Source organism: Erythrobacter sp. RANMB8 (assembly GCF_056848235.1).
In genome coordinates this window covers 57135-113237 of the sequence record NZ_JBREHG010000009.1, presented here as the reverse complement: position 1 = coordinate 113237, position 56103 = coordinate 57135, and the positions used below count along the sequence as shown (strand labels likewise).

Here is a 56103-nt window from a genome sequence, read left to right as displayed (position 1 = left end):
GCGGCTGTGCCTGCGTGGCCTGCCACGCGCATGACGGTGGCAAATCCTGGCTGCCCTTTTCCGACAACACCGGGACCGACACGGTGGTCGGCGGGGTCGGCACCACCGCCACGCTTTCGCCGGGCAGCGCGGTGCAGAACACCATCGAGACGGCAGGCGATTCGGACTGGTTCCGGATCTCGCTGGTCGCCGGGCAGAGCTACACCTTCACCGTGTTCCTGCCGCCTTCGGGCTTGCGCGACAGCATCCTCACCCTGCGCGATGCCAACGGCGTCCAGATCACCCAGAACGATGACGCCAACGTCAACGCGAACCTGCTCTATTCCGAGATCCGCTTCACCGCGAGCACCAGCGGCACCTATTATCTCGATGTGACCTCGTTCGGCACGGCCACGGGCAGCTACATTCTCTCAAGCTCGCGCCCCGTGGTCGATGCGGCGGGGGACACCACCGCCACCACCGCGACCCTCACTGTCGGCGGGGCCGCCACCAATGCCTCGCTCGAAGCGACAGGCGACCGTGACTGGTACCGCGTCACGCTCGAAGCGGGGCGGACCTATGAATTCATCACGACCTCGACCGGCGGTGCCAATGATGTCGACACCACGCTGACCCTGCGCAGCGCGACCGGCAGCGTGCTGGCCTTCAACGACGACAGCTCCGGCACCTATTCGCGCATCCGCTTCGTGGCGCAGACCAGCGGCACCTTCTTCCTCGATGTCGGCGGCTTCGCCGATTCGGAAGCCGGCACCTACCGCGTGTCGGTCGCCGAAGCCGCGCCGCTGACCGAATTCACGCCGGACCAGATCGCCAACCAGCTGCTCAACGGATATTGGGGCGGCCCCGGCGCGGCCCGCCGCTTCAACGTGGCGCAGGGCGGCACGATCACCGTCAACGTCACCGGCCTGACCGCCGAGGGCGCGTTCCTTGCCCGCGAGGCACTGGCGCTGTGGTCGGATGTGCTGGGCGTGACCTTTGCCGAAACCACCGGTTCGACACAGATCACCTTCGACGACAATCAGGAAGGCGCCTTCGCCTCCTCGACCCGCGTGGGCAACTTCATCACGACTGCCTCGGTCAATGTCGGCACCGGCTGGCTGACCCAGTTCGGAACGGGGCTCAACACCTATTCGTTCCAGACCTACGTTCACGAAGTCGGCCACGCGCTCGGCCTCGGTCATGGCGGCAATTACAACAACAACGCGAGCTACGTGCAGGACGCGCTCTATCTGAACGATTCCTGGGCGACGACGGTCATGTCCTATTTCGACCAGACCGAAAACACCTTCTTCGCCGCGCAGGGCTTCAGCCGCGCCTTTGCGATCACGCCGATGCAGGCCGATGTCGTCGCGATCCAGCAAGCCTATGGCGTGGCCAACATCACCCGCACCGGCGACACGATCTACGGTGTCGGCAACAACACGGGCCGGGCGATCTACGGGGTCGATAGCGCCGTGCGTTCGGGGGCGGGCAACCTGCTGGCGTTCACCATCGTCGACCACGGGGGCAACGACACGCTCGACTATTCGGTCTTCTCGGCCAACCAGACGATCAACCTCAACCCCGAAACCTTCTCCAGCGTCGGTGGCAGCACCGGCAACATGAGCATTGCGCGCGGGACCATCATCGAAAACGCGGTGGGCGGATCGGGCAATGACACGCTGACCGGCAATGCGGTGGCCAACCGCCTCACCGGCGGCCTCGGGAATGACACTTTGAACGGCGGCAGCAATGTCGACACCGCGATCGTGCGGGGCCTGCGTTCGCAATACACCGTCACCCAGACCTCGACCGGTGTGTTCCGCGTGGTCGGGCCGGACGGGACCGATACGCTGACCGCAATCGAATTCCTGCAATTCGACGACCAGACCATCCGCCTGCTGCCGGGCACGGGGGTGAGCGTCAATTTCAACACCTCGAACCCGGCTGTCTACCAGACCGCGATGAACGCGATCCGCGATTTCGATGGCAATGCGCTGGGCGGCAACGGATCGTGGCTGCGCATCGGACAAGCTGACGTCAACGGCGACGGGGACATCGACCAGATCCTTGTGAACCGCGCTATCGGCAGGTTTGCTACCGTCGGCACTGCACCCGATGGCCTCGTCTATTTCATGGACTTCAGCTGGGCCGGCGAAACCCGCGTGGCCGGCATCTATATCGACCCGCTCGTTGCAGCAGGCATCGTCGAGCGGTTCGGCCCGAACGACAGCCAGCGCCGCTTCCAGAACGATCTCCAGATCGAGAACATCAACCGGGTCCTTGGCGCGGACGATTACGACAATGACGGGCTGCAAGAGGTCTATCTCGCCCTGACCGATGGCACCGCCTACCTGCGCGCGATCATGGAGTTCGATGGCAACATCCGTTACGCCAATTACCAGTCGCAGCAGGAAGTGATCGACTACCTCACCGCCAACGGCTTCGGGCCGGAGACATGGTCGGGCTGGTTCACCCGGCCTTCTTCGGGCGAGGCGGCGCTGGGCACGGATCAGGGTCTGGCCGCGCAGGACGCTGGCGGACGCGGGGCCTTCACGGCCCCTGCTGCCGATATCCTTGCAGGCCTCGCCGACCTCGCCCTCGCATCGCACAACCCGCACAGCGGCCTGTTCATGGAACAGTATCTGCGCGCAGAATTCGTTTGAGGCCGGGCGGGCGGCAGGCGATCCGCCCGCCGCTCACCCCGTTCCCAGCTTGCTGATCCGGTAATCGGCAAGGCTCATCCAGTAGGCCAGCCGCCAGCGCAGGCGTGCCAGCGGCGTGGCCTGCGCGGCATACCATTTCGGCGTGACCGGCTGGCATGCGCCTTCGAGATGGTCGATCAATTCGCGCAAGCGCGCCGCCAGTGCGGCATCCTCCACCCGCACCATCAGTTCGACATTCACGCGGAAGCTGCGCTTGTCGAGGTTCGCGCTGCCGACATAGCTCGCATCGTCCACCACCAGCAGCTTCATGTGCAGCTTGCACCGCCCGAACTCGCTGATCCGCGCGCCGGCTTTCAGCAGCTTGCGATATTGCAGCCGCGCCATGTCGATTGCGGCATCGATATCGGACTTGCCCGGCATCACCATCCGCACCGATCCGCGCCGCGCCACCTGCGCGATCTGCTGGCGGAAAGAACGCGGCGGGGAGAAATAGGCCGACACCGTATCCAGCCGCCGCGCCGTCGCCAGATCCTGCCGGAACACCCAGGCCCAGTGACCGCGCCGCACCAGCGGGCCGCCGACCAGCAGGCGCACCGGTCCGTCACCGCCATCCCAGTCCTTCACGATCTCGCGCAGCGCCCGCAGCCGCGCCACGCGCCCCTGCGCCTCGCCCGCAACCCAATCGCGCAGCAGCCCGAACCAGCGCACGAACTGCCCGGTCACCGGCCCTTCGATCACCACCGAAAGATCGCACCAGCCATTGTCGACCGGCAGCGCAAAGTAGTGATCCGAGACATTGGCCCCGCCGGTCATCACCCGCGCACCATCGGCAATCACGAACTTCTGGTGATTGCGCACCAGATAGCGCGCACCCCATTTGGGCGAGAAAATCGCAAACCGCCCGCCCGCCTCGACCAGCGGCTCGAAGAAAGCCGCACCCGCATCATTGCCGAAATCATCGACGATGAGATGCACATCGACCCCGCGCCGTGCCGCCGCAACCAGCGCATCGCGGACAATCGTGCCCGAGGAGTCGCTATCGAACAGGTAATAGAACACCTTGAGGCTTTCGCTGGCGCTTTCGATCAGCCCGGTCAGCGCGGCCAGCCGGTCCCGCCCGTGGGGGTAGAAGGTGAAGGTGTGTCCCGCCGCCTCGACCGTGAAGGGGTCAAGATCGCGGTATTCAGGCACATTTCCGGCTGAGGTCAGGGCCGCGTCGGTATCCATCGCGGCACCCTAGCGGGATTGGCGCTGCAATGCATTACCTTGACTTTGCGCCACCCCGTGCGTAGCTGCGCGCTTCCCTACTTTCAGCGATTCTGACAAAAAGGCCGCCCATGGCACGCGTTACCGTAGAAGATTGCGTCGACAAGGTTCCCAACCGGTTCGACCTCGTGCTGCTCGCAGCGCAGCGTGCGCGCGAGATTTCGGGCGGGAGCGAGCTGACCATTGATCGCGACCGTGACAAGAACCCGGTCGTGGCCCTGCGCGAAATCGCCGAACAGACCATCACTCCGCGCGATCTGCACGAAGCCGTCGTGGTCAGCCTGCAGAAGATCCTCCCCGACGATGAGGATGAAGCCGATGAGATCGGTTCGCTCAGCCAGTCGGCCGAAGCGCTGCGGATCACCGCATCGGCCCCGGCCCGCACCTCCTCGCTGGGTGGCGATTACGACGGATAAACCCGTCTTTTCAAAGATTTGACGCGATTTGTAGGGGTTTGGAGCGGTTCAGGCTGTTCCAGACCCCTTCTTGCTTCGTCCAGACCCCTTCTTGACTGGTTCTTGACCCCCGCTTGCCCGCGCTTGCCAATGGCCTGCGCAGCGCTATCCCTTGTCGCTGTAACCAAACCGTCACATCACAAGGTGGCCACGCGGCATGGCATCGATTGCGGTCTACAGCGTCAAGGGCGGGGTCGGAAAGACCACGCTGGCGGTCAACCTTGCATGGTGCTCGGCCAGCATTTCGCGCCGCAAGACCCTGTTGTGGGATCTTGATGCAGCCAACGGATCGGGATTTCTGCTGGGGGTCGATCCGAAGAAAAAACACAGTGCGGACAGTGTGTTCGACGATGGAGCAGACCCTGCAAAGCTGATCCGCCACACCGATTATGCCGGCCTCGACCTGCTCCCGGCAGATGAAAGCATCCGCGATCTCGACCGCCGGCTAGACCGGATGGGGAAGAAGAAGCGGCTGGCAAAACTGACCGCGGCGCTGGGCAAGGATTACGACCGCATCATCTTCGATTGTCCGCCTGTTCTCAACGAGTTGAGCGCCCAGATCATGCGCGCGGCCGACCTCGTGATCGTGCCGCTACCGCCCTCCCCGCTATCGGCCCGCGCCTTCGAAGCCGTGGTCGAGGAAGTGCGCGGCAGCGGCAAGAGCCACCCGCCGATCTTGCCCGTCTTATCAATGCTCGACCTGCGCCGCACCCTGCACCGCGAAGCGCGCGAGGCGAACCCCAAATGGCCGGTCATCCCGCTTGCCAGCGCGGTCGAACAATGCGCGGTGGAGCGCAAGCCCGTCGGCGCCTTCGCTCCGCGCTCGCCTGCGGCCCGGGCGATCGCCCAATTGTGGACGGCAATCGAACGCAAGCTCGCCAGCCGCTAAAGCCTGCTTTCGCAGCCGCAAAAAAGGCGGCATAGAAAGCCCTTACCGGAGCCGAAGGGGCGCAGGCGATGAACGGTTTGGGCGAAGGGCTGGGCACGGCAATCGAAGGCGGGCTGCTGGGCAGCGCGGTCGAGCCGGCACAGGGCGAAGGCAGCGGCGCGGCCCATGGGCCGACCACCTGCGCCAATTGCAACACCCTGTTTTCCGGACACTACTGCCCCGAATGCGGGCAAAAGGCACACATCCACCGCAGCCTTGCCGCGATCGCGCATGATATCATGCACGGGGTGCTGCACCTCGACGGGAAGCTCTGGGACACCCTTCCGCTGCTGGCGTTCAAGCCGGGCGAGTTGACCCGTCGCTACATCGCGGGCGAGCGGGCGAAGTTCGTCAGCCCGATGGCACTGTTCCTGTTCACCGTCTTTGCCATGTTCGCGGTGTTCCAGATCGTCGGCATTTCACCGGCGAGCGACCTTGCCGAGGGCTTCGGCAATTACCAGGGCAGCCCCACCGCCGCCTCGGCCTTTGAAAGCAATATCCAGCAGCAGATCACCACGCTGGAGAAAGAGCGCGACGGGCTGGCGAAGGAGAGCGAAAGGCGCAGGGCCATCGATGGCGAACTGCGGGTGCTGCGCAAGATGATCAGCGTCGATCCGGCCAGCGGCAAGGCCAGGATCACACCGACCGGGATCGGTTTTCTTGACGACGGCATCATCAAGAAATGGCAGCAGAACCCCAGCCTGATGCTCTACAAGCTGCAATCGAACGGCTACAAATTCAGCTGGTTGCTGATCCCGCTATCGATCCCGTTCCTGTGGCTGATGTTCGCGTGGCGACGGCAGTTCAAGGCCTATGACCACGCGATTTTCGTGACCTATTCGCTCAGCTTCATGTCGCTGCTGTTCATCGTCATGTCGCTGCTCAGCGCGATCCCGGGTGGCGGTGGCTGGGCGTTCTGGCTGTTCGTGATCGCCGCCCCGCTGCATCTCTACAAGCAGCTGCGCCATGCCTATCAGATATCGCGCTTTTCGGCGCGCTGGCGGTTCTTCGTGCTGCTGTTCTGCATCCAGATCGTGCTGATGCTGTTTCTGCAGGCGCTGTTGCTGCTCGGCGCGTTCTGACGGGCTGCGGAACCGATCGCCCGCTCGTTCGTCCCATAACGGGAAATCCGCCGCCGGGCTGCTTGCCGGTGCTACGCAGGCAAGGCATCAGCGCGCAAGGAGTCGTGGATGCCGGTGATTGCGGTTTACAGTGCCAAGGGCGGGGTCGGCAAAACCACTGTCGCCGCGAACCTCGCGTGGTGCTCGGCACAGCTGGCGGGGCGGCGCACCTTGCTGTGGGATCTCGATCCCGCCGATGGCGCGGGCTTCATGTTCGCGCTTGAGGCACGGCGCAAACGCCAGGCGCGCAGCCTGTTTGCCGGTGATGTGGATGCCAGCGCGCTGATCCAGCCGAGCAGCTATGCCGGGCTTGATCTGCTGCCGGCCGACAACAGCCTGCGCGAGCTGGATTCGCTGTTGCAACGCCTCGCCCAGCGCCAGCGCATCACCGCGCTCGGCAAACAACTGTCGCGCACCTACGAACGCCTGATCCTCGATTGCCCGCCGGTGCTCAATGAATTGAGCGCGCAGATCATGCGCGCCGCAACGCTGGTGATCGTGCCGCTGCCGCCCTCGCCGCTTTCGGTCCGCGCGCTCGATGTCGTGGTCGAGGAAATCCGCCGCCACACCCGCCGCCCTCCGCCGATCCTGCCGGTGCTTTCGATGATCGACCGGCGCCGCAACCTCCATCTGGAAGCGATGCGGGCCAATCCGTCGTGGCCGGTCATCCCGGCGGTCAGCGCGCTTGAACAATGCGCCGTCTTGCACCAGCCGGTGGGCGCCTTTGCGCCGCGTTCTCCGGCAGCCGCCGCTTTCGGCCAGTTGTGGACAGGGATCGAGCGCAAGCTGGCCCAGCTGGCGGAGCGAAACCTCGCACCTGCCTGACGCAACAAGGGCGCCCGGATTGCTCCGGACGCCCTTGTTTATCGTGTGCAGGCCCTAACGATCAGGCGCCCTGCGGCGCTTCGTCGCTCTTGCCGCCGCCGAACCGCTTGCCCGCCTTGGGGATCGCCGAACCGCGCACCGGCGTGGCGATCACCGGTCCGCGCGGAGCATCGGGGCGATCGATCTTGCCGTTTTCGAGCAGCGTCTTGATCTCCTCGCCGCTCAGCGTTTCGTATTCGAGCAGCGCCTGGGCCAGCAGGTGGAGCTGGTCCTCATGGGTCTTGAGGATGTCGGTCGCCCGCGCATGGGCCCCTTCGACAAGGCCCTTGATCTCGCTGTCGATCAGCTCGTTGGTCTGGCCCGAACGGAAGGTCCGCTGTGCCGCCCCCATGCCGAGATAGCCTTCCGACTGCTCTTCGTATTGAAGCGGCCCCAGCTTTTCCGACATGCCCCACTGGGTCACCATGTTGCGCGCCAGATTGGTCGCATACTGGATGTCGGACGAAGCGCCCGAACTGACCTTGTCGTGCCCGAAGATGATCTCTTCCGCCACGCGCCCGCCCATCGCGACCGAGAGGTTCGCATGCATCTTGTCGCGGTGGTAGGAATAGCTGTCACGCTCCGGCAGGCGCATCACCATGCCCAGCGCACGGCCGCGCGGGATGATGGTCGCCTTGTGGATCGGATCGGACGCGGCTTCGTGCACCGAGACGATAGCGTGACCGGCCTCGTGATACGCGGTCATCTTCTTCTCGTCGTCGGTCATCACCATGCTGCGGCGCTCGGCGCCCATCATGACCTTGTCCTTGGCGTCCTCGAACTCCTGCATCGCCACCAGCCGCTTGTTGCGGCGCGCAGCGAGCAGCGCGGCCTCGTTGACGAGGTTCGCCAGATCCGCGCCCGAGAAGCCGGGGGTGCCGCGCGCGATCACGCGGGGGTTCACATCCGGGGCGAGCGGCACCTTCTTCATGTGCACGCCCAGAATCTTCTCGCGCCCGTCGATATCGGGCACCGGCACCACGACCTGACGGTCGAAGCGGCCCGGACGCAGCAGCGCGGGGTCGAGCACATCGGGGCGGTTCGTCGCGGCGATGATGATAATGCCTTCGTTGGCCTCGAAGCCGTCCATCTCGACCAGCAGCTGGTTGAGCGTCTGCTCGCGCTCGTCGTTCGAATTGCCGAGGCCGTGGCCACGCGAGCGGCCGACCGCGTCGATTTCGTCGATGAAGACGATGCAGGGCGCGTTCTTCTTGGCCTGTTCGAACATGTCGCGCACGCGGCTCGCGCCGACGCCGACGAACATCTCGACGAAGTCCGAACCGGAGATGGTGAAGAACGGCACGCCCGCCTCGCCCGCAATGGCGCGGGCCAGCAGGGTCTTGCCGGTACCGGGCGAGCCGACCAGCAGCGCGCCCTTGGGGATCTGCCCGCCGAGCTTGGAGAAACGCTGCGGATCGCGCAGGAATTCGACGATTTCCTGCAATTCCTCACGCGCCTCGTCGATGCCGGCGACATCGTCAAAGGTCACGCGGCCCGAACGTTCGGTCAGCAGCTTGGCCTTTGACTTGCCGAAGCCCATCGCGCCGCCATTGCCGCCCTTTTGCACCTGACGCAGCGCGAAGAACGCAATGCCGAGGATCAGGATGAACGGCAGCGAATTGAGCAGGATGTAGAGCAACATATTGGGCTGTTCGCGCTGCTTGCCGGTGAAGCGCACGCCGTTGTCTTCCATCAGCTTGGTGATTTCATAGTCGTTGGGGACCGGCACCGTGCTGAACTGTTCGCCATTTTTGAGCGTGCCGGTGATGATCTCGTCGCTCATCTGCACGTCCTGCACTTCGCCCTCGGCCACAGCCTCGCGGAAGTCGGAATAGCGGATGCCGGTGCCGGGGCTCTGGCCCGCATTGCTGAACATCGTCACCACCAGCAACAGGGCGAGGAAAATCCCGCCCCAGATCATCAGCTGCTTGACCCAGGGGTTCGGCCCGTCGCCTTGCTGTTGGGGATCGTTCTGCTCGCTCATCGCACAGGATTCCTTTCGTCAGCTGCAATGTAGGGTGCGGCAAGTGAATCGCAAGCTAATGCATCCCTTTCGCCGTCCAACCGGTTTGCGCGTGCGCCGGTCGGGATCAGCGCAAGTTATCGACCGGCAGCGCCCGATGGATGCACCCCGTATCGGGCAAGAAACATCCCGACCGCGCCGTCGATGCGCTGGCGACTGGCTTCGGGCGTAACGGGCACGCCAAAACGCTGTTCGAGATCACCCATGCCCTTGCACAGTGCGACGAATTGTTCGGCGGCCAGCATCGGATCGTCGATGGCCAGCTCGCCTGCCTCGGCAGCATGGCGCAGATAGGCGGCGAAGGCGTGTTTCATGCGCCATGGTCCGGCTTCGAGAAAGGCCGCGCCGATCGCCGGATCAGCTTCGGTCTCGGCAGCGATGCGCCGTTCGAACTGGACCATTTCGGGCCGGGAGAGGAAAACGAACATCGCCTCCCCGATTGCGGTCAGGCGTTCACGGATGGTGCCAGCGGGCATGGCATCGAGCGAGAAATGCCCGCGCATCTTCTCGCATTCGCACTCCACTGCCGCGGTAAACAACGCGCGCTTGTCGCCGAACTGGTTGTAGATCGTGACCTTAGACACGCCCGCATCGGCGGCGACCTGTTCGATCGCGGTTGCGGCAAAGCCGTGGTGGAAGAAGTGGTGCGCCGCCGTATCGACAATCGCCTGACGCTTGGCCGCATCAAGCGGGCGCCCCGCCTTGCGAGTCTGCCCGCCAGACGAAAGGTTTTTTTCCGATACTGATGAACTGCCGGTTGACAAAATGAACGGCCCCGTTCAATTAAACGCTATCGTTCAATATTGGGCCCAGCGGCTCTCCTTTGCAACCCCTCCTACACGCAGAGGTTCCCGGCACGTGCTTTGGATCGCGATCAGGATGCTGACCGGGGATGCCCAGAAGTTCTACGGGCTGCTGTTCGGCATCGCCTTTTCAACGCTGCTGATCACCCAGCAGATGACGATCTTCGTCAATCTGGTCGAACGCGGCGCGAGCGGGGTCTATAACGCGCCCGAGGCCGAGGTCTGGGTCATGGACCCGGTCAGCCGCACCACCGATGTGAGCTATGCCATGCCTTCAACCGCGCTCGACAAGGTGCGGGCGGTCGAAGGGGTCGAATGGGCAGTGCCGCACCTCAGGGCGCAGGCCAATGTCCGCACCAGGGAAGGCGATCTCGAAGGCGTGGCCGTGATCGGGGTCGATGATGCGACGCTGATCGGCCTGCCCAAGCGCATGGCTGTCGGCGACAAATCGGTGTTCTTCGCGCCCGACGCCGTGGTGATCGACGATGTCGGCACCACCCGGCTGTTTTCGAGCGGCGGCGAGGCGATCGGATCACGGCTGGAACTCAATGACCAGCGGGCGGTGATTCGCGGCATCGCCGATGCGATCCCCAGCTTCACCAGCACGGTGGTGCTCTACACCCGCTATTCCAATGCGCTGAACTTCGTGCCCGGCACGCGCAATCGTCTGAGCTTCGTGCTGGTCGGCGTCGCCGAAGGCCAGACCCCCGAAGCCGTGGCCGCCAAGATCGAGGCGGAGACCGGCCTGAAGGCGGAAACCCGTGCGGAATTTGCGCGTGCCGGCGTCGATTTCATCATCGAAAACACCGGCATCCCGGTCAATTTCGGGATCACCGTGTTCCTCGGCTTTGTGGTGGGCATTGCGATTGTCGGCCTGACCTTCAGCCTGTTCCTGCGCGACAACATCAAACAGTTCGGTGCACTGAAGGCAATCGGCGTGACCAACGCCAGAATCGTCCAGATGGTCGCCGCGCAGGCCGGGCTGGTCGGCATGATCGGCTATGCCCTTGGCGTGGTCGGCACGATCATCTTTCTCGAAAGCTTCGGCGCCAATCCCTTCTTCAAGGGCTTCTATGTCCCCTGGCAGATACCGCTGATCAGCCTTGTCGCGGTGGTGATCATTCTGGCGATCACCGGCCTGCTGGCGATCCGCTCCGTGCTGAAGACCGAACCGGCATCGGTGTTCAGGTAAGCGGGGGAGCGATCATGGACACCACAAACATCGGCGGCTGCGCACCCGAAGCGGCGATCTGCGCCCGCGGCATCACCCGCGATTTCGAGGCCGGCCAGACCACCATCCGCGTGCTGCACGGCATCGATACCGACATCCGCCCCGGCGAGATGACCTTCGTTGTCGGCGAAAGCGGGTCGGGCAAGACCACGCTGATTTCGATCATGTGCGGGATCCTTTACCCCACCGAGGGCGAGGTGAAGGTGTTCGGCACCGACATCTACAAGCTGACCGACACCGAACTGGTCAATTTCCGCCTCCAGAACATCGGCTTCATCTTCCAGCAGTATAACCTCATCCCCTCGATCGACGCGGCGGCCAACGCCGCCGTGCCGCTGATCGCCAAGGGCATGCCGGTGGACGAGGCACGCGAGAAGGCCAAGGTGCTGCTCGACAAGCTCAATATCGGCAATCAGGCCGACAAGCTGCCCCGCCAGCTTTCGGGCGGGCAGCAGCAGCGCGTCGCCATCGCCCGCGCGCTGGTGCACGAGCCGCGACTGGTGGTGTGCGACGAGCCCACCGCCGCGCTCGATGCCTCGTCAGGCCGCCGCGTGATGGACCTGCTGCGCGAAGTGGCGGTTGCGCCGGACCGCGCATGCATCATCGTCACCCACGACAACCGCATCTTCGATCTCGCCGACCGCATCATCGTGCTCGAAGACGGCCGCATCACCCATGACGGCAAGGACATGCCGGATGGTCACTGATCGCAGCCCCTCTCCCCCCACCCTCTCCCGAACGAACGCACCGAGGACGCCATGTTCCGCAATCTGAGTTTTGCCCGCCAGATCCTGCCGGCCCTTGCCCTGATCGGGGTTGCCATCGCGGCGTGGATGATAACCTCCGGCCTGCCCGACCGTTCGACCACAGACCCCGCCGAACAGCCCCCCAAGGCGGTGGGAAAACTGGCTGAAGGGCCGCGGGTGGCGGGTGCGGGGATTGTCGAACCTTCGAGCGAGGTGATCGACATCGGCTCGGCGCTGGCGGGCCTCGTCACCGACGTGCGCGTGCGTCCGGGCGACCGTGTGGCCAAGGGCGAGGTGCTGTTCACTGTCGATGCCCGCGCCGCCCGCGCCCAGCTGGATCAGGCCAATGCCGCCATCGGCGAAGCCCGCGCCGCGATTGCCGAAGCGAGCGCCGCCCAGCGCACCGCCCGCCAGCAGCTCGATCTCTACCGCAACCTTGCCGATCCCGCCGCGGTCAGCCGCGCCGAAGTGATCCGTGCCGAAGGCGAGGAAGCTGCCGCGACCAGCCGCCTCGGTCTTGCCCGTGCCCGTCTTGCCGCAGCGCAATCCGCTGCCGCCGCTGCCCGCACCGAGATCGAGCGCCTCGTCATACGCGCACCGATCGCGGGCGAAATCCTCGCGGTGAACATCCGTCCCGGCGAATTCGTCGCCACGCAGGGCGGTTCATCGTTGCCCTTCATCCAGATGGGCGAAACCATGCCGCTGCACGTGCGCGTCGATATCGACGAGAACGAGGTGGCGCGGGTGGCGCTGGGCGAACCGGCGGTCATCAGCCCGCGCGGGGCGGCCGAGATGCACGTCAATGCCACCTTCGTGCGGGCCGAGCCGCAGGTCGTGCCCAAGCGCTCGCTGACCAATTCCGCGGCAGAGCGCGTCGATGTGCGCGTGCTCCAGCTGATCTACGCCCTGCCGCAAAGCGATGCCTTCCGCGTCGGCCAGCAGATCGACGCTTTCATCCCGGCCAAATCGGCTGCGGCAAGGAAGGGGGACTGAGGTCATGCGCCGACGCCGCCTTGTCACCGCCGCGCTGCTGCCGCTGTCGCTGGCGGCCTGCATGGCCAGCCCCGCGCCGGAGATCGCCACGCCCGCGCCGGAGCTGCCGGACGCCTTCTTCTTCGCACCCGATGCCGGCGCGCAGACCGCGCTCGCAGCGCTGATGCCGACGGGCGATCCCGCCTATGCCGCACTGTCGCAAGCCGCACTGGCAGGGGCGCCCAGCCTTGCCGAGGCCGCCGCCCGCATCGAGGCCGCCCGCGCCGGTGCCCGCCGCGCCGGGGCCGAACGCCTGCCGAACATCACGGCCGATGCCAATGTCCGCCAGAACCGCATCAACACCGCGCAGTTCGGCGCAGCGGGCGCGCAGGGTTTCATTCCCGAAGAACAGACATCCTATGGCGCGAACATCACCGCCAGCTGGGATCCGGACATTTTCGGGCGGCTGAAGGCGCAGGAACGCGCGGCTCTGGCGCGGATCAATGCCGCCTCGGCGCAAGCGCAGGGCGTGCGGCTGGCGCTGCTCGCGGAAATCGCCGCCAGCGTCACCGACTGGCGCGTGATCGAGGCGCGGGCGGCCGCGATCAGGGATGATAACGCCGCCGCGCAACAACTCGCAAGCCTTGCCAGAGTGCGCGAGGACGCAGGCATCGCCCCCGGTTTCGACCGCGTCCGGGCCGAGGCCACCGCAAGCTCCTCCGCCGTGCGCCTCGCCGCGCTGGAAAGCGAGCGCGCCCGCCTGATCGGGCGGCTGGTGACGCTGACCGGGCAGGACGGGGCGACAGTGCGCGCCGCGCTGGCCACAACCGCGCCTGCGCTTGCCCCCGCGCCTGCGCCAGCCGCGCTGCCATCCGATCTGCTCGCCAACCGGCCCGATGTGGCCGCGGCCGCCGCCAGTCTTGCCGCCAGCGATGCCGATCTGGCCGCCGCCGCCCGCGCCCGCTTCCCGCGCATCACGCTGTCAGGCGTGATCGGGCTATTGGCGTTCGATCCCGAGGATATCTTCGACAGCGACTCCATCGTCGGCACCCTGACCGCGGCGGTTGCCGGGCCCTTGCTCGATTTCGGGCGGGTCGGCGCGGGGATCGACGCTGCCGCAGCCGACAAGCGCGCCGCCTTTGCCGCCTATCGCGGCGCGGTGTTCCAGGCCCTCGGCGATGCCGAGGCCGCTTACGGCGTGGTCGCCGCCGCCGACAGGGAAGCGCAGCTTTCCGTCGCCGAACGCGACCAGTTGCAGCGCGCCGCCAGCCTTGCCGAAACGCGCTATCGCGCCGGCCTTGCCAGCTTCCTCGAAGTGCTCGAAGCCCGCCGCGCCGCCGATGCCAGCGGCGAACGCGCCGCCGCCGCGCTGGGCCGTGCCAGCCGCGCGCGGATCGTGCTGTGGCAGGCTTTGGGCGGCGAGGTCAGATCAACCGCGACGCCGGATCAGCGCTGACCGCTCGCAGCGGCACACCACCTCGTCGCGCTGGTTCCACATTTCGTGAACCCAGGTGACGATCCCGGCATCGGGGCGCGACTTGCTTTCCCGCAGTTCCTTCACTTCGGACGATGCGCGCAGGGTATCGCCGATGAACACCGGCTTGGGAGTCACCACCTTGTCGAAGCCGAGGTTGGCAACCAGCGTCCCCAGCGTCGTGTCCCCCACCGACAGCCCGACCAGCAGGCTGAAGGTGAAGGTGGAATTGACCAGAATCTGTCCGAACCCGCTCGCCTTTGCCGCCTCGACATCCAGATGCAGCGGCTGCGGGTTGTGGGTCATGGTCGAAAACAGCAGATTGTCGGTCTCGGTCACGGTGCGACGGATCTCGTGTTCGATCCGCTCGCCCACCACCCATTCGTCGAAGAACTTGCCCGCCATTACGAGGCCGCCCAGCGCGCTACGACATCGGCGCCATCATCTGCGCTCGAACGCACCGCGCCCGGCGTGCGACTGAAGCGCGGGGCGGGTGCGGTGTGCCACATCCCGTCATGCTCGACATAGGCACCTCGCGCCTTCATGTGCGGGTGATCGCGAGCCTCCTCGATGCCGAGTACGGGGGCAAAGCAGGCGTCGGTGCCTTCGAGCAGTGCGCACCATTCGGCTTGCGTCTTGGTAAGGAACAGCGCGGCGAGCTTGTCGGCGTAATCGTCCCAGTTGGCGGGGTTCATCTGGGCCTGCGCCAGTTCCTCCGGGGCACCGGCGCGGGCCAGCATTTCAGCATAGAACTGCGGTTCGATCGAACCGAGGCTGATCTCCTTCCCATCGGCGCAAGTGAAGCAGCGGTAGAAGTGCGCGGCCCCGCCCAGCATCCCCTTGCCCCGCTCGGTCGAAAGATGCGGCATGTGGCGCACGCCGAAGAAGAAGCTCATCAGGCTGGTCGCCCCGTCGACGATCGCGGCATCGACCACCTGCCCCTTGCCCGAACGTTCGCGTTCGTAGAGCGCCGCCATGATCCCGAAGGCGCAATACATCGACCCGCCACCGAAATCGCCGACGAGGTTCTGCGGCGGGGTGGCGGTCTCACCCGGCTTGCCCACGGCGGCGAGCGCGCCGGTGATCGCGATGTAGTTGATATCGTGGCCTGCTGCATGGGCGAGCGGGCCTTCCTGTCCCCAGCCGGTCATGCGGGCATAGACGAGGCGCGGGTTCGCTTCGAGCAGCACCTCCGGCCCCAGCCCCAGCCGCTCCATCACGCCGGGACGGAAGCCTTCGATCAGCACATCGGCATGGGCAGCCGCAGCGCGCACGGCGGCCTTGCCCTCTTCGCTCTTGAGATCCACCGCCAGCCGATGCCGTGCGCGTTCGACCACCGGATTGCTGACGCCCGCGCCCGGCCGGTCGATCCGCACCACTTCGGCCCCCAGATCGGCCAGCAGCATCGCCACGTGCGGCCCCGGCCCGATACCGCTGAATTCCAGAACCCTGAGGCCGGTCAGCGGCCCGCTTGCATTGCTCATGCGTCTCTCCCTCTGCGGCAGCCTTAAGCGGGGCCGCGCGCCGCTGGCAAGGGGCGGCTCACCCCCAAAAAAGCATTGTGCATTGCAACAGACGAGGGTGCTTGCTAGGCCACGCGCCGCACCGGGGGGTCGCTTCCGCTGGGGGATTTTCGTGAAAGTTGCCATTTTCGGATTGGGTTACGTCGGCTCGACTGCCGCAGGCTGCATCGCCAGCCAGGGGCACACGATCATCGGCGTCGATGTCAGCGAGGCCAAGGTCGCCGCGCTGAACGAAGGACGCGCGCCGGTCTATGAACCCGGTCTCGACGATCTCATCGCCGCCGCCCATGCCGATGGGCGGGTGAAGGCGGTGACGAAGCTGACCGACGAGCTCGACGATGCCGATATCGCCATCGTCTGTGTCGGCACACCGAGCGGCGTCGATGGCGCGCACAACATGAGCTACATCGCGCAGGTCACTCGCGCGATCGCCGCAGCGCTGAAGCCTGATCGCAAGACCCCGCTGACCCTCGCCTACCGTTCGACCATGCGGCCCGGTTCGTGCGAGAACATCATCTGGCCGATCATCCAGAGCCACCTGGGCGATGCGGCGCAAAGCGCGGTCGAACTGGTCTACAACCCCGAATTCCTGCGCGAAGCCTCCGCGATCGAGGATTTCTTCAACCCGCCCAAGATCGTGATCGGCACATTGGGCGGGAAACCTTCGGCCAACATGGCGAAACTGAACGAAGGGATCGAGGCGCCCGTCTTCGAAGTCGGTCTGCGCGAGGCGGAGATCACCAAGTTCGTCGATAACTCGTGGCACGCGGTCAAGGTCGCCTTCGCCAACGAGATCGGCCGCGTGTGCCAGAACCTCGGCATTTCCGCGAAGGAAGTGCACGCGATCTTCAAGAGCGACACCAAGCTGAACCTTTCCGCCTACTACACCCGCCCCGGCGGCGCTTTCGGCGGGAGCTGCCTGCCCAAGGATGTGCGCGCGCTGCAATACATCGCCGCCGACACCGGCTCTGCCACGCATCTGGTGGATTCGCTGATCCGTTCGAACGAGGCGCACAAGCACCACCAGTTCCTGCACGCCACCGCCGGGATCGAACCGGGGGCCAAGGTGCTGCTGGTCGGCCTTGCCTTCAAGCTGGAGACCGACGATCTGCGCGAAAGCCCGGCAGTCGACATGGCGAGGAAGCTGCTGGAGGCGGGCTATGATCTCGACATCTACGACCCCAAGGTCGCGCCCGATAACCTCGTCGGACAGAACCTCGGCTATGCCTATTCGGTGCTGCCGCGGATCGACGGGTTGATGGTCGACAAGGCCACCGCCGAGGCCCGCGACTATGCCCGCATCATCGCCACCAACCGCCTGATCGACAGCCTCGCGGTCGATCCGGCCAAGGTGATCGATACCAGCGCAATCGCCTGACGATGAACGCGCCCGCTACCATCGCTGCCGAAGAGGGAATCCCTGCGGTCATCGAAGGCGAGCCGCTGAAGGGCCGCCATGTCCTGATCGTGGTCGAAAACCTGCCCCTGCCCTTCGACCGGCGCGTGTGGCAGGAGGCGCGCACGCTCACGGCGGCGGGGGCGCATGTCTCGATCATCTGCCCCACGGGCAAGGGTTACGAGAGCCGCTTCGAGGTGATCGACGGCATCGAAATCCACCGCCACCCCCTGCCGCTGGAAGCCAAGGGCGCAATCGGCTTCCTTGCCGAATATGGCGCGGCGCTGTTCTGGGAAACACTGCTGGCCTGGCGCATTCACCGCAAGCGCCGGATCGACGTGATCCAGGGCTGCAACCCGCCCGATCTGATCTTCCTTGTCGCGCTGCCGTTCAAGCTTTTCGGCGTGCGCTACATCTTCGATCACCACGACATCAATCCCGAGCTCTACGAAGCCAAGTTCAACAAGCGCGGGTTTTTCTGGTGGCTGATGGTCCTGTTCGAAAAGCTGACCTTCATGGCGGCGGATGTCTCGATCGCGACCAACAATTCCTACCGCAAGATCGCGATCGAGCGCGGCGGTATGGCCCCCGATCGTGTCCATGTAGTGCGTTCCGGCCCTGACCTCTCCAAACTGAAGCGCGTTGCGCCGGCGGAAAGCTGGAAGAATGGCCGCGCCCACATGGTCGGCTATGTCGGGGTGATGGGCGAGCAGGAGGGGATCGACCTCCTGATCGACGCGGTCGATCATCTGGTGCGCCAGATGGGCCGCGAGGATATCCAGTTCGTGCTGGTCGGCGGTGGGCCGGCGCTGGCGGAGTTGAAGGCCCTCACCGAAGCCCGCGGGCTTGGCGACTTCATCACCTTCACCGGCCGCGCGCCTGATGCCGATCTGTTCGAAGTGCTCTCGACCATGGATCTGGGCGTCAACCCCGACCGGGTGAACGCGATGAACGACAAGTCGACCATGAACAAGATCATGGAATATATGAGCCTCGGCAAGGCGATGGTGCAGTTCGATGTGACCGAAGGGCGGTTCTCCGCGCAGGAGGCATCGCTCTATGCCGAAGCGAACAATCCGGTCGATCTGGCGGAAAAGATCGCGGCGCTGGTCGATGATCCCGCCGCGCGCGCGACGATGGGCGCCTATGGCCGCGAGCGGGTGGTGAACGAGCTCAACTGGCAGCACCAGATCACGCCGCTGCTGGCGGCCTATACGCAGGCGCTGGCGAAGTAACGCCGGCCTGATCGGCGCAGGCCTGCGTCACGCTGCACCGGTCTCGGTGATGAACAGGCCGAGGCAGGTCCCGCCGAAGCCGCCTTGGGTGTGAAGGCGCACCTCGACCTCGGTGGCTGGCGTATCGAGCCGGAACCTTATCGCGGCCACCTGACCATCGGCGAGGCCGGTGATCCGCTGTCGCGCGATGTCCGGTCGGCCCGCAGCGCAAACATCCACGATGAACGGGTGCATCCGCGACCCGCGGGCAAACACCAGACTGGCGACAAACTCGCCTTTGCCGAGCGCGATATAGGGGCCGTAGAGGATGATCCCGCTATCGCTCTGGTCGATCCCGAAGCCGGCCTCGCCCTTCGCCTTGCCGGCATAGTGCAGCCGGCCGACAGGATCATCCGAGCCCGCAGTGTCGTGGCCGAAAAAGGCGTCATATCCGCCCGGCACGGGTGCGGGGCGGACGACATCGGGCGGTGCAACGACAAGGCGTTCTGCCGGCAGAGCGCCGCGTTTGCGCAGCTTGTCGCGAAACACGCGGGCAATGACCTTGCGCACGGTCGGCTGTGTCATCGTCGCCCGCAGCAGCGCATCGGCCACGGGCAGGCGATCATCGGGCACAGGCTGTCCGCTGCCATCGCAGCACAGAAGGTCCGGAGTCTGGTAATCGACGCATAGCCGCATGTCGCCCTTTGCGATCATGGCCCCGGCCAGCGGCCAGCTGCGCCATTGATTGACCGTCAGGGTGTAATGCACGCGGGCCTCGGGGATCGCCTCGCGCGTGAGATCAAACCCGCGATAGGCAAGGTTTGCGCCATCGCTCCCCGCCAGATCGAGATCGAGCATCCCGGCGATCGTCGGGGCAATATCGATGGTCGAGACCAGCCGCGCCATGTTCCGTTCAAGACAGGCGCGGCGGTCGGCTTCCAGCCCGGCAGGCGGCTTGATCACGAACATGGGCCGCGTCACGATATCGGGCAGTTTGGTGAGCCGCGAGGCGGCACTGCCCCGCCGCTTTTCCTCTTCGCCAAAGGCCTCGCCATGATCCCCGATCGAGACAACCAGCGTGTCATCGTAATGGCCTGCCTGGCGCAAGGCGTCAAACACGGTTCTGTGCGCCTGTTCGACCAGATAGGCGGCCCGCGCACGGCGATCGGTGATATGGCCCGGTATCGGCACCGACGGGCTGTCGTTCTGGAACGGCAGATGCAGCGCATAGGTGTAGAGCACGATGAACAGCGGCCCCGGCGTCGCACGGATACGATCGCATAGCAGCGAGGCGACAGCATGGTCATCACAGCCAAGCTCGTTTGCGAACGGCAGGCCCGCGCTTTCCGGAGTCACCATTTCATCGAGCGCCCCGGCAGGATTGCCGAGACCGAAGAATGCCTCGAAATTGGCCCAGCGCAAGGTCGAGGCCGAATAGAACAGCGTAGTCATGCCCCGCGCCTTGGCCAGATCGAACAGCAGGGGCAGACGATGCAGGTGCGCAGGGCTTTCCTCCGCCCCGCAGCCGGTCAGCAGGCACGGCAAGGCGATGTCGGTGCAGGAACTCGGCGTCACGGGATTGATCGCCCGCAACCATTCCGACGCATCGGGGCTGACAGCGCCGATGGCCTCGGCCAGCGGGATATCGCCATGACACATGACGTCATCGCCGGCGGATTCATTGACGATCAGCAGGACATGCCTGGCCGTGCCTTCGCCACCTGCACGAGGGATCACCGATTTGCTGCGATCCGCCGGCAGCAAAGGGGCGGTTGGCAGGCTGTCGTCAAGGGCGAGAAAGGCGAGCTCCGCCTCGCGCATCGCCACACCGCCGCTGGCCCCGGCCCCGAGCGCGAAGGCAATCACCGCGCCTGCCGCCAGCGCCGCGGCGAGCCATGGCAGGACCGCATACGACAGGACACAAACCGCCATCGTGCCCGCGCCGCCAGCCCCCAGCAGCGCCATCGTCGGGACCGGGAGATAGGCCCGCGCAACGCGCAAGGCATTGCGCGATGCCCCGGCCTCGGCCGTCATGATCGACATATGCCGTGCCACAGCCAGCGGAGCGATGCCGAAATACTTCCACACCATCATCACCAGCGTTTCGCAAAAGGCCCACACCAGCCCGGCGAAAGCCGCCGCTGCGATGGCGGCCATCCCGTCGGTGATGCAGCCCACAAGCGCGACAGCCGCCACCAGCATCGCCAGTCTCGCCGTCTGCCCTGCCAGCTGCATCAGTGCTTCGCGCCGCTCGCCGGCTGCGGGGCGACAATGCGCGCGCCATGCCATACGGCCAACCACAGCCAGCCCCGTAATGCAGAGCACCGGCAGGATCAGGTTTGCGGGCTGGGACATGGACAAACGCGACCTCGCACACGGGAGCAAGCCGGCGCCGGTAGAACCCGCGGTCGATGATGACAAGGCACGGTCCCGCGTGACCGACTGAATTGCCTCCGTTTTCGAGCGGTCCGGACAATCAGATCGGTGCAGGAAGCGCGCCGCTAGAGCACTTTCCGACCATTCAGCCCCGCCGCAACCCTGAAGCCGCGTATGGTGAAAAATCCGGTTAGCCTAACGCGATGTTAAGGCTCTGTTGCCACTGTCCCTTTCGCGAAAAGCGGGACAGTGATTTCATGAATGCACCTTTCGATGCCACTTCGGCTCTGGGCCGCGAGGCGCTGAACCTTACCTCGCCCGACCATCAGGTCGCGGTGATCGGGCTTGGCTATATCGGCCTGCCCACCGCCGCTCTGCTCGCCTCCTACGGCTGGAGCGTGTGCGGCGTCGATGTGTCGCAAAAGGTGGTCGACACCGTCAATGCCGGCGGCGTTCACATCGAGGAACGCGATCTCGACAAGCTGGTGCATGACGCGATCACCGCGCAGACTCTGGTGGCCTCGACCCAGGTGCCCTCGGCCAGTTTCTACATGATCGCGGTGCCCACCCCGCTGGGGCCGGATAACGCGCCCGACATTTCCTATGTCGAGGCCGCCGCCCGCGCCATCGCGCCCAAGATCCTGCCGGGTGCCTGCGTCATCGTGGAAAGCACCTCGCCGGTCGGCACCACCGAAAGGGTGGCCGAAATCATCGCCGAACTGCGCCCCGACATCGCCGTTCCCCGCGACGGCGGCACCGACGAGGCCGACATTGCGCTCGCCTATTGCCCCGAACGCGTATTGCCGGGCCGGATCGTCAACGAACTGGTGCACAATGACCGCGTGATCGGCGGCGTCACGCCGGCCTGTGCGGAACGGGCAGCGGTGCTCTATACCAGCTTCGTGAAGGGCGATTGCCTCTACACCACCGCCCGCGTGGCCGAGACGGTGAAGCTGGTCGAAAACAGCTTCCGCGACGTCAACATCGCCTTCGCCAACGAACTCTCGATGATCGCCGATGTGATCGGGGTGGATGTGTGGGATGTGATCCGCCTCGCCAACCGCCACCCGCGGGTCAACATCCTGCAACCCGGCCCCGGTGTGGGCGGGCATTGCATTGCGGTCGATCCGTGGTTTCTGGTGGCGGGCGCGCCCGAAGCGGCGCGGCTGGTGCGCACCGCCCGCGAGGTCAATGATCACAAGGCGGTGCACACCGAAAACCGCATCCGCGCGCTGCTGGATGCCGCGCCGCAAGGCAAGGTCGCGCTGCTGGGCCTCGCCTTCAAACCCGATATCGACGATTTCCGCGAAAGCCCGGCGCTCGAAATCGCGGAAAGCCTTTCCCACACCCACGGCGAGCGCATACTGGTGGTGGAGCCCTTCACCGAAGACCTGCCCAAGGCCTTCGATGGATCGGGCGCGCAGCTGGTGACGCTTGACGCAGCGCTGCGGCAGGCGGAAATTGTGGTGGTGCTGGTCGATCACACCGCGTTCAAACACCTGTCGCCTGCCGATCTGGCGGGCAAGCTGGTGTTCGACACGCGGGGCATGCTGCGGCGATGAGCGAGACGGGCGCGCAGCCGCGCATTCTGGTCACCTTCGGCACCCGGCCCGAAGCGATCAAGATGTTCCCGGTGGTCGCGGCGCTGCGCGAATCGGGCCGGTTCGATGTGAAGGTGGTGGTGACCGCCCAGCATCGCGAATTGCTGGACTCCGTGCTCGCTCTAGCCTCGCTTAGACCCGATCTAGACCTCGACTTGATGCAGCCTAGCCAGTCTTTAGACGCGCTTTCGGCCCGGATTCTGACCCGTTTTGGCGAGGCTCTGGACAGTCTGAAGCCCGATCGCGTGCTGGTTCACGGCGACACTCTGACCACCATGATGGCCACTCTGGCGTGCTATTTCCGTCGGATTCCGGTGGGGCACGTGGAGGCCGGATTGCGCAGCGGCGACATCTATTCGCCCTGGCCGGAGGAAGTGAACCGCAAGGTGACAGGCGCGGTCGCCGACCTTCATTTTGCCCCCACGCAGACCGCGGCCGATGCCTTGCGCGCTGAAAACGTGGGCGAAAATTCCATACATGTCACCGGCAACACCGTGATCGACGCGCTGATGTTCGCGCAAGGGCGGGTGGCTGCCGATCCTACACTGGCGCCCGCCATTGCGCCGCTGAAGGCGCGGTTTGCAGGGCGGCGGATCATCGCCGTGACCGCGCACCGGCGCGAGAATTTCGGTGCGGGGATGCAGCAAATTGCACAAGGATTGCAGCAACTTGCAGCGCGCGATGATGTCGCGATCATCTATCCCTTGCACCCCAATCCCAATGTCGCCGAAGTGATGCGTCCGGCGCTCGCGGGCCATGACAATATCGCCCTGATCGATCCGTTGGATTATCTCGATTTCGTGGCGATGATGGCCGCCTGCGACATTGTCCTAACCGATTCCGGCGGGATCCAGGAGGAAGCGCCGAGCCTTGGCAAGCCGGTGCTGGTGATGCGCGACACGACCGAAAGGCCCGAAGGCGTGGCCGCCGGAACGGCGCGGCTGGTGGGGGCGGATGCCGCTGTAATCACTGCGGAAACGGCGCGGCTGCTGGATGATGATGCGGCCTATCAGGCGATGGCGCGGGCGCATAATCCCTATGGCGATGGCACCGCGAGCGCGCAGATCGCCGGCATCCTCGCCGCGCTGCACTGCCGCTGAACTAGCGGCGGCTGGATACCAGCCGGATATAGTAACCGGCCGCTCCCAACACGGCGAGGCTCGACCCCATGTCGATGATCCAGTTGAGCTTGAGCGGCCCGTAAAGCAACGCATCGACCGGGTGCAGCGAAATCAGCCGCAGGGCGACCAGCGCAATCATCGCAAAAGCACTCGCCCCGGCCACCATGACAGCCACGTTGCGGCGCCCGCGAACATTGCGAAATCCGCGGTAAGCCCATAAAAATGCTGCACTTCCCGCAACTGCAATGACGATCGCGGCCAGCGGTCGCTGGAACTCCCGGCGGTCCTGATAGGTCCCTTCGGTGCGCAGCATTGTGCGCAGCTCGCCCTGCCACATGTCCTCGATCCCGAGTCCCCGCAAAGCCGCAAGGACAATGAAAAGCGCAGCGACCGACAACCACGCCCGCAGATGCCACCCCGCCTGACGGTACCGCATCGCCGTCAGCAAGCCGGTCACGCACGCCAAGGCCACCAGCAGGTAGAGCCCGACTGCGATGATGTTGAACGGGGAAAGGCTGGCAGGCATGCAAAACCACTCAGGGCAATGTCAGGAAATTCTGTACCGGCCTCGTGGCACAGCGATAACTGGTCGCGCAAGAACAACAGGACGTCGCACGCCGCAATTGCAGGGTGTGCAGCCGTCGGAGAGGCGGGTTTAATCGTGTTGCGCTGCGGCATGGGAGCGGCTAGGTAACGGCCCGTATTGCGAACAAGGGAGTGGTGAAAATGGGTATTCGCAACAACGGATCGGCGATCCTGCTTCCCGCTTTTCTGGCGATCGCCGTCTCGGGATGCAGTTCGACCCCTGACCCGGTGATCGGCATGGCAGCCTCGAAGCCGGATGCCGAACTCGGCCAGTCAAACTACAGCATCGCCCGGCCGACGACCTATCTGCTGCGCCCCTCCGATCTGATTTCGGTGACCGTTTTCCGCGAGCCCGACCTGTCGCTCCCCAGCGTTCGCCTCGGGGTAGAAGGCAATGTGTCCGTACCGATGCTGGGTTCCATCCCGGCTGCCGGGATGACCGCCAAGCAGCTTGAGCAGGACGTCACCCGCCGCTTCGCCGCCATCGGCCTCAAGGACCCGATGGTGAGCGTCAACATCACAGAATATGCCTCGCACGAAGTGACTGTCGAAGGTGCTGTGGAGCGCCCCGGCGTCTACAAGTTCCAGCCCGGCGCACGTCTGTCTTCGGCCGTCGCTCTCGCCAGTGGCCCGAAGCGCTCGGCCAAGCTCGATCAGGTCGCGGTGTTCCGCGAAAGCCCGGAAGGCATCATGGTCGCCAAGTTCGATTATGCCGCAGTGCGTCAGGGCGCCATGCTCGACCCTGTGCTGCAGCCCGGTGACCGCGTGGTGATGGGCACCGACGGCCTCTCGGTCTTCTGGGCCGACCTCCTGCAGGCACTTCCGGTATTCGGGGTTTTTGCGGTCGCAGGATTGCGCAACTGAAATCATGAACGACCGATCATTCATTTCCTCGCCTGAGCCCTCCCCTCAGGGGCGCTGGCTCGACAGCTACATGCCCGAAGGCCAGATTGCGGCCTATCAGCCGCAGCCGGCGTCCAACTTCATCAATCTGGCGACTCTGCGCGGAATCCTGTTCCGCCAGCGCTGGCTGATTGCTGCGGTGATTGTCGCGGCAATGATCGCTGGGGTCATCTGGACGCTGATGGTCACCCCGATGTACGAGGCCACGGCCAAGGTCCGTCTTGAGCCCTATGGCCGCAACATTGTCGAAGGGCAGGACGTCAGTCAGGGCTTCGTCGCCAGTCAGGTCTACGATTACATCTCGACCGAGATCGAGGTGATCAAGAGCCGCAGTCTTGCCAAGGTTGTCGTCGAGGAAGAGAACCTTGGCACGCGCTATGATCTGCTCGGCAAGGATATCGACGAAAGCCGCCCGCCGAACATGACAGACGCGCAGTGGCTCGATGAAAAGGAAAACATCGCGGCCGGCATTCTGGCCTCGTCGGTTGTTGCGGAACTTCCCAAGGACAACTGGATCATCTCGATCGGGTTCAGGTCCAGCAACCGCATGCTCGCGGCCGAAATGGCCAACGCCTATGCCGATGCCTATGTGGCCTTCGATTCGCGCCAGAATGTTTCCGAAAACAGCTATGCCCTGACCTATCTTCGCGAGCAGATCGATATGGCCCGCGACAAGCTCCAGCAAGCCGAAGAAGCCGCTAACCTTTACGCGCGCAATTCGGGCATTGTGGTCGATCAGGCTGTCGCGGTTGATGGCGGAGCCGCCGTTACCCTGACCACATCGAATCTTTCGGGCATCAACCAGCGTGTGGCTGCAGCCAAGGCTGCGCGTATCGCGGCAGAGCAACGGTGGCGTTCGCTTCAGAACCTGCCCGCCTCGCAATTGCCCGAAGTGCAGTCGAGCCCGGTCCTCCAAGGCCTGCTGGCAGAGCGCACCGACAAGCGCGTGCAACTGGCCGACCTGCGCCAGCGCTACAACGACGATTTCCCGCAGATTCGCAACCTGCTGTCGCAGATCGAGGTGCTTGATTCGCAGATCGAGCGCAGCAGTGCCGACATCAAGTCACAGATCCGGAACGAGTTCGTGATTGCGCGCAATCAGGAACAGGCCCTCGAAGCCGAGCTCTCGTCGGTCACCGGCGACACTCTGGTCGAGCAGGATCTGCGCGTTCAGTACGGCGTGCTCGAACGTGAAGCGCAGGCCCTGCGCGACCAGCTCAAGGTGCTGCTTGATCGCTACAATCAGGTGGACAGCGCCGCCAATGTGCAAACCGGTGCGGTAACCAAGCTGGATAGCGCGACTGTGCCGGTTGAGCCGTACGAGCCCAATGTCTTCAGGAACATGACCCTTGCGATCGTGTTCGGCATTGCTTTGGCCGCCGGGCTCGCTGTGCTGCGCGAGACGCTGGATGACCGGCTCCGCTCGATCGACGAGGTCGAAGACAAGATCGGCCTGCCGCTGCTTGGATACACCCCGCACGTGCAGGAACCCGATCTCGATGGCCCCGACGGCGATCGCTTCAGTGCCTTGATGGAAGCCTATTCGTCCATCAGGGCATCGATCGATTTCAGCCTCCCGCGCAGCAAGAACGTGCTGCTGTTGACCAGCAGCGGTCCTTCCGAGGGCAAGTCAACCACGTCGGTGATCCTGGCCGAACTGTTCGCAAGCCTTGGCCGCAAGACGCTGCTGATCGATGTTGGCTTGCGCCGTCCCTCGGTCGCGCGGCTGGTGAACATCGAACGTCCCAAGGTCGGCGTTGTCGAAGTGCTGCTTGGCCATGTCCCGCTTGAAGCTGCGGTGGTCAAGGGCGTTCACGAAAACCTCGAAATCCTGCCGGTCGGCGAGATTCCGCCGAACCCGACAGAAATCGTGGATTCGCCCGAATTCCGCGCCTTCCTGCAAAAGTGCAGCGAGGAGTATTCGCTGGTGATCCTCGATTCGGCTCCGGTCATGGGTCTCGCGGATGCGCCGATCCTCTCGCGCATTGTTGACGGGACGATCTTCATTCTCGAAGCGAACCGCGTTCCCTTCGGTCAGGCACGCAATGCCGTGCGCCGCGTGCGCGCTGCCGGTGGCAACATTCTGGGCGTGATCCTGACCAAGTACCGGGCGCTGGAGGCGGGCGAGTCCTACTCCTACCAGTACGGGTATTACGAGTACGGCAAGGGCAACGACCGGGGCTGACCAGCTCCGACTGCCTGACACATCACGCAGGGGAGCGGAAAGATGCCGATACGCCGCGACAGAACGGCGCCACGGCAAGACTTTGGTGGGAAACCCAGATGACCGACCCCGTCCCCTTTACCGTGATCATCCCCGCCCATAACGAACAGAGCGTCATTGCGCGCTGTCTGGAAACGGCACTGCGCGGTGCGCCGGACAACCACCGGATGCAGATCATTGTCGCTGCCAACGGATGCTCGGACCGTACCGTTGCCGTTGCGAAGCAGGCGGCGCCAGGCGCGCTGGTGCTCGATTTGCCCCAAGGGTCGAAAACCCTGGCGATGAATGAAGCGGCGCGTCACGCCAAAGGCTTTCCGCGCATCTTCCTCGATGCCGACGTTCAATGCGAGTACCGCGCTTTGGCTGCGCTTGCCGAGGAACTTTGCAAGCCCGGCGTAATGGCAGCCTCGCCCGCCATCGCAATGGACCTGTCGCGCTCAAGCTTCCTCGTGCGCGCCTATTATCGCGTATGGCTGACCCAGCCCTATGTGCAGCGGGCCATGGTCGGTTCGGGATGCTTTGGCCTGTCGCAAGCCGGCTTCGAACAAATCGGCGAGTTTCCGCCAATCACCGGTGACGACATCTGGGTCCATTCGCGCTTCACCGAGGATGAGCGTCGCAGTGTCCGGCATGACAAGGACGGGCGGCCTGTGTCCTTTCTCGTCTCTCCGCCACGCAGGATCGCCGACCAGATCCGTGTCGAAACCCGTCGCCGCCTTGGCAACGAGCAGGTCATGGCGCTCCATCCTGCACCGCATTTCAAGGGCTCGAACAACGCTGGCGACCTGACCGCGGCGTTGCGCAACGGCGCAACCATTGTCGACGTTGCCATTTACACCGCGATCAAACTGCTCACGCGGTTACGCGCCGGGTGGGCCAAGCGGCGCCAGACAACCATTGTCTGGGAACGCGATCTGGCCGCGCGAGAAATCTGACATGACCGACGTCAACGCTGCACGCCCTGACATTTCCGTGCTGATCGTGGCCTATAACTCGGCCGCCCTGATCCCTGCCTGCCTCGGCGCGCTGACCGAAGCGGCGCGCGAGCACACCATCGAAGTGCTGATGGTCGACAACGGAGACGGATCGACTGAAAAGCTGGTCGCAGCGGACTATCCCGAAGTCCGGATCGTCCCCAGCAAGGGCAATATCGGCTTTGCGGCCGGCAACAACCTGCTCGCCCGTCACGCCCGCGCCGAACGGCTGCTGCTGCTCAACCCCGATATGGTGGTGCAGCCGGGATCGATCGATGCGCTGATGCGCGGCGCCAGTCGTCATCCCGAAGCCGGAGCATGGGGCGGCGTGACAGTGGACCCCAGCGGCAAGCCCGATGCCGGAAACGCCATTGCCATGCCCTCCCTCGCCGAATTCGCGAGCGTGGCGCTCGGCCGGTCGCAGATCGGCAATGCCCCGCTCAAGGGCCTCGACGGCGATACGCCGGTCGATGTGCTGATCGGTGGCTTCGTCATGTTCTCGCGCAAGGCGTGGGAAGAAGCTGACGGATTGGACGAACGCTATTTCCTCTATTGCGAGGAAGTCGACCTGTTCTACCGGCTCAAGCAGAAAGGCTACAGCTTCTGGCGGATTTCCGATGCCTATGGCCGGCACGAGGCGGCGCATGGCAACCATCTCTCGCCCATGCGCCTGCTTTACCGCGCGGCGGGCAGCATGGAATTCGTGCGGGCGCACTGGTCGCCCTTCGCGCGCGTCGCATCGGCGGTGCTGATCTGGGTGGCGGCGCTGGAGCGCTATCTTGCGGGCAAACTGCTCGGCGGGCGGCGCCCGCACCTGCGCCAGCTCGGCGAAGGTTATCGCTACGTTGCCCTGCGGCCCCAGTTCTGGATGTCGGGATACCATCGCGAGCGCGGGTTGATGGCCCGTCTCGCCCGCGGCCCGATCGGCGATTAGCCCCGGCCTGCCGTCTTTCCAAGTGTCAGAGGAACCTGCCGTGCAGCATTTCGTGCTCACCCGCTTCAACATCGCCAGTCCGGGCCGTGAAGCACCGATCCGCAATGCGCCCGGCTGGTTGGGTCGCCGGTTCGACCTGTTCGAGGCCTATTGCCTGCCCAGCATGGCCGCGCAGGAGCCCGGCACGTTCCGCTGGCTGATCTATTTCGACGAACAGACACCGCCCGAATTCCGCAGCCGGATCGAAGCGGCACAGGCCATCGTGCCGTTTGATGCGATTTTCGTAGGTCCGTTTCGCGCTGGCCTCGCCGCACTCGATGTGGCGGCGCGGCTGACAAGCCGGCACGGACGGCTGATCACCACCCGGCTCGATAATGACGACGCAGTATCGAGCGACTTTCTGGCCCGCGTAAAAGCAGAGGCGGACCGCTTTCCCGACGGTACGATCATCAACTTCCGCGAAGGAATCGCGCTTCAGAATGGTCGCCTTTACACTGCGGCCGACGAGAGCAATCCCTTCACCTCGCTGGTCGAGCAGGCAGCCGATGCGGCAACCATCTGGGCCGCCCCGCACACCGAACTCGCGACGCGCTTCCCCTTGCGTCAGGTCGTCACCGAACCGTGCTGGCTGCAAGTTGTCCATGGCGAGAATGTCGCCAACCGGATCAAGGGGAAACGGCTGGCGGACAAGGCCGTGCTTGCCCGGTTCGCGCTTGGCAAAAGCGTCGAAGTCGTTCCGACCGGCGCGTCGGCTGTGATGCTTGACCGGCTTATGGCCTACCCCGCCCGACAGGCGCGTGAGCTGGCGATAAGGCTGGCCAAGAAGGTGTTGAGACGCGGCTGAGCCGGCTTTCGGACTGCTTACCGGGCGGACGGCGGGGGAAGTGCCGAGGTTCGCAGATTCTGAGGCGGAGCCTGAACCGGCCTGTACGGCACACGATTGGCAGTGGCGATCGCGTAGCCGATGCTGACGCACATCCCCAGCATCATGTGGAACCATACTTGCGTCGACAGCCAGATCGACACGGAAACGATCCCGAGCGCGAACACCGCCATCGCGATTGCAAGTCCGCGCAGCGCCATTTTATCGATATACTGCTGGCCCGAGGATTTGCGGATGACCGCCAGAAGCGCAAGAATTGTCACGATCGCCAAGGTGAGAGAAGGAATGATCCCGAATTGAATGGCCATGAGCAGCCAATAGTGGTCGATTGATCCACTGACCATCCAGCTCGGCCGCTCCCATTCGGCATAGCCGATGCCGAACCAAGGGTTCTTCTCGACATTCATGGTGCCAAATCGCCAGATGAGCACGCGGTTGTAAGCGCTGAAGGAATTCAACGACGCATACCTCATAAGGAGATTGAACGAGCCTGACTGCGTCCCCAATTCCAATGCGAAGATCAAGATCCCGGACCCGATGAAAAACAGGCGCCAGGTTAGCTGCAAAAACCTTTCGCTTAGCCAATTGTAAACAATCAACATCATACTGACCGTAATCGCCAGCAGGGCGGCCGAACTGACAGTGAAAAAGCTGAAAAAAGCCGACACAACCCCCACGATCCGTGGCCAGCCGCGCAGCCCCGACATCCAGTAAAGCGGAAGGAAACTGGCGAAGAAGATGCCTGCAAGGATGGGGTGGGGAAAGGGACCGCGCGAGCGCATCAGCCCCATGCGTTCGTCTATCGGATAATAACCGCCGACACCGACAATCCCGCCGACAAATGGTTGCAGGATATGCCGCTTCAGCACCGCCTCAAGTACGATGAAGCCACCGGCGATCGCCAGACCGGGCACCATCATCAGCAGGAACAGCCTGACATCGCGCATCGACTGGAACGCTGCCCGCGCAAAGAAATAGGCGAGGCCGATATCGACTGTCTGGGCAATGGAGGAAGTGAAGAAGTCCTCGAAAGGCGATGTGTTGTATAGCGCCAGCCAGATCCATCCCGTTCCGATCAGCATCAGATAGTCGGGCAATACCCAGTTCCAGCGACCACGCAGGTTTGCCCCAACCACCAGCAGCGTCGCGGGGATCAGGAACAGGCGGTAGGGCGGCAAAACCACGCCCATCACCGTCAGGTTGAGCTGAGGGGGCAGCAACATGATGTAGCCGAGGACCACCGCCAGATAGACGAAGCGGTCGTCGGGCCTGGCCACCGGCCGGGCAACCATGGGCCGGTATGCAGCATTCGGGTTCATCAGGGTCGCCATGGAATGACTCTAGACCGAATTTCCCGGGGCATCAAAGGCGGATTGCGGCGAGGTGGTCTGTTCCGGTTTGCCTGCGCTGCCGGCGATCACCCGCTGGCTGACGACTTTTGCGGGGGACCCGGCGATGATGCTCATCGGAGGGAATATGCCCTTTACCACGGCGCCTGCAGCAACAATCGAACCATCTCCGATCGAGGTGCCCGGCAGAATGATTGCCCGCGTGGCGAGCCACACATCATTGCCGATGGTAACATCGCCTTCGGCCATAGGCTGGTCCGTCACCGGATGTCCGAGATCATGGCGGTAGGTCGCAGCGGTCACAAGCACATCGGGCCCGAACAGAACGTCGTCTCCCAGAACGATGCGCCCTTGCCCCGGCCCGGCCCACAAATGGCAGCGCGACCCGATCCGCACCCTTTTGCCGATGCTGATACGCTCGGGGTTCTGGAACACGGCGTCGGGACTGACATTGCCCGGCCCTTCGAAGGTCACCTGTCGCAGCGGCGCAACATGCGAGTAGTTATAGTAGTTCACTATCTTGAACAGATGCAGCCATGCACGCGGATCCATTACCGAGCCGACGAGGCGCAGAACTCTTTTGAAGCGATTCGGGCTGGCTTTTCGAACCGGTGAACTGGGTTCCATGGGAAAGCGGTCTTTCGTAGCTGGAAGCGCGGGCTGCAAGATCGTCCGATAACGCGGGAACGGCGACGCCGCAAAGGAAGAACCCCTTTGCCAGTATTGCGTGCGTCCACTTTTGCTGGCCAATGATGCAGGCACGCGAAAGCCGAACTACCCTCTTTCCTACACATAATCTTTCTGGTTCCTTCAAGGCATAAATTTTACCAGAAAGGTTACAAAATGCCGAATGATGCCTTCAGTTCCAGCAGTGACAGCCTAATCGCGCCCGCACGGCTTGCGTTCGACCTTGTGCCCGCAGACACGGGCGACTTGGCCTTCGCCACCAAAGCCATCTACATCGGATCGGGCGGAGACATCGTGCTGCGCGCCATCGGTTCGGAGACGGATGTGACCTTGCGCAATGTCGCCAGCGGGAGCGTGCTTGCCATCCGGGCAAGAGCCATCCGCGCCACCGGCACCACTGCCGCCAGCCTGGTCGGGCTCGCCTGATGAGCTGGCACGGCATCGGCCTGATTTCCGGCAACTGGGCACCGCTGTCGGGCATGGGATCGCTCACCGGCAATCTGCCGATCCTGCTGCCCGGCCCCCAATGGACCGGCACCAGCGGTTCGGGTTTTGCGACAGTCCCCGTCGATCCGCAGCGGATAACCGCAAAGCCGGCGCTGCGCCTGATCACCCCTCCCAACCAGCACTTCACCGATACTCTGGCTGTCGGCGTGATCGCCATGGCCAATGATGGTGGAACGCTCGCCACCGGCTTCGGGATCGAGAGCATTACCTTCCATTACGAAGGCCGGACGCTGACAGTGACCGAGCCGGGCTGGCATACGCTCATGACCGAGCGCGGGCCGCGCACCTATTTCGGATGGTGGGCCAGGCTCCGGCGCCCTCCGGGCCTGTCCGGCAAGGCTCACCTCTATGTCGAGGCACGCGCCCGCGACGCCACGATGCAACCCCGTATCCTCGGCCCGCTCAATTTCTCGCCGGTCGCGAGCGAGTATGATCTCGACCTCGAAATCAATCCCGATCTGCCGGAGATCGCGGGGAGGCGCTACCGGTCGTTCTGGCCTGCCATCAGCTATGCGCGCAGCCAGTTTCCGCACAACCCCCGGTTCCTGATCACCCGACCGGGCAAGTACGAGATCGAGCGTAACCCGGCCAACAACGGAGAGGCGCCCACCGATCAATACGCCATTACCGGGCGTTACACGATCGAGGCGAGCGTGCCCGGCGTTTCGATCGGCCGTCTTGGGTACGATAACGACGCGCTGGCGCTGATCCCCGGACACCGGACCTGGTGGCGGATCAAGGGGGCCAACATCACCTATGACACGCGCCATGTGCGCTATCTTTCAGCCGTGACCAATCTGCCTGATCCGGCGCATCTCGTTGGCCACTGGCTCGATGGCGTGACTGTCACTACCAGCGACCCCGACGGCAAGAACGAACTGTTCCGCGGCGGCACCACCCCGCGTTCGTCGCAAGTGGTGTTCGGCAATCCGATCTATACCGAATGCCACTTCATCAACCAGAACACGCCTGCGACCAAGGCGATGCTGATCCGCGGCTGCATGGTCGAAAACTCGTCGCAGGACATCATTTCCAACGCGCTGTGCGTGGTCCAGTCGACCTTTGCGGGCGGCGATCAGGACTTCTGGAACGGCGACGCACTCGCCTTCACTGTCACCATCCCCGCCGGCGATACGCTGGCGCGTGAAGGCGGCAATTCGTCCAGTGGTATCAACGGCGGGCTGTGGACGGCGGTCGTCTCCGGCACAACCTACACCTTCGATGTCGGCAATGGCAGCGAGGCCTACTATCTGCGTGCGCCTGCTGGCGGCTACAACGGTGTTTCCGGTATCGGCGGATACTGGTGCCGCGATGTCGTGGACTGGCTCAACACCCTCCCGGGCTGGTCGGCCACACTTTCCCCCGAATTTGCGGCCAAAGACCGGGTCGCGGCCTATCTCTCGCGGCCGGGTCTGAAGGGACAGGGTTTCGACGGCACGCCGCACCCGGTCATCACAGGGACCGGTCAGCCCGAACAGATCGTCTGGACCGCCGATACCCATGGCGACTGGTACCAGCATACGTCAGGCGAGCTCGAAAACGTGATCGTCGCATTCAACCGCGTGTGGAATGTCGAGGCGCAGCTGATCTTTCTGGCACCGATCCTCGCCAATGGCACCGCAGCCAGTCGCGACATCTTTTTCGTCGGCAATGCGATGGCGATCGATCCGATCGGAAAGCTTTACTACGATCCGCTCGCCGCGAGCAGCCAATTCAGTCGCCCGCACCCGATGAGCCACGTCGTCATTGCCCACAATACGCTGGCCAATCAGGGCCTGATCCTGAACACGATCACCGGCAACATCACCGATGGCGGATACAACCTCATCCGCAACAATGCGATGCGGTCGCTGCGGTGGACTGGCGCGCCGATGGCCGGAATGGTGATCGACGGGCTCTTGCTCCACGAAGGCGCTGCCGTGCCGCTGAGCGTCAGCAACTATCGGGTGGCGGGCAACCAGAACACGCTTTACGCCGGTTTTGCCGCGGGCGATTTCACCCCGACTGCCTTGATGCGCGAGAAGGGTCTGGTGCCAGCCATCGCGGTCGATGCGGGCCAGACCCCCTTCCCCGACCCTTGCGCTCCGGGAGCCATCGCCGCCGAGGCCGACGAACTGCTGGTGGTCGCGCCGCCCCCGACCGGCGGCACGGGCCTGTCGGCAGCCGGACTGGCGCTCTCCAATCTGCTGGCGGGCAAACCGACCAGCGGGATGTGGGACTATCGGCAGGCGACCAATCCCGGGTTGTGGAGCACCGCCAACATCAGCGGCGGAGCCGGCCCCGCTGCCCAGGGGATCGCCACCCGCCAGCCGGTCATCGACCCTGTCACCGGAGCCCTGTTCGACAACACCGACCAGATCGACGCGGCGACGGCATCGGACATCTACTCGGTGTTCATGCTGGTGCGCAAAGCTGCCGGATCGACGTCCGGGCAGTTGTTGCGCAATCTGGTCATCTATCAGGACGGATCGAATACCACCTTCACGAGTGCGGTTGCGGTCGACGGCACCGGCACGCTGCGACGCCGCGACCTTTACACCGCGCTGAACGATGCGGCGTGGCACAGGGTGAGTGCGGAAGGCCTGACCCTGACGGGCATTCTTCAGGTCGGACGCGATACCGGCGGCATGATCGGCAATGTGATGCTGGTCGTGGCCCTGCGCCACAGCGAGTTTGCCACCAACCTCGCAACGGCCAAGACCGCCGCTCTGGCCTGGCTTGCCGAGCAGCAGCCTTGATTCTTCGGGCAACGCGGGCTCTTGCCGGGCCCGCGTTGCTGCACTGCAACTTTGCACTCGCACAAGACCCGAAAATGCGGCAAGCGCGAAGGCATGCCTGTCCCGCAAAAACCCGAACGGAATGCGCCTGCCGCAGCGCAGCGCCTGGCAGCGGGCGTTGCCATACGTCTCAGGCATCACCGGGCAGCAATCCTTGCGCTGGCTGTGCGCGGATTTTCGGTGCTGGCGGCCTTCGCGGTCACCTATGTGCTCGGCAATCGCTACGGTCCTGAAGCAACGGGTGCCTATGCACTGGTGACCCAGACCGCCATGTTTCTTGCCGTTGCCGGGCTGCTTGGCCTCGATATCAGCGTGGTGCGGCATTTCTCCAGAGCGGTGGCACAGGCCATGCCGGTCGCGCTGCAATCGCTTGTGCAGGTGCTCGGCCTCGGCTTTGCGATGATGGGCGTGATCGCCGTCACGCTCTGGCTGGGCGGCGATCTGGTGTGGGAGCGGCTGTTCGGCAATGTCGTCGGGCGCGAGTTGCTGCTGGTGCTCTGCATCCTGCTGATCGGACGCGGCGGAGCGCAATTGCTGGGCGGATTGCTGCGCTCGCAGCACCAGTTCACCCTTGGGCAGGCGATTGCCGCGCTGACCGTGCCGGGCTGGACCGCGATTGCCCTTGTGACAGGCATCGCCCGCACGGTCGAAGACGCGCTGTGGGCGGCCGCCTATGCCGGACTGGCCTCGATCGCGATCGGCATGCTGGCGATGATGCGCCATACCGGGCGAGGCGACACAGCGGTGGCGATCCCGATGAAAGCGGTGGTGAACTCCTCGCTGCCGCTGTGGGGTGTCGGTATTACCCTCAATATTGGCGACTGGTACGGCTTGGTCGTTTCGGGCCAGATGCTGGGCGCCGCGGACACCGGCCTTTATCGCGTTGCAATGCAAGTCGCGGCACTTCTTCAAATCGTTTCTACGACGATATTTTCAGTCTATTCAGCCCAGATTAGTGCGGCCTTTCATGCTCATGAAAGGCAGACTGCAGCGCGACTAGCCAGATCAGCTTTCAGAGTCAGCATGGTGGCAGCCATCCCTCTTGCAGTCGCCATTCTCGTTGGAGGCGAGCTTCTCCTGGCCCAAATCGGTCCGGAATTCACTGACGCGATGCCCCTTTTGATCATTCTTACATTAGGGCAGTTTGCCTACGCGGTGTTCGGTCCGCCCGGCATGGTTCTGGCTATGTCGGGTCATGAACGGATCAATCTTGCCATCACGACAGGCGGAACGGTAATGATGCTGGTCGCGGCTCCGCTCGGAGCGTGGCTTGCCGGACCAGAGGGTTTGGTAACAAGCATGGTGCTCGTAATGCTGGCCAGAAACATCATCGCTTACGTTATCGTGCGGCGGAAAATGAGAATTAGCATCTGGGCAGGAACCGCCAGTTAGCAAATCAGACTGCGCCTTTGCCAACAATCCTATTTAAAGCGTGCGCAAGGGGTTTGATTTGCGCCAGAGCGCGCTCCTCAACCAGATGCCATGATAGAATCGCGAGCCCCAGCGTGATCGGCAGGGAGAGTGCGATGTTTGCCAGGGGGCTTACTCCCGGGACGCAATACGCAATGAGCTGCTGGACCGGAAAGGCGTAGATGTAGACGCCGTAAGAGTAGTCGCCAATCCGGTTAAAGAGGAGGATGCGGCCCTTGATTTCAAAACCGAACCATCCGGCTGCATATGTCAAGGCAACGACGAAAAACAGCGGTGCTAGGGGCGAATTGGCGGAGATGGCAGCCAATGCGCAAAGGCCCAAAGCCCAACGCCAATCGAAAGCAAAGACCCGCCGCCAGACATAGGCAAGCATCCCGAGCGAGAATGGAAAGGCCAAGGTGACAAGCAGGTCGACCCTGCGTGCCACCCCGCCGCCGGGCACCCATTGCAGGCAGTAAAGATAGGCGGCAGCCAAAAGCAGCGCGCATACAGAGAATGTCCAGCGCCGGCGCAAGAGCCCTGCAACTCCCGCAACCAAAACGCCGCCGTAACAGAGGACTTCGTAAAACAACGTCCAAAGGCTGCCGTTAATGGCAAGCGGATAGGGGTTGTCGGCAAACACGCCCGGCAAATCATATTGCAGGAAGGCGAGGCTCAGGTTGCGCGGGATATAGGCCAGCGTTCCCGGAGACAGCAGGAATGCCGCAGGCTGCAATGTGGTGACCATTGTTCCGACCAGAATTGTGATCAACAGAACCACAATCAGGCCGGGAAACAAGCGCAATACCCTCGCAGTTGCGAAACGGACAAGATCGGGGCTTCGCTCGAAGCTGTTGGAAATGAGCAAACCGGACAGGGCAAAGAACAATGCCACAGCCAGCCCACCCAATGACATCCCCGCAATATGTTCAAAAGGCTCAGTCGCACCGCGCCCCAGAGCGATAGGAAAAGCGTGCGACACGAGAACCGCAGACGCAGCAATCAGACGGATCAGATTAAGGTTGTTGTCCCTACCGGCGAGCTGATCGGCAAGAATCGTCCGCTTAGCTGGGGGGGGGGGGGGGAGGGGGTCATGGCCACCGACGAGCTGGCATTTGGATTTTTCTTTTCGCACATTACTCCCCCCGCTTCCCCGCCAGCCGCCGCAAAGTTCCCAAGAGGCTGCGAAGGTTCTCCTTTGCTCCCAGCATTCGCGCATTGCGTCCCAGCGCAAGGCCCGAAAAGCGCGGGCGCTTGCGGCCGGTCAGGGCCATCGCCGTCAGCCGTGACAGCACCAGCCCTTTGCGCTTGGCCTGAAACGGCTGCATCCGCGCAATCGCAGCAATTTCGACCGGTTCGGTCAGCAGGGTGCCCGCCCCCATCGCCTCGGCGACCAGCGCCTCGCCCTTGCGGGTGCGGGTCAGCACGAGGCTGCGGCCTTCCTGCTCCTCGAACAGCGGGCGTCCGGCCTCGTCGAGGTGCCAGCCATCGGCGCACACCACATCCGCAAACTCGCCGATCCCGTCGGGGCAGATCTTGCAGCGGAATTGCAGGTGGCGATTGAGGATCGTACCCCAGCTGGTGTCGTAATCCATGGTGAAGCGGCGACCATCCGCCAGCTCTGCCGTTGCGAACCCCGGCCAGCCGTCTCCGCGGAACCGGAAAGCGGTGACCGCATTCTCGTCCTCCACCCCCATGGCCTTGAGCAGCGCCGAGGTGCCGCGATAGCTGGGCACGCCTGCACACATGAAGGCGAACATGAAAGGCACCTTGGCATCGACGCGTGTGTCGTGGCGGGCCAGTTGCCGCAATCCCGCGACATCGCAGGGCTTGCCGACGAAAGCGAACCGCCCCGGCGCATCGAGCCGTGCGGCAATATCCTCCAGCGGCGATGACGGCGCATAGCGCGATCCGGCGGCGCGGAACACGTCATCGCGCCCGGTGCTGATCACAAGAGCATTACGAACCGGCGAATCCTCCGCCACCGCCGTCTGCACCACGTAATCGATCTGGCCGGTGTTCAGCAGATGCACCAGCATCGCGGACAATCCGCCTCCGGACGAGGCATTGCGGCGCAGTTCGGCATCGGAACTCCAGCCCAGCCGGGCGGTGATGAGCGGGCCCCAGACCGGATGATACTCGGCCTCGTGGCTGGCCGGATCGTGCCGGATATTCGCGCCGGGGCAGGCGGCGTCGATCAGACGGGCCTGCTCTGCCCCCACTTCGCCAACAACCATCGGGCGACGGTAGCCCTGCGCGGAATTCTGCATGACAATCGCCGGCCGTGCCCGATCCCCGATCCCCGCGCACATGCCGCAACCGGCGCACAGACCGTTGGCGGTGATCGTCCCGACATCAAGCACGGGCGGCAACCTGCGCGATCGTCTGGCCGAGGAATGCGCGGTAGCTTTCAAGCCGCCGCCGTGCCTCGGCATTGGCGGCGATGGCGTCGGCGCGCACCTTGGGCAGATCGGCCAGCGCCTTGTCCACGGTCTCCAGCGCGGCTTCGTTGGTGGTGCTGGTCATGTCGACATTCCAGCCATAACCGAGCGAATCGAACAGGCCGTTGAACTTGCGGCTGTAACCCAGCGGGACCACCGCCGTATCGGACGAGATCGCCGCGATGGTCGCGTGCATCCGACTGCCCATCAAGAGATCGAGATTGGCGATGTAGGTCTTGGCCTGCGACGGCCCTGCAAATCGCGGCGGCAGGATCGCCTGCGGATAACGCTCGCGCAGCGCCTCGGACGCGGCGTAATCATCCTCGTGCGCAAGGAAGCTCGCCAGCACGTGCGGCACGAAATGCAGCTCGATCCGGGGATCGCTGGTCAGCCGTTCAAGCAGGGCATCGATCAGCGCGGGGTAATCGACCGTCAGCTTGATCTTGTCACCAGCCGCCACCGCCAGATCGCGGCGGTACATCAGGGCAGAGACATTCAGGCCGACCTTGATTGTGCCCGATGCCAGATCGCGCCCGTCCTTGTCGGCAGGCCGGTCATAGGGCAGCGCGAAGGCAACATCGGTGGTCAGCGAGGATTTGCCCGCCAACCCCATTTCGCCCAGCAGGCGATAGGATGTCTCGTCACGCGCAAAGATATGCCGCGCCAGCTTGAGCACGCCTTGCGCCGCCAGCCTCGCCTTGCCGTCGGTAAAGGGCCCGATGGTCTGCGGGCTCAGCACCAAGGGCTTTCCGCGCCCTGCCGCGATCACCTTGGACAGCAGCATCATCCCGTACCGGCCCCACGAGTAGATATCGGAGAAACTGTCCCCCGAACCGATATCGAACACGATATCGCAGCGCGCCATGGTGCGGTGCAGATCGGACCATGGCTTGGCCAGCGCCTTGTAGCCGACGTTGACGAAGTCGTTGGGGTAGGCGGTTTCCTGACTGTAATCGACCTGCCCGCGCGATCCCATCAGATGGAACACCGGCTGGCGGCCGGCAGCTTCTGCCGCGGCCGCGATCAGGTTGATGTTCGCCAGCGTCAGCGCGCCGACGCCGAGGTTTTCCGATTTGAAGGTGTGCCACAGCAGCCCGATATGGAGCGGCGGGAGCGCGGCGGCATTCGTGCTGTCAGCCATGTTCAACCCGCCAGCAGCGGCCGCCACCACGCCTCGCGGTCGAGATACCAGCGCAGCGTCTGGCGCAGCCCGTCCTCGAAACCGTGCGCGGGTGCATAGCCGAGTTCGGCGCGGGCCTTGGTCTCGTCGATCGCATAGCGCCGGTCGTGCCCGGCGCGGTCGGTGACGAAGGTCTTGAGGCTGCTGGTGGCCTCGCCCTTCGCGGCAGGCGCATCGGGATAGCGTTCGGCCAGCCCGTCCACTTCGGCAAAGGCGCGGTCAACTTCGGCGCAGATCGTGTCGATCACCGTCATGTTAGGCAATTCCGCCCCGCCGCAGTGATCCTCGACATGCAGCCAATCGCGCACGTTCATCCCGTCGCCATAGATCGGGAGGTTGCGGCCATGCAGCGCGTTCAGCAGGAACAGCGGGATCAGCTTTTCGGGATACTGGTACGGCCCGTAATTGTTCGAACAATTGCTGGTCGTCACTTCCAGTCCGAAGGTGTGATGATAGGCGCGCACCAGATGGTCCGATGCCGCCTTGCTCGCCGAATAGGGCGAGTTGGGGGCATAAGGCGTCACCTCGCTGAAGGCCGGATCATTGGGGCCGAGCGATCCGAACACCTCGTCGGTGGAAATGTGGTGGAAGCGGTGCGGCACGCCGCTGCCCGCCAGCCATACGGCGCGCGCGGCCTTCAGCAGGCTGTTGGTGCCGAGGATGTTGGTGTCGATGAAGGCATCCGGCCCGCTGATCGAACGATCGACATGGCTTTCGGCTGCGAAGTGCACCAGCGTGGAGATACCGTGATCGCGCAGCAGTTGCTCGACCAGCGCGGTATCGCGGATGTCGCCTTCCACCAGCTCGGCATTGGGCGCACCTTCGATCGTGGAGCGGTTGCCGGCATAGGTCAGCGCATCCAGCACGATCACCCGGTCTTCGGGGTGCTTTGCGTTCCAGTAGTGCACGAAATTGCCGCCGATGAATCCGGCGCCGCCGGTAACAAGCAGATTAGCCAAGCTGAGCTTCCTCTTTGAGCATCAGGCGCAGGTTGGTGCGCCAGTGGACGGCTTCCTCGCCCAGCGCCGCGCGGGTGGCGCGACAATCGAGTAGCGAGAACGCCGGGCGCCGTGCAGGCGTGGGGTAATCGGCGGTGGTGATCGGGCGGATCACCGGAATGCGCGCCAACAGGCCGAGAGCATGGGCTTCCTCGGCGATGGCGACAGCGAAATCGTACCAGCTCGCAACGCCTGCATCGCTGTGATGAAATGTGCCGGCCTGCTTGCGTTCAACCAGACCCCAGATGGTGCGGGCAAGCCCTGTGGCCCAGGTGGGCGAGCCGATCTGGTCGCTCACCACGCCCAGTTCCTCGCGCTCCTTCATCAGGCGGATCATGGTGCGCACGAAATTCGCCCCGCCCGCTTCGTAAACCCATGCGGTCCGCACCAGCAGGTCTTCGGGGCGCAGCACATCCTCGCCTTCGGCCTTGGTGCGGCCATAGGCAGACTGCGGATTGCGCTGGCTATCGGGGGTATAGGGCTCGGACGCGGTGCCATCGAACACGTAGTCGGTGGACACGTGAACGACCTTTCCGCCCGTCCCCGCCATCGCTTCGACCATGACCCGCACAGCATCGGCATTGATCGCCCGGGCCAGCGCCTCGTCACCCTCGGCCCGGTCGACCGCCGTATAGGCCGCGGCATTGATGATCAGATCGGGCGCCTCGACAACCAGCCGGGCGGTCAGCATCGCCGCATCGGTCAGATCGACATCCTCGACATCGATCGCGTTGATATCGGCCCACTCGGGCGCAGTGCGCTGCAGCGCACCGCCAAGCTGGCCATTGGCGCCGGTAACGAGGACTCTCATGCGAACACCGGCACATCGGCGAGAGCAAGCCCGCGTGCGTCCTTTTCCGAAATCAGCGGGGTCACCCCGTCCAGCGGCCATTCGATCCCCACTGCGGGATCATCCCAGGCCAGCGTGAATTCGCTCTGGGGGGCGTAAGGCGCTGTGCATTTGTAGAGGAAGTCGGTGTCGTCCTCGAGCGTCAGGAAGCCATGGGCAAAGCCTTCAGGCACCCAGAACATCCGCTTGTTCTCGGCGCTCAGCTCCACGCCAACCCACTTGCCGAAGGTCGGTGATGAGCTACGCAGATCGACCGCGACATCGAACACTGCGCCATTGGTGACCCGCACCAACTTGCCCTGCGGCCCCGGATTCTGGAAATGCAGCCCGCGCAGCACGCCCTTCTGCGAGCGGCTGTGATTGTCCTGCACGAAGGCCAGATCAAGCCCGGCACCGGCAAACGCAGCCGCGTTCCATGTTTCCATGAAAAAGCCGCGCGCATCGCCGAACACGCGCGGTTCGATGATCAGCACATCGGGAATGGCGGTCGGGATGATGTTCACGGCAGCACCGGCGCTTCGAGCAGCTTGATCAGATATTCGCCGTAACCCGACTTCCGCAGCGGCTCGGCAATCTCGCGCAGGCGGTCGGCCGTGATGAAGCCCTGACGCCAGGCGATTTCCTCGGGGCAGGAGATTTTCAGCCCCTGCCGCTCTTCCGTGATGCGCACATAGGTTGCCGCATCGAGCAGCGAGGCATGGGTGCCGGTATCGAGCCACGCAAAGCCGCGCCCCATGATCTCGACCGACATCGTGCCTTCATCGAGATAGAGCCGGTTGAGATCGGTAATCTCAAGCTCGCCGCGGGGCGAAGGCTTGAGATCGCGGGCGCGATCCACCACGGTTTCGTCGTAGAAATAGAGGCCCGTCACCGCATAGTTCGACTTGGGAACCTTGGGCTTTTCCTCGATCGAAATCGCCTTGCCCGCTGCATCGAACTCGACGACGCCGAAGGCCTGCGGATCGTTCACGCGATAGGCGAACACGGTCGCTCCTCTGTCGCGGGCGTTGGCGTTCTTGAGCAGATCGGGCAGGCCGTGGCCGTAGAAGATATTGTCGCCAAGGATCAGCGCGCTTGGCCCGCCCTTCACGAAATCGGCGCCGATGTGGAACGCCTGCGCCAGTCCTTCGGGCTTCGGTTGCACTTCGTAAGACAGCGAGACGCCGAAATCCGCACCATCGCCGAGCACCCGCTGGAACTGCGCCGCATCTTCGGGGGTGGTGATGATGAGAATGTCGCGGATGCCCGCCAGCATCAGGGTGCTGAGCGGATAATAGATCATCGGCTTGTCGAAGATCGGCATCAGCTGCTTCGATACGCCGCGGGTCAAAGGATAGAGCCGGGTCCCCGATCCCCCGGCCAGGATGATCCCGCGCCTCGCCTTCACGCCTGCGTTATCACCCACCTGGCCACCTCATCGTTTAACACCACTGCGACCGGGTGCTGCATTGCAGCACGGACTTGGAGGGTCAATCGCCAAATACGGGAAAATCCCGAAAAAGTGGCTTTCCCCGCATCACTGCGCCGTTTAGGTGCAAGTGCGAAATAATGGACTTGTCGCAGGAGTTCACAGGCACCGGCTTGGAAGGTACCGCATGGCAGATGTGATTACCCCGATCTACACCCAGTCCCAGCGCGAAGGGATCGAGGCGATCTGCCCTCCCGGCCCGCGCCGGATTCTGGACATCGGCGGATCCTCCGGAAGGTTCGCACAGGCGATCAAGCAATCGCTTGGTGCCGACGCCGTATTCGTGGCCGATTATTCGGCCGATGCGCTGGCCAAGGCGGCGGAGATCACCGATGGCACATTTCAGGTCGATCTTAACCGCCGCGGTGCGATCACCGAGGCGCTGGCGAGCACAGATCCGTTCGATCTGGTGTTCTGCCTGTGCGTGCTCGAACATGTCTATGATCCCTGGGCGCTGATCGCCGAGCTGCACGAAACCCTGCCGATGGGCGCAACCATCGTCGCCTCGGTGCCCAATACCCAGCACCTGCGCTTCATCGCGCGCGTGGTTGGTGGCACCTGGCACTACGACCACACGGGGCTGTTCGACCGCACCCACATCCGCTTCTTCTCGCGCAAGTCGGCGGAAAAGCTGATGACATGCAGCGGGCTGGAACTGGTCGCCAGCCAGATGCGCATTCGCAACCGCACGCTGGCGCTGTTCGACAAGCTGACGCTCGGCCTGTTCCGCCGCTTTCTGGCGCTGCAATTCGAAGTGGTGGTGCGCAAGACGTCGGACAGCGTGCGCGATCCGGGTTTCTGCGGTGCGAATATCGCAGGCGCATGATGTCCAGCCCGTCGGTCGAACTGCTGCTGGCCACCTATAACAGCGAGCGTTTTCTGGCGCCGCTGCTGGAATCGCTGGCGACCCAGACGCATGACGATTTCGTGCTGGTGGTCTCCGACGATGGATCACGCGATGCCACGCTGGACATCATCGCGCAGTTCGCACCGCGTTTCCGTCATCCTCCGCGCATTCTTGAACACGACGCGCCATCCGGTTCGGCGATGATGAACTTCGCGCGGCTGCTTGGCGCGGCGAGCGCGGATTATGTCCTGCTTGTCGATCATGACGACATCTGGCACCCCGACAAGGTCGCCTGCGGCCTTGGCATGGTGCGCGCAGTGGAGGCGCAGCAGGGGGCAGACCATCCGGTGCTCGCACACGGCGATCTGCGTGTGATCGATGGCGATGGCGCGGTGTCGCGGCCCTCGTTCTGGGCGATGAAGCAGATCGATCCGGCCTGCTCGCAAAGCCTGCGCCGCACGCTGATCCACGCCTCGGTGGTGGGCTGCACGACCACGATGAACCGCGCACTGGTGCAGGCCTGCCTGCCGATCCCGGCCCAAGCTGTTATGCACGACTGGTGGATCAGCCTGATCGCAGCGGCACAGGGCACGGTGGTGTACGATCCTGTGCCGCATATCGATTACCGCATCCACGGCAACAACGTGTCGAACCCGCGCGAGGCATCGGCCAGCGCCGCCATGGGTCAGGCGAATTACCGCGCTGTCATGCAGCAGAAGCTGGCCGTGCGCGCACAGCAAGCCGCCGCGCTGGCGGAGCGGCTGGAACACGACGCGCCGGCAGCAGCATCCCTGTCCCGCCGGTTTGCTCAACTGCCGGAAATCGGCTTTGTCGCGCGGCGTCTTTCGATCCTGCGTCACCGCTTCCTGTTCCCCGGCGTTTGGAGAAATCTGGCTTTGGCAGTAGCAAGCTGAAGCGTCCCGCACGCAACACCAGCCAGAGCAGATGCTGACCATGAGTTCGATCGACACGGCTGACCGGTTCCTCGCGGAATGCGTCCGTTGCAGCCTTGCATCGGCCAGCCTGCCCACTTGGCCGGAGAGCTGGAACGATCCGGAGGGTGCTGCGCTGCTGGCAGCCCGTGCCGAGTTCCACGGCATAGCGCTGTTGCTCGGCAGCGCCCCGGGCTGGCCTGCACCGCTGTGCGAACAGCTGCTGTCCGAAGCACGGCTTCAAGTATCCGAAATCCCGCAGCGCAATCGCGCATCCTCCGCTGCGGCGAGAGCCGCTCCACCCGCCGGTGCTGCCGCGGTCATGGAACGGATCGCCTTTGTCCTGCCCCGCATCTCGGCGCGTCTGCCATGGCGGAGCGATTGCCTGATCCAGGCGATCGCCGCGCAGAACTGGCTTTCCGCCAAGGGTCTCGCCAGCGAGATCCGGATCGGGGTGGAGAAAGCCGACACGACCGGTTTCGGCGCCCACGCATGGCTGGTTCATGGCGAAACGATCGTGACCGGCGGCGATATCGGGCGCTATCACGTCCTCCTGACCGCCGAACCGCGGCGACATGACGGGAATGATTAACTTCTTTGTCCTAAGCATGTTGCCAAGCGTGCTGCATTGCGGTAACAACCTAAGCGAAGATTTCATTAGACACCTTCAGACAAGGGCAGAATTATGATCAAGACCGTTTCCCGCATGATGTTCGCCGCTGCTGCGGCCAGCATGGCATTCGCACCGATTGCCGCTCAGGCCGGCACCCGTGCAGGCGACAGCGGCGCGGTTTACAGCGCTTCGTCCTCGGTTCCGGGCATGGGCCGTGAAGACAACGGCGAATCGATCAAGAGCGGCCTCTCGATCGTGCTCGCCCTGATCGCCAGCGGCCTGATCATCACCGGCATCGTGTTCGCGACCCAGTCGGACGATGACGGCCAGTCGCCGGGCACCTGACAGGCGTCCAGCAACAGCTGACCCCTTGATATTCAAGCAACGCCCGGCCTTCACGACCGGGCGTTTCTTTTTCCGGACTGCCGTGGCGCGCTGTTCTTGCAGGCCAGGCCCGGCCTTCTCTCTCTCCGCGGACATCACACCTTGGAAAGACACGCGGCCCATCGCTTCGCTTTGCCTGCGCTGATACTGCTCCTGCTGGTTGCCTTCGCGCTCGGCGGCGGCGGGAGCCGCTTCGCCCTCGCCAACCTCGCCGTGCAGATCGCTGCCTTTGCCGCGCTTGCAACGGCCAGAGGCGGCTTTGTGCGCTTCTGGAGCGAATCACCGGCCCTGCTGCGAATCGCCATCGCACTCGCCTGCGCACTGCCGCTGATCCAGATCATCCCCCTGCCGCCATCGGTCTGGACCGCCCTTCCCGGCCGCGAACTCGTCACACGATCGCTGGAAATGACCGGTGCCGAGCCCGGCTGGATGACGCTGAGCCTCGATCCGCGCCGCACGCTGCTGGCACTCACTGCGCTGGTCACACCGCTGGCGGTGCTGGTCGCAGGCTGGAACCTGCCGCGCCACCGGCTGATCGACCTCGGCTGGCTGACAGTCGCGCTGGGACTTGTCACGATCGGCATCGGCGCGGTCCAGCTGGCCTCGCCTGCGGGCGATACCAGCCTGTTCAGCAACAGCGAGAACGGCGGCATCCTGCGCGGCACCTTTGCCAACCGCAATTCGACCGGCCTGCTGCTGGGCTTCGCACTGGCGTTGGCGGCTGTGCTGCCCCTTCCGGTGAAGTCGCTGCGCCCCCAGCCCGCGCTGCAAATCATCCGGCTGGGCGTGTGCGCGCTGCTGCTGCTCGGTATCGTCCTCACCAAGTCCCGCACCGCACTGGTGCTGGGGGCCATCCCGGTGCTTCTCGGCGGTGCACGACTGGTGTGGTGGTGGCTTGAAGAACGGCAGGGGTTGTCCGGCCCGAAACAGCATGGGGCCGGGCGGATAGTGCTGATTGCGCTCGCCGCCCTTGCGCTCGCCGCGACGGGAGCCGCCGCGCTGGTGGTTGCCGCTCCGGGCCGGATCAGCGAAACGCTCGAACGGTTCGAGGCCAAGGACGATCCGCGCCGCTTCATCTGGGATGATGCGACCTATTCGGTCGATCGCTACTGGCCCGCAGGCGCGGGGCAGGGCACCTTCGACGAGGTGTTCCAGATCGACGAATCGCTCGAAAACCTTACCCGCCGCAAGGCCGGGCGCGCGCATAATGACTATATCGAACTGGCGATCGAGGCCGGGATTGCCGGTCTGGCGATCGCGGCGCTGTGGGTGCTGGTGATCGGCTGGCTCAGCTGGCGTGCGCGCCTGTCTTCACGCCGGTGGATCGGGTGGAGCGGCAGTGCCTTCCTGCTCGCCATCGCGTTGCAATCGATCACCGATTATCCGCTGCGCAACCAGACAATGCTGGCGTTTGCCGGTCTGGCCTTGCTGCTGCTGGCCCATGTCGCGGCGAGCGGCGGGAGGGCCGAACGATGACAGGAAGGATTGTCTGGCTGGGTTCGCTGCTGGCTCTGGCCGTGCTCACTGCCATGTTGCAGGTCGACAAGCAGGCGGAAGTCACGCCTGAAGTCGCGGGCCTTGTGCCGCCACCCTTGCGCGATTTTGCCCAAACCCGCGTGACGCTTGCGGCGCTGGAATCCGGCGATCCGGCTGCGGCGCTGGCCGAAGCCGAAACGCTGGTGCGCCGCCGCCCTGTGCCGGCCGAATACCTCAGCCTGCTGGCGATTGCGCAGGCCAAGGCGGGCAAGGCGGAGCAATCCACGCTGACCATCCAGATCGCCGGACAGCGCGGCTGGCGCGAGCCGCTGGCGCAGGAAGCCGTGCTGCGGCTGGCGCTGGATGCCGGCGATATGCCCGAAGCGGCGCGTCGCTATGCCGCGCTGTTCCTGCGCACCGCGACGCCGGAAGCCTTGCTGGCCGAGCTCGGCCCGCAGGTGCTGGGCGAGGCAGGCGGACCCGGTCGCTCCACCATGACCGATATCGTCAGCGGGGGCGAGCGGTGGCACAGCCTGTTCCTGCGGCGCGGGCTGTCGGTCATGCCGCCCGATGCCTTCGCGGAAATCGCCGTGAGCAGCATGGCGCGGGGCGCTGACTTCGACTGCGGCCTGCTTGCGCAAACGGTGAAGGGCCTGGCCAATCGCGATGCTGCGGCGGCCGAACGGCTCCGGCAGGCGATGGTCAAAGCGTGCGGATGATCCCCGAAAAGTCGGTGCCCGCATTGTCCTTGGCAAAGGCTTCGTAGATCGCGCGGGCGTGATCGCCCAACTCGACCTTCGCCCCGGCACTCTGCGCCGCTTCCATCGCCAGCTTGAGGTCTTTCAGCATCAGCCCGGCGGCAAATCCGCCCTGATAGCCGTTATCCGCCGGGGTCACCGGCCCGACTCCGGGGACGGGGCAATAGGAGGTCATCGACCAGTTCTGGCCTGACGATACGCTGGAAATGTCATAGAATGTCTGCGGGTCGAGCCCCAGCTTCTGCGCCATGGCAAAGGCCTCGCAAGTGCCGATCATGTGGATCGCCAGCAGCATGTTGTTGCAGATCTTGGCCGCCTGCCCGTTGCCCGCTGCGCCCGCATGGATCACAGCCTTGCCCATGGCTTCGAGGATCGGCTTGGCGCGGGCGAAGGCCTCGTCCGACCCGCCGACCATGAAGGTCAGCGTGCCGCCCGCCGCCGCTGCGATGCCGCCGGAGACGGGCGCATCGACCATCTGGTAGCCGTGGGCCTCGGTCACCGAAATCACCTCGCGCGCGGTGGCGACGTCTATGGTCGAGCAATCGAGCAGGATCGCGCCTTCGGGGGCGTAGCCGATCACGTCGTCCCAATAGACTTGCTTCACGATCGCGCCGTTGGGCAGCATCGAGACGACCGCCTCGGCACCTTGGCAGGCCTCCTTCGCGGTGGCGAATGTGCTGCACCCCGCCTCACGCGCGGCGGCGAGTGCTGTTTCGCTCAGGTCGAAAGCGCGGACCTCGTGGCCTGCTTTCACAAGGTTGGCGGCCATCCCGCCGCCCATGTTGCCGAGGCCGATAAAGGCGATTTTCATTACTGTTCCCCTCTCTCGTCATCCCAGCGAAAGCTGGGACCTAGGGCCACCTTGCGCAGCGCTTTCCGCGCTAGACCCCAGCCTTCGCTGGGGTGACGCTTAAGCCTAACGCCCCTTCCACTGCCCTTCGCGCTTCTCGATAAAGGCGGCCATGCCCTCGGCCTTGTCCTCGCTCGCCGTCAGGATCTGGAATATCCGGCGTTCGACGATCAGGCCCTGATCGAGCGTCATCTCGAAGGCCGAGTTGACCATCTCCTTGTTCGCAATGGTCGCCATCGGCGGCATGGCGGCGATGGTCGCGGCGGTCTTGAGCGTCTCTGCGATCAGTTCGTCATGCGGCACCACGCGCGCCACCAGATTGCTGCGCTCGGCTTCCTCGGCGCCCATCATCCGGCCGGTAAGGCACATTTCCATCGACTTCGACTTGCCGATCGCGCGGGTCAGACGCTGCGAGCCGCCCATGCCCGGCGCGACGCCGAGCTTGATCTCGGGCTGTCCGAACTTCGCCTTGTCGCTCGCGATGATGAAATCTGCCATCATCGCGAGTTCGCACCCGCCGCCCAGCGCAAAGCCGTTGACCGCGGCGATCCACGGCTTGCGGGTCTTCTTGACGATTTCCGAAGTCCACGGGGCGAAGAAATCGTCGAGGTAGAAATCGGCCGCGGCCTTCTCGCTCATTTCCTTGATGTCGGCCCCGGCGGCAAAGGCCTTGTCGCCGCTGCCGGTGAGGATCGCGCAAAGCTGCGAGGCATCGGCCTGATAGGCGGCAAAGGCCTCGATCAGCTCCGCCAGCACCTGCGAATTGAGCGCGTTCAGCGCCTGCGGGCGGTTGATCGTCAGCAGGGTGACGCCCTGCGTGCCCCGCGCATCGGTTTCGACGGTGATGGTTTCGTAGGTCATAGGGGGTTCCATTCCTCGTCTGCGGGCAGGGGCGCGAAGATCGCATCGAGCAGGTCTTCGGTCACACCCTCAGGGGTTGCGGGGTCCCACTTGGGGTCGTTGGTCTTGTCGACAATCACCGCACGCACCCCTTCGGCAAAATCCGGGCGGGTCAGCACGCGGCTGGCGATGCGGTATTCCATCCGCATATTGTCGGCGAAGTCCGAAAGAGCGGCGCTTTCCGCCAGCTGGCGCAAGGCAACCTTGCAGGTCTGCGGGCTCTTGGTGCCGAGCGTGTCGCGCTCCTTCATCGCCCAGTCGTCTCCGGCGTCGGCAGCAGCTTCGAGGCTGGCGAGGATATCCTCGAAACGGTCGGAGTGGAAATGCTTGACGATCTTGTCGGCATTGGCCTCGATCCGCGCCTTTGGCGGAGTGCCGACCGGTTCGCTGAGGATGCCCGCAATCCGGTCCGGATGATCGTGGATGCGCGCCTTGATATCCTCCAGCATGTCGTGCGGCACGTAATGGGTGGCAAGCCCCGTCCACAGGCATTCCGACCCGTCGAGCCGCGCACCGGTCAATGCGAGGAATTGCCCGAGCCTGCCGCCGAGGCGCGAGAGATACCAGCCACCGCCGACATCGGGGAACAGGCCGATCCCGGTTTCGGGCATGGCAAAACGGGTGTTTTCGGTCGCCACGCGATACTTCGCGGGCTGGCTGATACCCACCCCGCCGCCCATCGTGATGCCGTCCATGAAGGCGACAATCGGCTTGGCATAGGTGAACATCTGATGATTGAGCTGGTATTCGTCGTGGAAGAACTTGCGGCCCGACGCCCCGCCATCGTTGAGTGCCGAATTGCGCAGGAAGGCAATATCCCCGCCTGCGCAGAAGCCACGCCCTTCGGCATGGTCGAGGATCACTGCCCTGATGCTGTCGTCATCCGCCCAGGCAGTCAGCGCCGCGCTCATCGCGTGGCACATCTCCAGCGTCAGCGCGTGCAGCGCCTTGGGCCGGTTGAGGCTGATATGGCCAATCGGGCCGTTGGTGGAGATCAGGACGTCGTCGGTCATAGTGCTTTCCTTGGCCGCCATCACTGGCGCAGCAGATCCCTGCCGACGACCATGCGCATGATCTGGTTGGTGCCTTCAAGGATAGAATGCACGCGCAGATCGCGCCAGAAGCGCTCGATCGGGTAATCCTGCAAATAGCCATATCCGCCGAACAATTGCAGCGCCCGGTCAACCACCGCGCTGCCATTGTCGGTGGCGAGCCGCTTGGCCATGGCCGAAAACCGCGTCTTGTCAGGCGCATTGTCGGTGACCTTGGCCGCCGCGAGATAGAGCAGCGCGCGCGCCGCTTCCAGATCGGTCGCCATGTCGGCCAGCATGAACTGGGTGTTCTGGAATTCGGCCACGGCCTGACCGAACTGCTTGCGGTCCTTGGTGTAGCGGATCGCCTCGTCGAGGCACCGCTGCGCCCCGCCGAGCGAGCAGGCACCGATATTCAGCCGCCCGCCATCCAGCCCCATCATCGCGATGCGGAAGCCCTCACCCTCGCCCCCGACGAGATTCTCCACCGGAACGCGCACGTCTTCGAGGATCAGTTGCGCGGTCGGCTGCGAATGCCAGCCGAGTTTCTTTTCCTGCGCGCCGAAGCTGACGCCGGGCATGTCCTTTTCCACCACGAGGCAGGAAATGCCCTTGGGCCCATCCTCCCCGGTGCGGACCATCACCGCATAGATTTCATTCGCACCCGCGCCCGAAATGAACTGCTTGGTGCCGTTGAGCACGTAGTGATCGCCGTCCCGCCGTGCGGTGGTCTTGAGCGCCGAGGCGTCCGAACCCGAACCCGGTTCGGTCAGGCAATAGCTGGCGATCTTTTCCATGGTGACGAGGCTGGGCAGATACTTCGCCTTGACCGCTTCGCCGCCGAAGCGGTCGATCATCCATGCGGCCATGTTGTGGATCGAGATGAAGGCGCTGGTGGAAGGGCAGCCATAGGCCATCGCCTCCATGATCAGCGCCGCTTCAAGCCGTCCGAGGCCGATCCCGCCCGATTCCTCGGACACATAGATGGCGCCAAAGCCCAGTTCCGCGCTGCGCTGGATCACATCCTTGGGAAAGATGTGCTTTTCGTCCCATTCGGCGGCGTTGGGGGTGATATTGTCGGCGGTGAACCGCTGCGCAACCTCGCGGATCGCCAGCTGGTCTTCGGTGAGTTGAAACTGTCCGTGCATGGGCAGGTGCTCTAGCCGCCTTGAGCCTTGCGGGAAAGAGCGGGCCGCAAGTGCGGCTTATGGAAAATTGCTAGGGCGGGGTGTTCAGGCCGCATACATGCTGGCACATGCTACGTAAGTCGCAGAATGAAAAGCCGAATGTCCACCCTGATCTTCGTTTACAACGCTAACGGCGGGTTGCCGAGCGCGCTTGGCGACATGGTCCACAAGCTGGTTTCGCCGGCAACCTATCCCTGCTCGCTCTGCGCGCTGACCTATGGGGCAGTGGCCAAGCGCGGGGCGTGGCGGGCCTTTCTCGACAAGGTCGGAATGCCCGCGCTGTTTCTTTATCGCGACGAATTCCGCAACGAACTCGACAGCCGGGACATCCCCCTGCCTGCCATCCTTCTGGGCGGCGAGGGTGCAGTGCCCGATGTGCTGGTGAGCGCAGCCGAGCTTGATGCGCAGCCCGATCTCGCCAGCCTGATCGCCTTGATCGAGACGCGGCTGGAAGCAGCCTAGAGCACTTCCCGGCAGGCGTCGCCCTTGCCCGCCTCTGCCGCCGCCGCAAACCGCGCCGCATCGGGGGCGAGGCGACGGATCAGGATCACGCCTTTTGCCGTCGGGCTGATAATGGCGCCATCCCGCAGCGGGCTGCCCGGAGGCAACAGGCGCACGGATACCGCCTTGCCCGCGCCGCGCAGGGTAGCGAAATTGTCGGTGCGGGCATCGAACAGCGACAGCGACTGGTAATCGGGCCATGCCGCCATATCCAGCGCCAGCCCCGCCGGCGCCTGCTCCAGATCGTAGCGGCACAGGGCATAATAGAGATCGGGCGAGGATCGCACCACGCTCTGCGTCTGCGGGGTGACACGGGCGGGCGGGGTAAAGCGGTGGAGCGCCATGCCGCGCTGCTCCAGAACATCCATGGCCCGCGACATTATCAGGGCAGGGGCGAAATGCAGCGTCAAGGCATGGCTTGCCAAGGCAGCCACCAGCAGCACGGCAACAGGCCCCACCCAACGCTTCACGATGCGCCTCCGCAACCCATCCGGGTGATGCGCGGGGGCTCCAGCGTCTCGCGGGGGGCGGAAATCAGCGCGGGATCGGGCATGTAGAGCCGTAACGTCAGATCGAATGTCCCGGCGCCCCTGCTGGAAATCCAGTGGCCCGCGCCTTCGGGGCGCAGCGGTGCGATGATCGCCTCCCACGCGCCTGCCCCTGCCTGTTCGGCATCGAGACTGAGCGCCATGTCGGTGTTGGCAGGCAGCATCGAGCGCGCATCGTAAAGCGTGACCGACCACCACCCGGCAGGCATGGCACCTCCCGACAGGCGATAACGGCAATTTTCGCTGAGGGGCGCGCCGTCATCGTCGTTCGCACGGGTGAAATAGACCGCTTCGGTACGGGCCAGCGCCAGCAGGCCATGCCGGGCAACGCGGGCGCGGGTATAGGGATCGGCGGCTTCCGATCCGATCGCAAAATCGCTGCGCCAGCCCCCGACATCGACCTTGCCGAACGCAAGCGTATCTGTGCCGGGGAGCAGTCCTGCCATGGCCAGCGCGCTCGCCACGCCGCCGCCGACACCGGCGAGGCCAGCCAGGAGATATGCCAGCGCCCGCCGCATCAGCCGCGCACCACCGCTTCGGCCTCGATCTCGACCTTCCATTCCGGGCGGCACAACCAGGCGACGCCCGCCATGGTCGCCGCCGGGCAGGCCGTGCCGAAAAAGCGCGCGTGCACCGCGCCCACCGCATCCTGATCGGCAGGGTCGGTCAGCAGCATCCGCGTGCGCACCACATCGGCAACGCTGCCACCGAGTTCCTCGATCGCGGCAACAATGATCGCACAGCACCGTTCGGCCTGCTCTGCCGCGCCGCCGCGCGTGGTCGAACCGTCCGGCTCGACCGGGCCGGTGCCGGCCACGATGATCCGGTCGCCAACGCGCACCGCGCGGGCAAAGCCGAAGGTGGTCTCGTATGGCGAACCCGATTTCGCCCGCAGCCGCTCTTTCATCCGCAGGTGATCTCGACGATTGTCATGGCTTCGTCATAGCGCACGTTCACCCGGTCCTCGCGGTAATCCATCGTCCAGGCCGAATTGGGCGGACCCCAGCGCAGGCTGCGCGCACCGCTGTCTTTCAGGATGGCCGCCCCCATGGCCTGTGTCGCATCATGGCCGACATGATATTGCGCGGCCCCGGCGTTGCAGGTCATCGGCCCGACGGCCACCGGATCCGGCGTTGTTTCTGCCCCCGTCGAGGCACAGCCTGCCAGCGTCATGGCGCAAAGAGCCGCGATTGCCTGCCTCATGCCGTCCTCCCCGATCCGTGCCGGTCATTGCCGGTGTCAGGCCCAAGGTATCAGCCGGACGCCCCGCGTCCAGCCCCCCATTTTCAGCTGTCGTGTTCAGCTGCCGTGCCGTTCGAGCTCGTCGCCCGTCACTGTCACCACATGGAGCAGGTTGGTCGCCCCCGGCGTGCCGAAGGGCACCCCGGCCAGCACGATCAGCTTCGATCCGCCTTGGGCAAAGCCATGGCGCAGCGCCATGCGGCGGCCCTTGCCGATCATTTCCTCGAAGCTGCCGATGTCCTTTGTCACCACCGCATGCGCCCCCCACAGCAGCGCCACGCGGCGCGCCGTGCGGACCGATGGGGTGAGCACCAGCATCGGCGTGGCAGGGCGTTCGCGTGCCACCCGCCTTGCGGTCGAGCCTGAGGCGGTAAACACGGTGATCGCGCTGATCGGCACCGTATCGGCGATGGTCATGCACGAATGCGCCAGCGCGTCCGACGTCGTCGCATCGGGCGGTGTGTCGAGGAAACGCACCCGCGCCTTGTAACCCTCGTCCCGCTCAACCTGCACCGCGATCCGGTCCATCATCGCGACCGATTCTTCCGGCCAGGCACCGGCCGCGCTTTCAGCGGAAAGCATCACCGCGTCCGCCCCGTCATAGACCGCATTGGCGACGTCGGAGACCTCGGCGCGGGTGGGCGAGGGGCTTTCGATCATCGATTCGAGCATCTGCGTCGCCACGATCACCGGCTTGCCCGCCCGGCGCGCCGCGTTGACGATGCGCTTTTGCAGCGGCGGCACCTCGAAGGGTTCAAGTTCCACGCCCAGATCGCCGCGGGCGACCATGATGCCATCGGCCAGTTCGATGATTTCATCGAGCCGGTGCACCGCCTGCGGCTTTTCGATCTTGGCGCAGATCGCGACATTGCGGCTGCCGATCAGCTTGCGCGCCTCGGCGATGT

53 protein-coding genes (2 of these 53 running past the window's edge) are annotated in these 56103 nt (G+C 64.4%); 28 read left to right on the top strand and 25 right to left on the bottom strand.

Annotated elements, in window-relative coordinates:
- Positions 1 to 2645, top strand: partial view of a M10 family metallopeptidase C-terminal domain-containing protein gene (locus tag ACU0AG_RS11625; protein WP_482782448.1) — the 3' portion only. It extends 109 nt beyond the left edge of the window; the window shows 2645 of its 2754 coding nt (coding positions 110–2754); its start codon lies beyond the left edge, outside the window; its stop codon occupies positions 2643 to 2645.
- Positions 2646 to 2678: 33 nt separating this feature from the next.
- Here the strand turns inward: ACU0AG_RS11625 and ACU0AG_RS11620 are convergent, their stop codons facing one another.
- Positions 2679 to 3872 carry a phospholipase D-like domain-containing protein gene (locus tag ACU0AG_RS11620; RefSeq protein WP_482782447.1) on the bottom strand — a complete coding sequence of 398 codons (1194 nt, stop codon included), beginning with the start codon at positions 3870 to 3872 and terminating at the stop codon, positions 2679 to 2681.
- A 110-nt stretch (positions 3873 to 3982) separates the two neighbouring features.
- On the opposite strand from ACU0AG_RS11620, the gene rpoZ reads away from it, so the two are divergent.
- The 4 genes from rpoZ (at position 3983) to ACU0AG_RS11600 (ending at position 7240) form a co-directional block, all read left to right on the top strand.
- Positions 3983 to 4327 (top strand): DNA-directed RNA polymerase subunit omega, encoded by a 345-nt coding sequence (rpoZ, locus tag ACU0AG_RS11615; protein ID WP_069308656.1) that lies wholly within the window; start codon positions 3983 to 3985, stop codon positions 4325 to 4327.
- A gap of 196 nt (positions 4328 to 4523) precedes the next feature.
- Entirely contained in the window at positions 4524 to 5255 is a 732-nt protein-coding gene (locus ACU0AG_RS11610) for a ParA family protein (protein ID WP_482782446.1), read from the top strand.
- A 68-nt stretch (positions 5256 to 5323) separates the two neighbouring features.
- A complete protein-coding gene (locus tag ACU0AG_RS11605; protein ID WP_482782445.1) occupies positions 5324 to 6376 on the top strand; it encodes a DUF3667 domain-containing protein in 1053 nt (350 codons plus the stop codon).
- Positions 6377 to 6484: 108 nt separating this feature from the next.
- Complete coding sequence (locus ACU0AG_RS11600; protein WP_482782444.1) at positions 6485 to 7240, top strand: ParA family protein; 756 nt, start codon at positions 6485 to 6487, stop codon at positions 7238 to 7240.
- A 61-nt stretch (positions 7241 to 7301) separates the two neighbouring features.
- On the opposite strand, the gene ftsH is transcribed toward ACU0AG_RS11600, so the two are convergent.
- Positions 7302 to 9263 (bottom strand): ATP-dependent zinc metalloprotease FtsH, encoded by a 1962-nt coding sequence (gene ftsH / locus ACU0AG_RS11595; protein ID WP_482782443.1) that lies wholly within the window; start codon positions 9261 to 9263, stop codon positions 7302 to 7304.
- A gap of 116 nt (positions 9264 to 9379) precedes the next feature.
- Positions 9380 to 10066, bottom strand: coding sequence for a TetR/AcrR family transcriptional regulator (locus tag ACU0AG_RS11590; protein ID WP_482782442.1), 687 nt, complete (start codon positions 10064 to 10066; stop codon positions 9380 to 9382).
- Positions 10067 to 10160: 94 nt separating this feature from the next.
- Here ACU0AG_RS11590 and ACU0AG_RS11585 point away from each other — a divergent pair, with 94 nt between their 5' ends.
- From ACU0AG_RS11585 to ACU0AG_RS11570, 4 genes are read left to right on the top strand one after another with little or no spacing between them, the layout of a single operon-like run.
- Entirely contained in the window at positions 10161 to 11297 is a 1137-nt protein-coding gene (locus ACU0AG_RS11585) for an ABC transporter permease (RefSeq protein ID WP_482782441.1), read from the top strand.
- Positions 11298 to 11311: 14 nt separating this feature from the next.
- Positions 11312 to 12043 (top strand): ABC transporter ATP-binding protein, encoded by a 732-nt coding sequence (locus tag ACU0AG_RS11580; protein ID WP_482782440.1) that lies wholly within the window; start codon positions 11312 to 11314, stop codon positions 12041 to 12043.
- Between the two features lie 51 nt (positions 12044 to 12094).
- Positions 12095 to 13075: an efflux RND transporter periplasmic adaptor subunit gene (locus tag ACU0AG_RS11575; protein ID WP_482782439.1), complete on the top strand. Its 981-nt coding sequence runs from the start codon at positions 12095 to 12097 to the stop codon at positions 13073 to 13075.
- Positions 13076 to 13079: 4 nt separating this feature from the next.
- On the top strand, positions 13080 to 14510 hold the full coding sequence (locus tag ACU0AG_RS11570) for an efflux transporter outer membrane subunit (protein ID WP_482782438.1): 1431 nt from the start codon (positions 13080 to 13082) through the stop codon (positions 14508 to 14510).
- On the opposite strand, the gene ACU0AG_RS11565 is transcribed toward ACU0AG_RS11570, so the two are convergent.
- Positions 14484 to 14933: a MaoC family dehydratase gene (locus tag ACU0AG_RS11565; protein ID WP_482782437.1), complete on the bottom strand. Its 450-nt coding sequence runs from the start codon at positions 14931 to 14933 to the stop codon at positions 14484 to 14486. The two genes, ACU0AG_RS11570 and ACU0AG_RS11565, sit on opposite strands and share 27 nt — an antisense overlap.
- Positions 14933 to 16012, bottom strand: coding sequence for a CaiB/BaiF CoA transferase family protein (locus tag ACU0AG_RS11560; protein ID WP_482782436.1), 1080 nt, complete (start codon positions 16010 to 16012; stop codon positions 14933 to 14935). Before ACU0AG_RS11560 ends, ACU0AG_RS11565 begins: the two co-directional genes overlap by 1 nt.
- Positions 16013 to 16163: 151 nt before the next feature.
- Between ACU0AG_RS11560 and ACU0AG_RS11555 the strand changes: the two genes are divergently transcribed.
- Together ACU0AG_RS11555 and ACU0AG_RS11550 are read left to right on the top strand one after the other, a co-directional pair.
- Positions 16164 to 17429, top strand: coding sequence for a nucleotide sugar dehydrogenase (locus ACU0AG_RS11555; protein WP_482782435.1), 1266 nt, complete (start codon positions 16164 to 16166; stop codon positions 17427 to 17429).
- Positions 17430 to 17431: 2 nt separating this feature from the next.
- Positions 17432 to 18682 carry a glycosyltransferase family 4 protein gene (locus ACU0AG_RS11550; protein WP_482782434.1) on the top strand — a complete coding sequence of 417 codons (1251 nt, stop codon included), beginning with the start codon at positions 17432 to 17434 and terminating at the stop codon, positions 18680 to 18682.
- 27 nt (positions 18683 to 18709) lie between these two features.
- On the opposite strand, the gene ACU0AG_RS11545 is transcribed toward ACU0AG_RS11550, so the two are convergent.
- Positions 18710 to 21016 (bottom strand): sulfatase-like hydrolase/transferase, encoded by a 2307-nt coding sequence (locus tag ACU0AG_RS11545; RefSeq protein WP_482782433.1) that lies wholly within the window; start codon positions 21014 to 21016, stop codon positions 18710 to 18712.
- 278 nt (positions 21017 to 21294) lie between these two features.
- Here ACU0AG_RS11545 and wecC point away from each other — a divergent pair, with 278 nt between their 5' ends.
- On the top strand, positions 21295 to 22599 hold the full coding sequence (gene wecC, locus ACU0AG_RS11540) for a UDP-N-acetyl-D-mannosamine dehydrogenase (RefSeq protein WP_482782432.1): 1305 nt from the start codon (positions 21295 to 21297) through the stop codon (positions 22597 to 22599).
- Positions 22596 to 23738 (top strand): non-hydrolyzing UDP-N-acetylglucosamine 2-epimerase, encoded by a 1143-nt coding sequence (gene wecB, locus ACU0AG_RS11535; RefSeq protein WP_482782431.1) that lies wholly within the window; start codon positions 22596 to 22598, stop codon positions 23736 to 23738. Before wecC ends, wecB begins: the two co-directional genes overlap by 4 nt.
- Before the next feature lies 1 nt (position 23739).
- On the opposite strand, the gene ACU0AG_RS11530 is transcribed toward wecB, so the two are convergent.
- On the bottom strand, positions 23740 to 24285 hold the full coding sequence (locus ACU0AG_RS11530; protein ID WP_482782430.1) for a hypothetical protein: 546 nt from the start codon (positions 24283 to 24285) through the stop codon (positions 23740 to 23742).
- A 200-nt stretch (positions 24286 to 24485) separates the two neighbouring features.
- Here ACU0AG_RS11530 and ACU0AG_RS11525 point away from each other — a divergent pair, with 200 nt between their 5' ends.
- The 5 genes from ACU0AG_RS11525 (at position 24486) to ACU0AG_RS11505 (ending at position 30223) form a co-directional block, all read left to right on the top strand.
- Positions 24486 to 25208 (top strand): polysaccharide biosynthesis/export family protein, encoded by a 723-nt coding sequence (locus tag ACU0AG_RS11525; RefSeq protein WP_482782429.1) that lies wholly within the window; start codon positions 24486 to 24488, stop codon positions 25206 to 25208.
- A gap of 4 nt (positions 25209 to 25212) precedes the next feature.
- The gene (locus ACU0AG_RS11520; RefSeq protein ID WP_482782428.1) at positions 25213 to 27432 is read left to right on the top strand and encodes a GumC family protein; all 2220 of its coding nucleotides are present in this window, start codon (positions 25213 to 25215) and stop codon (positions 27430 to 27432) included.
- A gap of 98 nt (positions 27433 to 27530) precedes the next feature.
- Positions 27531 to 28406, top strand: a complete 876-nt coding sequence (locus ACU0AG_RS11515) for a glycosyltransferase family 2 protein (protein WP_482782427.1) — start codon at positions 27531 to 27533, stop codon at positions 28404 to 28406.
- A 1-nt stretch (position 28407) separates the two neighbouring features.
- Positions 28408 to 29379, top strand: coding sequence for a glycosyltransferase family 2 protein (locus ACU0AG_RS11510; protein ID WP_482782426.1), 972 nt, complete (start codon positions 28408 to 28410; stop codon positions 29377 to 29379).
- A 40-nt stretch (positions 29380 to 29419) separates the two neighbouring features.
- A complete protein-coding gene (locus tag ACU0AG_RS11505) occupies positions 29420 to 30223 on the top strand; it encodes a glycosyltransferase (RefSeq protein WP_482782425.1) in 804 nt (267 codons plus the stop codon).
- Between the two features lie 17 nt (positions 30224 to 30240).
- Here ACU0AG_RS11505 and ACU0AG_RS11500 read toward each other — a convergent pair whose 3' ends face one another.
- Positions 30241 to 31593, bottom strand: a complete 1353-nt coding sequence (locus ACU0AG_RS11500; protein ID WP_482782424.1) for an O-antigen ligase family protein — start codon at positions 31591 to 31593, stop codon at positions 30241 to 30243.
- A gap of 9 nt (positions 31594 to 31602) precedes the next feature.
- Entirely contained in the window at positions 31603 to 32238 is a 636-nt protein-coding gene (locus ACU0AG_RS11495) for an acyltransferase (RefSeq protein WP_482782423.1), read from the bottom strand.
- A gap of 216 nt (positions 32239 to 32454) precedes the next feature.
- Here ACU0AG_RS11495 and ACU0AG_RS11490 point away from each other — a divergent pair, with 216 nt between their 5' ends.
- The 3 genes from ACU0AG_RS11490 to ACU0AG_RS11480 all read left to right on the top strand — a co-directional run bounded on the left by ACU0AG_RS11490 (position 32455) and on the right by ACU0AG_RS11480 (position 36974).
- Positions 32455 to 32724 carry a spike base protein, RCAP_Rcc01079 family gene (locus ACU0AG_RS11490; RefSeq protein WP_482782422.1) on the top strand — a complete coding sequence of 90 codons (270 nt, stop codon included), beginning with the start codon at positions 32455 to 32457 and terminating at the stop codon, positions 32722 to 32724.
- On the top strand, positions 32724 to 35543 hold the full coding sequence (locus ACU0AG_RS11485; RefSeq protein ID WP_482782421.1) for a hypothetical protein: 2820 nt from the start codon (positions 32724 to 32726) through the stop codon (positions 35541 to 35543). Before ACU0AG_RS11490 ends, ACU0AG_RS11485 begins: the two co-directional genes overlap by 1 nt.
- A 93-nt stretch (positions 35544 to 35636) precedes the next feature.
- Entirely contained in the window at positions 35637 to 36974 is a 1338-nt protein-coding gene (locus ACU0AG_RS11480; RefSeq protein ID WP_482782420.1) for a lipopolysaccharide biosynthesis protein, read from the top strand.
- 4 nt (positions 36975 to 36978) lie between these two features.
- Here the strand turns inward: ACU0AG_RS11480 and ACU0AG_RS11475 are convergent, their stop codons facing one another.
- The 7 genes from ACU0AG_RS11475 to rfbA form a co-directional block, all read right to left on the bottom strand.
- On the bottom strand, positions 36979 to 38211 hold the full coding sequence (locus tag ACU0AG_RS11475; RefSeq protein WP_482782419.1) for an acyltransferase family protein: 1233 nt from the start codon (positions 38209 to 38211) through the stop codon (positions 36979 to 36981).
- Positions 38129 to 39262, bottom strand: a complete 1134-nt coding sequence (locus tag ACU0AG_RS11470; protein ID WP_482782418.1) for a Coenzyme F420 hydrogenase/dehydrogenase, beta subunit C-terminal domain — start codon at positions 39260 to 39262, stop codon at positions 38129 to 38131. The genes ACU0AG_RS11475 and ACU0AG_RS11470 overlap by 83 nt, the downstream gene beginning before the upstream one ends.
- Positions 39263 to 39347: 85 nt before the next feature.
- Positions 39348 to 40574, bottom strand: a complete 1227-nt coding sequence (locus ACU0AG_RS11465; protein WP_482782417.1) for a polysaccharide pyruvyl transferase family protein — start codon at positions 40572 to 40574, stop codon at positions 39348 to 39350.
- 2 nt (positions 40575 to 40576) lie between these two features.
- The gene (rfbB, locus tag ACU0AG_RS11460; protein ID WP_482782416.1) at positions 40577 to 41572 is read right to left on the bottom strand and encodes a dTDP-glucose 4,6-dehydratase; all 996 of its coding nucleotides are present in this window, start codon (positions 41570 to 41572) and stop codon (positions 40577 to 40579) included.
- Positions 41565 to 42422 carry a dTDP-4-dehydrorhamnose reductase gene (gene rfbD, locus ACU0AG_RS11455; protein WP_482782415.1) on the bottom strand — a complete coding sequence of 286 codons (858 nt, stop codon included), beginning with the start codon at positions 42420 to 42422 and terminating at the stop codon, positions 41565 to 41567. Before rfbD ends, rfbB begins: the two co-directional genes overlap by 8 nt.
- Positions 42419 to 42964, bottom strand: coding sequence for a dTDP-4-dehydrorhamnose 3,5-epimerase (gene rfbC / locus ACU0AG_RS11450; RefSeq protein ID WP_482782414.1), 546 nt, complete (start codon positions 42962 to 42964; stop codon positions 42419 to 42421). Before rfbC ends, rfbD begins: the two co-directional genes overlap by 4 nt.
- Entirely contained in the window at positions 42961 to 43866 is a 906-nt protein-coding gene (rfbA, locus tag ACU0AG_RS11445) for a glucose-1-phosphate thymidylyltransferase RfbA (RefSeq protein ID WP_482782413.1), read from the bottom strand. Before rfbA ends, rfbC begins: the two co-directional genes overlap by 4 nt.
- Before the next feature lie 190 nt (positions 43867 to 44056).
- Here rfbA and ACU0AG_RS11440 point away from each other — a divergent pair, with 190 nt between their 5' ends.
- The 6 genes from ACU0AG_RS11440 (at position 44057) to ACU0AG_RS11415 (ending at position 48900) form a co-directional block, all read left to right on the top strand.
- The gene (locus ACU0AG_RS11440) at positions 44057 to 44755 is read left to right on the top strand and encodes a class I SAM-dependent methyltransferase (protein ID WP_482782412.1); all 699 of its coding nucleotides are present in this window, start codon (positions 44057 to 44059) and stop codon (positions 44753 to 44755) included.
- The gene (locus ACU0AG_RS11435) at positions 44752 to 45690 is read left to right on the top strand and encodes a glycosyltransferase family 2 protein (protein WP_482782411.1); all 939 of its coding nucleotides are present in this window, start codon (positions 44752 to 44754) and stop codon (positions 45688 to 45690) included. The genes ACU0AG_RS11440 and ACU0AG_RS11435 overlap by 4 nt, the downstream gene beginning before the upstream one ends.
- Before the next feature lie 31 nt (positions 45691 to 45721).
- Positions 45722 to 46300, top strand: coding sequence for a lasso peptide biosynthesis B2 protein (locus ACU0AG_RS11430; RefSeq protein ID WP_482782410.1), 579 nt, complete (start codon positions 45722 to 45724; stop codon positions 46298 to 46300).
- Positions 46301 to 46393: 93 nt separating this feature from the next.
- A complete protein-coding gene (locus ACU0AG_RS11425; RefSeq protein WP_482782409.1) occupies positions 46394 to 46666 on the top strand; it encodes a hypothetical protein in 273 nt (90 codons plus the stop codon).
- Positions 46667 to 46837: 171 nt separating this feature from the next.
- Complete coding sequence (locus ACU0AG_RS11420) at positions 46838 to 48181, top strand: O-antigen ligase family protein (RefSeq protein WP_482782408.1); 1344 nt, start codon at positions 46838 to 46840, stop codon at positions 48179 to 48181.
- Positions 48178 to 48900, top strand: coding sequence for a hypothetical protein (locus ACU0AG_RS11415; RefSeq protein WP_482782407.1), 723 nt, complete (start codon positions 48178 to 48180; stop codon positions 48898 to 48900). Before ACU0AG_RS11420 ends, ACU0AG_RS11415 begins: the two co-directional genes overlap by 4 nt.
- Here the strand turns inward: ACU0AG_RS11415 and mmsB are convergent.
- The 4 genes from mmsB to ACU0AG_RS11395 form a co-directional block, all read right to left on the bottom strand.
- Positions 48884 to 49750 carry a 3-hydroxyisobutyrate dehydrogenase gene (mmsB, locus tag ACU0AG_RS11410; protein ID WP_482782406.1) on the bottom strand — a complete coding sequence of 289 codons (867 nt, stop codon included), beginning with the start codon at positions 49748 to 49750 and terminating at the stop codon, positions 48884 to 48886. The genes ACU0AG_RS11415 and mmsB overlap by 17 nt on opposite strands.
- Positions 49751 to 49855: 105 nt before the next feature.
- On the bottom strand, positions 49856 to 50650 hold the full coding sequence (locus ACU0AG_RS11405; protein WP_482782405.1) for an enoyl-CoA hydratase-related protein: 795 nt from the start codon (positions 50648 to 50650) through the stop codon (positions 49856 to 49858).
- Positions 50647 to 51702, bottom strand: coding sequence for an enoyl-CoA hydratase/isomerase family protein (locus ACU0AG_RS11400; RefSeq protein WP_482782404.1), 1056 nt, complete (start codon positions 51700 to 51702; stop codon positions 50647 to 50649). The genes ACU0AG_RS11405 and ACU0AG_RS11400 overlap by 4 nt, the downstream gene beginning before the upstream one ends.
- Before the next feature lie 20 nt (positions 51703 to 51722).
- On the bottom strand, positions 51723 to 52868 hold the full coding sequence (locus ACU0AG_RS11395) for an acyl-CoA dehydrogenase family protein (RefSeq protein WP_482782403.1): 1146 nt from the start codon (positions 52866 to 52868) through the stop codon (positions 51723 to 51725).
- A gap of 138 nt (positions 52869 to 53006) precedes the next feature.
- On the opposite strand from ACU0AG_RS11395, the gene ACU0AG_RS11390 reads away from it, so the two are divergent.
- On the top strand, positions 53007 to 53369 hold the full coding sequence (locus ACU0AG_RS11390; RefSeq protein WP_482782402.1) for a hypothetical protein: 363 nt from the start codon (positions 53007 to 53009) through the stop codon (positions 53367 to 53369).
- Here ACU0AG_RS11390 and ACU0AG_RS11385 read toward each other — a convergent pair.
- The 5 genes from ACU0AG_RS11385 to pyk all read right to left on the bottom strand — a co-directional run.
- Positions 53366 to 53878 carry a DUF1254 domain-containing protein gene (locus ACU0AG_RS11385; RefSeq protein WP_482782401.1) on the bottom strand — a complete coding sequence of 171 codons (513 nt, stop codon included), beginning with the start codon at positions 53876 to 53878 and terminating at the stop codon, positions 53366 to 53368. The two genes, ACU0AG_RS11390 and ACU0AG_RS11385, sit on opposite strands and share 4 nt — an antisense overlap.
- Positions 53875 to 54474, bottom strand: coding sequence for a DUF1214 domain-containing protein (locus ACU0AG_RS11380; protein ID WP_482782400.1), 600 nt, complete (start codon positions 54472 to 54474; stop codon positions 53875 to 53877). The genes ACU0AG_RS11385 and ACU0AG_RS11380 overlap by 4 nt, the downstream gene beginning before the upstream one ends.
- On the bottom strand, positions 54474 to 54863 hold the full coding sequence (locus ACU0AG_RS11375; protein ID WP_482782399.1) for a RidA family protein: 390 nt from the start codon (positions 54861 to 54863) through the stop codon (positions 54474 to 54476). The genes ACU0AG_RS11380 and ACU0AG_RS11375 overlap by 1 nt, the downstream gene beginning before the upstream one ends.
- Positions 54860 to 55159 (bottom strand): I78 family peptidase inhibitor, encoded by a 300-nt coding sequence (locus ACU0AG_RS11370; protein WP_482782398.1) that lies wholly within the window; start codon positions 55157 to 55159, stop codon positions 54860 to 54862. Before ACU0AG_RS11370 ends, ACU0AG_RS11375 begins: the two co-directional genes overlap by 4 nt.
- Before the next feature lie 96 nt (positions 55160 to 55255).
- Positions 55256 to 56103: the 3' portion of a pyruvate kinase gene (pyk, locus tag ACU0AG_RS11365; RefSeq protein ID WP_482782397.1), read on the bottom strand. Its footprint extends 625 nt past the window's final position; only the last 848 of its 1473 coding nucleotides appear in the window; its start codon lies beyond the right edge, outside the window — the gene reads right to left on this strand; it ends in the stop codon at positions 55256 to 55258.

Coding starts and splice junctions, on each gene's coding strand:
- ACU0AG_RS11500 (WP_482782424.1), bottom strand. CDS start 31,593: ATGGCGACCCTGATGAACCCGAATGCTGCATACCGGCCCATGGTTGCC.
- ACU0AG_RS11415 (WP_482782407.1), top strand. CDS start 48,178: ATGACAGGAAGGATTGTCTGGCTGGGTTCGCTGCTGGCTCTGGCCGTG.
- ACU0AG_RS11495 (WP_482782423.1), bottom strand. CDS start 32,238: ATGGAACCCAGTTCACCGGTTCGAAAAGCCAGCCCGAATCGCTTCAAA.
- ACU0AG_RS11400 (WP_482782404.1), bottom strand. CDS start 51,702: ATGACCGACGACGTCCTGATCTCCACCAACGGCCCGATTGGCCATATC.
- ACU0AG_RS11510 (WP_482782426.1), top strand. CDS start 28,408: ATGACCGACGTCAACGCTGCACGCCCTGACATTTCCGTGCTGATCGTG.
- ACU0AG_RS11395 (WP_482782403.1), bottom strand. CDS start 52,868: ATGCACGGACAGTTTCAACTCACCGAAGACCAGCTGGCGATCCGCGAG.
- wecC (WP_482782432.1), top strand. CDS start 21,295: ATGAATGCACCTTTCGATGCCACTTCGGCTCTGGGCCGCGAGGCGCTG.
- rfbD (WP_482782415.1), bottom strand. CDS start 42,422: ATGAGAGTCCTCGTTACCGGCGCCAATGGCCAGCTTGGCGGTGCGCTG.
- ACU0AG_RS11550 (WP_482782434.1), top strand. CDS start 17,432: ATGAACGCGCCCGCTACCATCGCTGCCGAAGAGGGAATCCCTGCGGTC.
- ACU0AG_RS11390 (WP_482782402.1), top strand. CDS start 53,007: ATGTCCACCCTGATCTTCGTTTACAACGCTAACGGCGGGTTGCCGAGC.
- ACU0AG_RS11600 (WP_482782444.1), top strand. CDS start 6,485: ATGCCGGTGATTGCGGTTTACAGTGCCAAGGGCGGGGTCGGCAAAACC.
- ACU0AG_RS11440 (WP_482782412.1), top strand. CDS start 44,057: ATGGCAGATGTGATTACCCCGATCTACACCCAGTCCCAGCGCGAAGGG.
- ACU0AG_RS11470 (WP_482782418.1), bottom strand. CDS start 39,262: ATGCAGAATTCCGCGCAGGGCTACCGTCGCCCGATGGTTGTTGGCGAA.
- ACU0AG_RS11435 (WP_482782411.1), top strand. CDS start 44,752: ATGATGTCCAGCCCGTCGGTCGAACTGCTGCTGGCCACCTATAACAGC.
- ACU0AG_RS11605 (WP_482782445.1), top strand. CDS start 5,324: ATGAACGGTTTGGGCGAAGGGCTGGGCACGGCAATCGAAGGCGGGCTG.
- ACU0AG_RS11485 (WP_482782421.1), top strand. CDS start 32,724: ATGAGCTGGCACGGCATCGGCCTGATTTCCGGCAACTGGGCACCGCTG.
- ACU0AG_RS11560 (WP_482782436.1), bottom strand. CDS start 16,012: ATGAGCAATGCAAGCGGGCCGCTGACCGGCCTCAGGGTTCTGGAATTC.
- ACU0AG_RS11475 (WP_482782419.1), bottom strand. CDS start 38,211: ATGCGCGAATGCTGGGAGCAAAGGAGAACCTTCGCAGCCTCTTGGGAA.
- ACU0AG_RS11370 (WP_482782398.1), bottom strand. CDS start 55,159: ATGAGGCAGGCAATCGCGGCTCTTTGCGCCATGACGCTGGCAGGCTGT.
- ACU0AG_RS11525 (WP_482782429.1), top strand. CDS start 24,486: ATGGGTATTCGCAACAACGGATCGGCGATCCTGCTTCCCGCTTTTCTG.
- ACU0AG_RS11610 (WP_482782446.1), top strand. CDS start 4,524: ATGGCATCGATTGCGGTCTACAGCGTCAAGGGCGGGGTCGGAAAGACC.
- ACU0AG_RS11430 (WP_482782410.1), top strand. CDS start 45,722: ATGCTGACCATGAGTTCGATCGACACGGCTGACCGGTTCCTCGCGGAA.
- rpoZ (WP_069308656.1), top strand. CDS start 3,983: ATGGCACGCGTTACCGTAGAAGATTGCGTCGACAAGGTTCCCAACCGG.
- ACU0AG_RS11570 (WP_482782438.1), top strand. CDS start 13,080: ATGCGCCGACGCCGCCTTGTCACCGCCGCGCTGCTGCCGCTGTCGCTG.
- ACU0AG_RS11425 (WP_482782409.1), top strand. CDS start 46,394: ATGATCAAGACCGTTTCCCGCATGATGTTCGCCGCTGCTGCGGCCAGC.
- ACU0AG_RS11575 (WP_482782439.1), top strand. CDS start 12,095: ATGTTCCGCAATCTGAGTTTTGCCCGCCAGATCCTGCCGGCCCTTGCC.
- ACU0AG_RS11580 (WP_482782440.1), top strand. CDS start 11,312: ATGGACACCACAAACATCGGCGGCTGCGCACCCGAAGCGGCGATCTGC.
- ACU0AG_RS11520 (WP_482782428.1), top strand. CDS start 25,213: ATGAACGACCGATCATTCATTTCCTCGCCTGAGCCCTCCCCTCAGGGG.
- wecB (WP_482782431.1), top strand. CDS start 22,596: ATGAGCGAGACGGGCGCGCAGCCGCGCATTCTGGTCACCTTCGGCACC.
- ACU0AG_RS11405 (WP_482782405.1), bottom strand. CDS start 50,650: ATGACCTACGAAACCATCACCGTCGAAACCGATGCGCGGGGCACGCAG.
- ACU0AG_RS11480 (WP_482782420.1), top strand. CDS start 35,637: ATGCCTGTCCCGCAAAAACCCGAACGGAATGCGCCTGCCGCAGCGCAG.
- ftsH (WP_482782443.1), bottom strand. CDS start 9,263: ATGAGCGAGCAGAACGATCCCCAACAGCAAGGCGACGGGCCGAACCCC.
- ACU0AG_RS11545 (WP_482782433.1), bottom strand. CDS start 21,016: ATGTCCCAGCCCGCAAACCTGATCCTGCCGGTGCTCTGCATTACGGGG.
- ACU0AG_RS11515 (WP_482782427.1), top strand. CDS start 27,531: ATGACCGACCCCGTCCCCTTTACCGTGATCATCCCCGCCCATAACGAA.
- ACU0AG_RS11490 (WP_482782422.1), top strand. CDS start 32,455: ATGCCGAATGATGCCTTCAGTTCCAGCAGTGACAGCCTAATCGCGCCC.
- ACU0AG_RS11530 (WP_482782430.1), bottom strand. CDS start 24,285: ATGCCTGCCAGCCTTTCCCCGTTCAACATCATCGCAGTCGGGCTCTAC.
- mmsB (WP_482782406.1), bottom strand. CDS start 49,750: ATGAAAATCGCCTTTATCGGCCTCGGCAACATGGGCGGCGGGATGGCC.
- ACU0AG_RS11375 (WP_482782399.1), bottom strand. CDS start 54,863: ATGAAAGAGCGGCTGCGGGCGAAATCGGGTTCGCCATACGAGACCACC.
- ACU0AG_RS11380 (WP_482782400.1), bottom strand. CDS start 54,474: ATGCGGCGGGCGCTGGCATATCTCCTGGCTGGCCTCGCCGGTGTCGGC.
- ACU0AG_RS11465 (WP_482782417.1), bottom strand. CDS start 40,574: ATGGCTGACAGCACGAATGCCGCCGCGCTCCCGCCGCTCCATATCGGG.
- ACU0AG_RS11620 (WP_482782447.1), bottom strand. CDS start 3,872: ATGGATACCGACGCGGCCCTGACCTCAGCCGGAAATGTGCCTGAATAC.
- ACU0AG_RS11565 (WP_482782437.1), bottom strand. CDS start 14,933: ATGGCGGGCAAGTTCTTCGACGAATGGGTGGTGGGCGAGCGGATCGAA.